The sequence below is a fragment of the Salicibibacter cibi genome, assembly GCF_016495865.1.
In the GTDB taxonomy this organism is placed as follows: domain Bacteria; phylum Bacillota; class Bacilli; order Bacillales; family Marinococcaceae; genus Salicibibacter; species Salicibibacter cibi.
This window is the reverse complement of sequence record NZ_CP054706.1, coordinates 1,208,113-1,264,284: the sequence shown is the minus strand read 5'-3', so window position 1 is coordinate 1,264,284 and position 56,172 is coordinate 1,208,113. Positions and strand designations below refer to the sequence as shown.

Below are 56,172 nucleotides of genomic sequence, written 5' to 3'. Positions count from 1 at the left end.
TTTTACACGGTTGCTCTTTTATTTTAGGCTTTTCCATTGGCTGTTTCTTATACACCGTTTCCTCTGTTTTTGGTGCCGATTCCTTTTTTTCTTCATTTTTTTGAGAAACAGGCTTTTGGAATTTTGGAGGTAATGCCACCTTTTCTTTGTCTGCTGTGTTTTCCTGTGGTTTTTTTGGCTTCTCTTGTTCGGGCATTTCTTTTTTCTCTTCATATTTTTGTAAGGTTGGTTTTTGGAATTTCGGCGGCATTCCCTCCTTCTCTTTGTCCTTTTCAGATTTCGGTTGTTTTTTTGGCACTTGCATCACCGGCATTTGCTTAGGCGGTGGCTTGACTGCAGGTTTTGGTTGGGCTTTCGGTTTGGCGGGCGCAGGTTCTTCTTTTTTCGGTACTTGTGGCTTTTTGTACACGGGTTCCTTTGGCTTTGGAGGTGTTGGGGCTTTTGGCGCTTTTGGTGTTTCCGGTGCAGGTTTTTCCATTTGTTCTGCCTTTGGCATTTGCTTTTCCTTAACTTCTTTCGTTTCCGTTTCCTTTTTTGCCGGCACTGTTTTTCCAGGAATTTTGAGTTTCATGCCAGGCATGATCATTTCGGGATTTGCAAGCTGTGTATTCGCTCCTTTTAGCTTTTCAAAGTCGACATCATATTTCTGGGCAAGATTCCATAATGTATCGCCCTTCTGAACAATGTGGATTTTCACGTTTCTTTCCCTCCAATTCACGTGTTCATGTGATTAGCTTCTTTCGCTTCCGTAACCGTACTGCATCCAATACAACAATATGCGAGGAAGAAGGCGAGTATTCATAAGCGCATGCCGAAAAAAAGCGGAGGCGCCGCATACAGGCATTCCTCCGCTGTTCATTTAAACTGTTGATTCCATTTCATTTTCTTCATGAATGACGGCCGATGGGTACGAACCGAGTAACCGCGCTCCACAGCCAATAGCCTTGATTTCTTCAAGCGCCCCGGGGACCAACACATCGTCGTATTCATGGTCAATATCAATAATAAAAAAATAATGCCCGATCCCTGTTTTCATCGGTCTTGACTCGATCTTCGAAAGGTTGAGTTTACGCCACGCAAATGCGGATAATACTTGATGAAGCGCTCCGGAATAATCCGAGGGAAGTGTTACGACGATGGTTGTTTTTTTATTCACATGCGGTCGCATCTCCCTTAATGTATCTTCCTGTACATTTCTCGTGGAAAGAAGCACAAAACGGGTGTGGTTATTGGCAAAGTCATGAATGTTCTCGGCAGCTACGGTCAGTCCGTATTTTTTCGCAGCCAATCGATTAGCAATTACCGCCCGCTTCAAGCCCGAATCTTCGGAGATCTCTTGAGCGGCTTTAGCTGTTGACGACGCGTGCATCCATTCAGCATCTGCCAAATGTTTTGACAGAAAGTCGTGGCATTGTGCAAGGGCGTGAGGATGCGAATACACAGTCTCCATGCATTGATCGGCATTTTTAGGATGCACGAGCAAGTGCTGGGCAATCGGAATTGCCAACTCGCCGACAATCGGGAGGTCATGCTTGTGCACGAGATGGTCAAGTGTGATATTTACCGATCCTTCAATCGTATTTTCCAATGGGACGGCCGCGCCATCTACTTCTTTTTTTGCGAGTGCCTGCAAGCAACTCGGAATATCTCTGTATGGAAAGCGTTCAGCGGATTTTGTAAAGGCAGTTGCCGCTAATTCACTGAACGTTCCTTCAGGCCCTAAATATGCAATTGTTTCCATATGATTCCTCACTCTTTCTCCATCACTTATCTTTATTTGCGGATCCGGTACCGGATCCGACCAATTCGACTTTTTCAACGGCTAGCATTTCTTTAATTCGTTGCATCAGACTTTTGACTTCAATATTTAACATCGTCGTGTCTACCGTAAGCGTTACATTGGCACGCCCTTGCAAAGGAATGGTTTGATTAATCGTAAGTACATTCGACTGTGTCTCTGCAACAACCCCTAACAACTCGGACAAAGCACCGGACTTATCCGTTAACAGAATAGAGAGGGTAATGATTTTCGCCTGGCTCATCGTGTGAAACGGAAGAATAGCATCCCGATATTTATAGAAAGCGCTACGGCTGAGACCGACTTTTTGGACGGCATCGCCGATCGTTGTCGATGGTTCGTTTTCGAGCAAGCGTTTGGCTTCGAGCGTTTTTTGCATCGCTTCGGTTAACATATCTTCTCGAACTAGGAAAAAATGATCCATGTTTTCCGTCATCAAAACTCCCCTACTCGTCCATGAATTCAAATTCTATGCTCAATAAGCGGACGGTATCTCCGTCTTTGGCGCCACGCGCCCGCAAAGCCTCATCTACACCCATTTTCCGTAATGTACGTGAAAATCTGCGCGCCGATTCCGGACGATTAAGATCGAGCATTTGCACGCGCCGCTCCAATGGTTCCCCGGATAAAACAAACGTCCCATCATCATCCCGTGTGATCACAAATGATTTCTCCGGATGATAGCGATACAGCACGCGCGATTCTTCTTCCTGTTCCGGCTCAGGCTCAGGGGCTTCATCCAACAGATCGGCAATTTGCCTGACTAGTGCATCCAATCCTTCTTTTGTCAGCGTGGAAATGCGGATGATTTGCACGTCCATTTGTTCCTCCAACTTTTGGAGCGTTTCTTCGCTACCTGGCATATCCGTCTTGTTGGCGACAACAATTTGCGGACGTTCGGTCAAGGCTTCGTTGTATTGCTGCAGTTCACGGTTAAGCGTTAGATAATCTTCATAAGGGTCGCGGCCGCTCATTCCCGATACATCAAGCATATGAACGAGCACGCGCGTGCGCTCGATATGACGAAGAAATCGATGCCCCAATCCGACGCCCTCATGAGCCCCTTCAATAATTCCGGGAAGATCCGCCATCACAAAACTCCGACCATCTTCAACCGCAACCACACCTAGATTCGGATATATGGTTGTAAACGGGTAATCGGCAATTTTCGGCTTCGCAGCGGTAACAACGGATAGGAACGTGGATTTCCCGACGCTCGGAAATCCGATGACACCGACATCCGCGAGCAATTTCAGCTCCAGGGTAATCTCCAGTTCAACACCCAGTTCTCCATTCTCTGCATGCTCCGGAGCCGGATTTGCAGGAGTGGCAAAACGTTTGTTTCCACGTCCACCCCGGCCGCCTTTCGCAACGAGATGCTCCTCCTTGTGCGCGACTAAATCGGCAACTAAGCTACCGGTTTTTTTATCCTTGATCATCGTTCCCGGCGGCACGTCAACGATCAATGGTTCAGCGCCCTTTCCGTGCTGGCTTTTCGAGCGGCCGTTTTCTCCGCGCTTGGCCTTAAAGTGATGTTGATAGCGAAAGTCCATCAACGTTCGCAGCCCTTCGTCCACACGGAAAATAACGTCCCCGCCTTTTCCTCCATCACCCCCCGCCGGCCCTCCGTCTGGCACATATTTTTCTCGGCGGAAAGCCACCATGCCATTGCCTCCATCGCCTGATTTCACAAATATATTAACGTAATCGGTAAACATCTCTTCTACCTCCACACCCTCTTCGTTCATATTCCAGAAAATCGTCATCCTTTTATTATAGCACATCACTTGCATGTTAATCGTTCAAAAACAAGAAAAAAAGCACTCGTCTTCTCCGACAAGCGCATGGGAAATCCAGACATCAAAAAACAGGTCAGATGCATGTCTTTCGCTTACTTCCGGGACAATACGTGAATGGCGACATCCTGGCCTTGACGCACACAATCCGGCAGTCCGACCCCCCGGTAAAATGTTCCGGCTATGTGAACACCCGGGTATTCATCGGCAAGCGCCGATTCCCAAGCGGCCACCCTCGATTGGTGACCGACCGTATATTTAGGCATGGCACTCTTCCAGCGGCTGACATCTGTAAACAATGGCTCTCCACGTATGTCCAGAAATTTTCGCAGCTCGTTTAATGTTTGCGCAACGATAGTTTCATCCGGATCACGAACGATCGCATCGTTCCCCGGACGTCCGACGAAACAACGCAGAAGGACTTTTCCGTCCGGCACCAACTGCGGCCATTTATGATGCACGAGCGTTACCGCTTTTAGAATCCCACTGTCCCCTTCTCCTTTAGGGATGAGGAAGCCGGTTCCCTTCACCGTTTCCGGGAGAGACGAGGCAGGGAAAGCAATCGCTACGGTGGCAACCGATGCACCGGGCAACGCTTTCATCTCTTCGCCCACGGATAGCGACGGCAATACGTTGGCTGCCGTTTGATGCGGAGTGGTGAGGATTACCTCATCTGCCTCTGTTTTTGTGCCGTCCGCAAAATGAAGGGCGTACCCTTTTTCTTCTCCCGGAATGATCTCTTGTAATTGTTTTTCTTTATGAATCGTTCCTTCAGACGCTGCTTTCTCCATCTCATCGACAATGACTGATAAGCCACCTTTTACGGTACGGAAAAGCCCGGTTTTTTGAGCGGTCCCTGCCGACTGCTGCCGTTTTTTCGCCATGGAACGGGAGGCTAGCATAAGGCTTCGATGCTTGTCCCCCATTTGCCGAAATTGGGGGAACGTCGATTCCAAACTCAACTCATTTAATTCACCTGCGTACAATCCCGATAACAAAGGTTCCAACAAACGGTCGACCAACTCATCTCCAAAACGCCTTCGAAAAAAGAGGCCTAGCGATTCATCCGTGTCTTCTTTTTTTTTTGCGGGTAACCATAAATCGGCAACTGCACGCATCTTCCCTTTTTTTGTTAACAATGGGGATCGAAGGAAAGGGGCGGCTCTAGTAGGGATGCCCATAACGGATCCTGCGGGAATGGGATGAAATGATCCGTTGCTCGCGATGTAGGCCTGTCCGGTATGATTTTTGACGAGCTGGTCGCTTAAACCCAATTCTTCGACGAGGGACATCATTTCCGGTTTGCGAATGATGAAAGAGTCGGGGCCGCGCTCAATCGTACATCCATCGCGGTGCAACGTGCTGATTTTCCCACCGAGCGCTGTCCCCTTTTCATAAAGGTTCACTTCTACTTGCTTTCCGCTTTCGGCCCGTTGTTTTTCTATTTCATGCAAAGCGGAAAGTCCAGTGATACCCCCGCCAATAATCGCGATTTTCATGCTTGATCCAGCTTTAAGCGTTTAATGATGGCGTCCTTTAAGCCCCCGATAAACATGGGATCCGTATTCGGCATCGGAGGGCGCTCGTAGTTAACACCTAGGTCGTCGGTAACGATTTTGCACTCGATATCGTTATCATACAGCACTTCCAAATGATCCGCCACAAACCCTACGGGGCAATAGATAAACGTGCCATAGCCGTGTTTCTCATAAAGCGTGCGCGTTAAATCCTGAACGTCGGGCCCGAGCCACTTGTCGGCGGTATTTCCTTCGCTCTGCCAACCTATTTCATAATTTTTCACGCCTGCAGCTTCAGCAATTAAGCTCGAAGTTTCCTTCAGTTGATCGACGTAAGGATCATTATCGGTGAGGATTTTTTCCGGTAAGCTGTGTGCCGAAAAAATGACAACGGATTTTTCCCGATTGACGCGCTGGAACAACTGTTTAAGTTGCTCGCTCCAAAACTGTAAAAACTTCGGCTCCATGTACCAGCTCTCAACGGCATGGATCGTCGGGCCGCCAATCTCTTCAGACTTCTCGAGTGCACGTCCATTATAAGATTTAACACTGAATGTGGAGTAATGGGGCGCCAAAACAATCGAGACCGCTTCTTCGATGCCGTCTTCTTTCATTTTCGCAACGGCATCTTCGATAAAAGGGTCGATATGCTTGAGGCCAAGGTAAGCTTTGAACGATTTGTCGGTTGATTGTTCGTTTAGCATCTCTTCTAATGCCCGCATTTGTTCGTCCGTAATGCGCGCGAGGGGCGAAATGCCCCCGATAGCCTTGTATCGATCGATTAGATCGTCCAACGCTTCTTGCGTGGGAGGCCGACCGTGGCGAATATCCGTATAGTATGCTTCCACTTCATCAAGGTTTCTTGGTGTGCCATACGCCATCACTAATAACCCTATTTCTTTCTTTGCCATCTTTGTTTGTCCTCCTACTGTCCTGCTGAATACTCGTGCACAAAGGATGTTAATCGTTTCAGGGTTTCCGGTTGAACACTTGGAGTGACCCCGTGGCCAAGGTTAAAGATAAAGGCCGGGTCATCTTTCGTTTCATCCAAAATTTGCTTCGCCCTCTTTTCAATCACGTCCCACGGTGCGTGTAAAACAGCCGGATCAAGGTTTCCTTGTAACGCTTTTGTAATCCCCTGACTACGGGCTTCTGTGACCGAAGTTCGCCAGTCAAGTCCGATGACATCAAGCGGGAGCTCATCCCATTCGGCCAATAAGTGCCTCGCGCCTACCCCGAACATAATAAGTGGTACGCCTTCCGGGCGGAGAGCAGCAAATATTTTTTCCATCGCCGGCTTAACAAAAAAACGATAGTCGGGAGCACTCAATGCGCCAACCCAGGAATCAAAAATTTGAATCGCCTGTGCGCCCGCCGCGATTTGGGCTTTCGTATAAGTAATCGTCATATCTGCCAGTTTATCCATCAGCAATGTCCATGTCTTTGGATCTCCATACATCATCGTTTTCGTTTGCTCGTAATTTTTCGAAGGTCCCCCTCGACCATATAACTGGCCAACGTAAACGGAGCGCCCGCGAATGTAATTAACGGAACTTGCAATTGTGTCCGTAATAAACGGATCGTTTCAAGCACATAATCCACATGCGCTTCAGGCTCCAGCTGATGCAAGCGTTCTACATCGTCCATCGTGCGGACCGGTTGTTCAATCACGGGACCGACGCCTGCTTTAATCTCTACATTAACCCCAAGTGCCGGAATTGGTGTCATGATGTCTTTATAAAGAATGGCAGCATCGTTTCCGTATTGTTCAACGGGCAACCTCGTGACGTACGCGCATAGCTCGGGGTCATGGGTAATTTCAAATAGCGAATATTTTTCTTTTAACGCCCGGTACTCCGGTTGTGACCGACCTGCCTGTCTCATATACCATACAGGTTTTACGAGGCCTCCCTCCCCTTTTGCTGCCCGAATGAATGAATCGTTCATTGTAACCACCGCGAACATCCTTTCATCTTCTCTTCATAATTGCACCCAACTAGCCGATATTATTTATGAGTCCGTCCAAAGCTCCGTAGTTGCTAGCGATGAGCATAACGCTTCTATTCCTTTTTTATCATAAACAACTGCAGATGTCTTGTATGACCGTTCATCCTAGGCTAAAGTTCATAAAATCGTAGAACCTTGAATCATTTGGAGGGAAAATCGTGAAATTTTATCAACCTACCCGCATTCGAACAAAACTGTTGTCTATTTTACTTGCCACAACGCTGTGCTTTGTAAGTGGATTTGTTTTTATTTTTGTCCAAATTATGGATATTAATGACCGAGTGGAAGAAATGGATCAGTGGCGTTCTTATGTTATCGATGCGAAAGATGCTTCGCACACCTTTCAGGAAAAATACATATTTATCTCTGATCTGCAGTTTCAGGAAGACCCTGATTTTGACTACTACGAAACGCTAGATGCAATAATGAATGAGCACCTAAGAAATTTGGAGAACGGGACCAACACGGCATACAGTAGCGAAGAGTTGCATCATCTTAATGTACAAAACGAAATGTTTAATTCCCGCGTCTCCCATTATATTAACCTGCAAGTATTGCCCGATGAAACGGCAATGGCCGACATGGAGTTTTTGACATCCAACATCAATGAACGCGCCGGGAATCTTCAGTCCTATTTTACGGACAATCTGGAGGAAGCCAATGAGTCTGCGCAAGAAATGATGTTCTATGCTGTATTATCAAGCATCGTTGCCGCGGGGGCTGCGGTAATCATTGGTGTAACAATCTTCATCATTTTTGCAGGAAGAATGCAGAAAAAGATCGAACGCATCGCGAGAAGAACAACACAGGTAAGTGCCGGACACTTGAATGTGGAGCCACTCCCTGTTGAAGGGCGTGATGAACTGGCTTCCCTATCGGATGAGATAAACGCTATGACCGAGAATCTCGGAAACATGGTAAAAGGCGTGTCCTCAGCATCCCAAACGGTGGCTGCGTCGAGTGAAGAGTTGGTCGCTTCAGCAGAAGAAGTAAACGCCGGCTCACAAGAAGTAGCCGGTTCCGTTCAAGAAATCACCGAGATGCAAGTCGGCCTTGATCAATCCATCCGTGATTCAAGGGAGACGTTTCAATCGATGGAAGAGGAACTTTCTCGTGTGTATACTGCCGTACAGGAAATTGTCACGGAAAGCAATCGCTCAAACGATCAGGCGGCCGACGGCTTAAAAATATTAAAAGAAGCGTTGGAGAGCATGCAAAGCATTCGCATTCAAAATGAAGCGAATGCCCATTCCATTGAGTCCCTTGGTGAGGCTTCCCGAGATATTGAGGATGTAATCACCCTTATTAAAGATATCTCCGGACAAACAAACTTGCTTGCATTGAATGCAAATATAGAAGCGGCACGTGCAGGAGAAGCAGGCAAAGGGTTTGCGGTCGTCGCAAATGAAGTGCGTAAACTGGCGACCGAAAGTGAAGAAGCAACCCAGGACATCTCCAAGACGATCGAAATGATGACCGGGAATGTGGAGAAGTCCGTAGAACAATCTCGGCAAAGCACTTCGCTCATTGTTGCCGGCGAAAAAACGATCGAAGAAATGTACAATGCCTATCAAGCCATTCTTGCCTCTTTTACTGCCGTTGTCCGGAAGGCCGACACCATTGATACGCTAATCAAACAAGTGACTGAAAAAAGCCAATTGATCCTTAGCCATACCGAGGAAGTCCAAAAAAACTCCACCCATGCCACGGATAACAGCGCTGCAATTTCCGCTGCCATCGAAGAACAGGCGGCAACCATGGAATCCATCAACCAGGCATCCCAAGAGTTGGCAGCAGTGGCTAATGAATTGGACGGGCAAATTTCTAAGTTCAACATTTGAAAATGGGAACGTTTGGCCAGTTGCGGTGCCAAATAATGGGATGTGGCTAATATTTGGCGCCACCCAGACGGTTGTGGCGCCAATTAATCGAGTTACACTCTATGTTTGTCCAATTTTTATTCTACCTCCATCACCCACCACAAGTTGCCCCCTAATAGGTCGGAGTTTTATAGATGAATGAAAATGCTTAATGAAGATATTTCCCTTTATCGGGGACGGCTTTCTGATCAAAATTTTGGATCAGCGATTTAAATTGAGAGTGCAACTCTTGGCCGAACATGGGAACGCCGTGGCCGGGAACAATGATCTCCGGATTAAGGTTATATAGCGTTTCTGCTGATTTTTTCGCTGCATCCCAGTCAGTTGTAAGGTATCTCGGCGGACCCTGAAGTTCCTGTGTCTGATTGTACACTTTGTTCAATTCGTCTTGTTTGACCGTGATAACAGCGTCTCCCGAAACAAGCAGGCGATCTCTTTCCCGAAAAAGCGCAATTTGACCCGGCGCATGACCGGGGGTATGCACCCATTGCCACTCACCCAAATAAGGCACTCTCCCTTGTTCGGGGAGCGGTTGCACGGCGCTTCCCAACTGAATCGCTTCATTCGGAAAAGCTTTCGATGATTTGGCAACGAATCCCCCTTCGACGCTCGTATCGGGCTCGGGATAATCTTTTTCCCCTGTTAAAAAAGGCAATTCCTTGGTATGCGCATAAACCGGCACCTTCCATTCATCCACCAGTTCAGCGACTGCACCGACATGGTCGAAGTGCCCATGCGTGAGAATAATCGCCTGAGGGGGATTAAATTGACCGAATTCATTTTGCAAAGCGGTAATTAAATCCTCTTTGCAATTCGGCATACCCGTATCCACCAACACCCAGCCGCTCGTTACATCTCCGATAAAACAAACGTTTGTAATTTTTATCGTAAGGCAATGCACATCCGATGTCACTTGTTCTAAAAGTCCATCGTTTTTCGACGTCATCGGGAGCCTAACGCCGGAGGGTCCATAATTTACTTGTTCCTGTTCGCTCATAATGTTTCCTTCCTTTCTGCACAGACGGCTTCTATTATTGTTTCTTCACATATTTGTTTTTATGTAGAAAAAAAGCCCCGTTAGATGGGCTATGGGCTCGTTGGGACGGTCGTATAGAGCGGGGGATGGAGACCGAAGCGGGCAGCGGTTAACTAGCGGTTAATCAAAACTGTCGCTACGGGGCGGTCATGAGGGCCGAAAACGGTTTTACGCGGCGGGTTCGGGATCCATGAATCCTCCATATGGTGACCGAAACGAGCAGCCCACCAATACAGGCGCCATGAAACGATCCACGCTTACCTCACTATCGAGCGGCACCAGATCCGAACAAAAAACGGTCTACCGGTTTACGGTGATGCGATCGGTTTCCCACTTTTCAGTCCGTAAACCGCCCCCTGAGGGCGCCGCTCCCCCGGTGCTAGAACCACGAAGCAAGATGAACATCCGCGACATTCGATGGTTCTCCTTCCTGGCCGGTTTGAGGGTTATATGGAACAACTATATATTCGTTCAACGAGAACATATTTGCCCCGCTCACGGTGTACGAACCTTCTCCTTCCGCTTCACCGACTTTATTTTGCTCTCCATCATCCACTTCATAAATGTTATACACGAGTCGTTCATCTTCGGCTTCCGTCCACTGCAATTCAACATTCAAAAACCCTTCTCCTTGCAAGGTCAATCCTGCCGTAAGATCATCCACAGACGCCAACCGGACAGGCGGTTCCAGATCTTCAACACCCTCGGGCTTGCTGAATGCAACCGCTTCTTGATCCACCGTCTCATGATTTAAAATCGACTTGAACATCGCCGTCGGATAGGAACTTCCGCCTTCCAAATATTGCTCTTCCGTCGTGTCATCATGCCCCATCCAGAGAGCACCTGTATACGCAGGCGTATAGCCGACAAACCAGGCATCACGATTAGCCCCTTCGACTTCTTCAAATCCGGTCGTTCCGGTTTTCCCAGCCAATGCATGATCCGTTTCTCCACTTTGACCGGTGCCTTCACTGACGACATCTTCCAACATCCGTGTCATATACCAAGCATCTTGCTCGCTCAGCAGTCTCTCGATTTCGGTATCATGAACAAATACTTCTCTACCGTCGCTATTGTCAATTTTAGAAATAAAATATGGCTCGGTTTTCACGCCATCGTTGGAAAAAGTTGTATAAGCTTCTGCCATGTCTAACGGGGATACGCCATCAGAAAGCCCTCCCAACGCAACGGATAAGCCTTCATCATCAAATGGGTGCACCGCTTGCTCCGCCCATTCTTTTCCTTGCTCAACCCCCATTTGATCAAGCAACCAAACGGCAGGTGCATTCGCCGACTGCACAACGGCATCTCTCATTGTCATTGTACCGCTATATTCACCGCTTATGTTTTGTGGCGCGTAATCATCATAATCTTCATAGACGATTTCTTCGTCCTGCAACATCGAGTACGGCTTGTAATCTCCTGAATAAAGCGCAGGTGCGAAGACGGAAATCGGTTTGAATGCAGATCCGGGTTGCCTGGGGACGAGGGCTCGGTTCAATCCTTTCCGCACATAGTCCCTGCCGCCGTGAATCGCTTGCACCGCGCCGGTGGAATTGTCGAGCAACGCAAAGGAAGCTTGCACATTTTCATTATCTCCCGGAAAATGGTTTTGATCTTGGATCACTTCATGGGAAGCTTTCTGCATCTCGGCATCAATCGGAAGTTGAATGGTATACCCGCCGGTGATCAATTCGTTTTCGCTGAGATCGAAGCGATCACGCCCTTCCTCGACAACCATATCAACATAGGTATATAGGGACTCGTCCATCGCCGGTTTTTCATGTAATTCCGGAGAAATCGGCTCTCCCTCCGCGACTTCTTGCTCGTTTTCATCAATAAATCCATGCTGTTCCATCAACGCAAGCACCGTATTGCGGCGCACCTCCGCTTCTTCTTCATCAGCAGCCGGGGAATAATTGTACGGCGCTTTAGGAATTGCAGCAAGCATCGCTCCTTCTGCCACGTTCAACTCGCTTACCGGTTTGTCAAAATATGTTTCAGCTGCACGAGAAATTCCGTACGTTCCATGGCCATAGTAAATTTGGTTTACATACATTTCAAGTATCGTTTCCTTGCTATATTTCCTTTCCAGATTCATGCTGATCAACACTTCTTTTGTTTTGCGCATCCACGTCTGATCCTGATCCAGAAAAACATTCTTTGCCAGTTGTTGGGTAAGCGTGCTGCCCCCCTCTACTTTTGCTCCGGCAAGTACGTCTCGATAAAGCGCACGCCCGATCGCCCAAAAATCAATGCCTTGATGTTCGTAAAAGCGATGGTCTTCGACAGCAAGAAACGCTTCCTGGACATGTTCAGGCACTTCATTGATGGATATCTTTTCACGGTCTTCGGTAAATAAGCGGCCCAGTTCCTCGCCGTTATCATCGACCAAAGTTGTCGTCTCAGGGAAGTCGAGCTTGTCTTCATCCACCAATATACTGCCGGCAATCAGCGCCAGCGCGTAGCTGCCTACCGCAATCACAAGCGTGGAAAGAATAACAACGATCGTAATATAGATGCTTTTATTAAACCGTTTCATTATTTCCTCCAAACATTCGACTCTCCCCCATTATAATACAGAAGTTTCCACAAAAACATGTAAGCTAATGGAAAAACGTTAAAAATGCGTAGAGATTATCCCATAAAAATGGTCGGGTCAACACTAAAATCTATGGTTGCCAAATGGATTATGCACTATGATAACCGCTACGGAAAAACACTACGCTTTCCGTGGGCCCCAAGCTCAGCCTCCTCGAAAAAAGAAATTCGCTTTTTTCTGCGGGGTCTTCCCACTACGCTTTCCCACAGGAGTCTTCGTGTTTTTCCTTCGCTAGCGAGCGTTGTTCCCATCATTATTATCAACGATAGACTTTGATGAAGAGCCAAATGGTCTATTTCTGTTTTTTCTGCGAGATCTTTACATCGCCCAACACAGTCGTCACTTTGATGTTCAAATGACCGAATGATTGGTTCGGGTCGCCAAATTGGAGCGTCGAGCGATCAAACATCCCTTCCTCCGTATGCCCAAGCACTTTCACGCTGCTCATCATCGAAACGATTTCGATAGTTGCTGACCATTCTTCCGGCAATTTTATTTTCGTTTCACCAAGAATGTCCATAACGGCAAAATCCATGGCGTCCGCTTCGATCATTGCACGGGTCATATCGATGGAGGCGCTACCTAGAATGACGTTCAATTCTACCTCATCTTGCATCGAGAATGCCTGTTTTTTCAGTTTATAATCGCCGAGCACCACCCATTTGCTTTTCGGAACGACTAGCTGCGTTTGTGGCGATTCGGATGTTGGTCTTTTGTCGGTTCTGTCCAAATCCTTATCAATATCGATCACTTTTCCGGTTTTGTTAAACATTGCAATGAACAAAAATAACACCGGTATGGCCAAGAGAAATACCCAGGTACCGATAGGTATCCAATACCCTGCCATAAGACCCACAGATAGCGACATGAAAAAATAAGTGCCGCTTGTATGCATATTTAACACACATAACAAAGCAATTAGTACAAATAGCAAAGGCAGAATAAAACCAAACCAACTCATTCCCGACAATAAAAAATTAAAAATAAGACCGCCCGCCAATACGAGCATGAACACCATAGACATACGGTTTCGTTCCATGTGGCTTCCCCCCTTCTTCGAAAACTTGGCTTTTCGCCAAGCTTTTATGGCGAAAGTCTTCGCCCACTTTATGTAGGTAAAAAAGTTGATTTATACTTTCTTACCTACAAAACCCTCGAACTTTTCATTTCTTCAGCATTCGTTGTAAGATAGTCATAGCAACCAACTGCACTTTCCCCTTTTGACGATTTTACTACAATGCTTATTTGCTTGCATCTTTTGGACAAACAATTGATAAGATGGATAGAAGAACATCGTTTGGATCGCCAGTATACATAGGGCTTATTTGGAGGTTTCATTATGGATGATATTTCGCTCGGGATTGCGCTTCTTGCCGGTATGGTCTCGTTTTTCTCTCCTTGCGTATTCCCGCTCGTCCCGGCTTTTTTAGCACAACTTACAGGAACAAGCATATCCGGTGGCGCTGTTAATGCAGATCGACAGATTATTTTATCAAGAAGCCTAGGTTTTATCGCGGGCTTCACTGTCATTTTTTTATTGATGGGGGCTTCGGCCACACTTATCGGAGAATGGTTCCGGATGTACAGCGGCGCCCTTGAACAAATCGGTGGTATCATCATTGTCCTATTCGGTTTGCAAATGTCAGGCATTATTTCGCTTCGTTCGCTTATGACCGAAAAACGATTCGGCAACAAATCGCCGAAAAAAGCAAAGAGTTTTTTTGGTTCTGTCGCCTTTGGACTTGTTTTTGCAGCAGGGTGGACCCCTTGCATCGGCGTTGTTCTCGCTTCCATTTTGGCGCTTGCCAGCCAGGAAGGTTCCATGCTTGCCGGTTCTGGAATGCTCTTCGTTTATTCGATGGGGCTTGGCATTCCATTCTTGGCCGTGTCACTGATTTATGCCGGCTCCCTTAATAAGCTCAGTCGGCTCAATCGCTTTTTGCCAAAAGTACAGCAAATCGGCGGAGTCGTCATGATTATATTCGGCATTTTGATGTTTTCCGGATATTTCCAAGTTATTTCCAGCTACCTTGCGAGAATCTCTCCAGGTTGGCTATGATATGCTACAATAGGAATACGAAGCCGAACACCATTCACTTTCGACTACGTATTTTGGGGGAGTGATACAATGGAGGAGCAACTGTATCAAACGTTAACGGATCATTATCAGGAAATGGTTGATATACGAAGATATTTGCATCAATACCCTGAAATTTCCTTCAAGGAAGTAGAGACACCGGCTTATATTGCCCGTTACCACAAAGCATTAGGACTTCCGATCAAAACAGGCGTCGGCGGACGTGGCGTTGTCGCGACCCTGAAAGGCGGAAAACCGGGGCCAACCATCGCTTTGCGCGCCGATTTCGACGCGTTGCCCATCCAGGACCAAAAAGACGTTGCTTATAAATCCAAAGTCGATGGAGCGATGCACGGGTGTGGGCATGATGGTCATACCGCCACCCTTCTCGTACTGGCGAAGGCATTAACCGAACAAGCCGATAACCTGAAAGGTACGATTGTTTTCATTCATCAACATGCCGAAGAGCACGCCCCGGGGGGCGCCGAACCGATGATCGCGGACGGATGCCTTGAGGGCGTCGATGTGATTTTCGGCACCCACTTTTGGGCCGTGGATCCTCTATGGACGATCCAACAACGCAGCGGCCCGTTTATGGCTGCGGCCGACCATTTTTACATTGATATCGAAGGGGTGAGCGGACACGGTGCTGCTCCCCACACGAGTAAAGACGCGATTGTCATTGGATCGCAAATGGTGAACAGCATTCAAACATTGGTTTCCCGACGTGTCGATCCCCTTGAGTCCGCCGTCGTTTCCATCGGAAGTTTTGTTGCCGAGAACCCTTATAACGTGATTGCAGGCACTGCCTCCCTCGTGGGAACGGTACGCACATTCAAGGAAGACGTGCGAACCCAAATTGAGAAAGAACTGGAAACCATCGTCACCGGTACTGCTAAAACAATGGGGGCAAAAGCAAGTTTACAATACGAACGTGGATATGCACCTGTCGTGAACGATGCAAAGGCGAACGATTACCTTGCTTCCATAGCGACAACTGTTCCGGGCGTGGAGCGCGTGGAAACACGAAATCCTATTATGGCAGGAGAAGACTTCAGCGCGTACCTTAAAGAAAAGAAAGGGACATTTTTCTTCACTGGCGCTGCCTTTCCGGATCGCGAGGAAAATTACCCCCACCATCACCCTAAATTTGACTTTGATGAGCGGGCCATGCTCATTGCCGCCAAAACGCTTGGCAAAGCTGTGCTCCATTATATAGGGACTGCTGAATAATGGAAAAAGACTGGCACATAAGCATTTTCCGTTGGTGTTGTCAAAGTTGGATGCAAGGGAATTCATCCTATAAGCAAAAAACCCTTGCACTTCTGGCAACGTACGGTGGGACGGTGCTGCAATGGCGAGACTCCAGCGGAAAAACGGACGCGTCAAGCCCCCGCAGCGCCGGTTTTGCGCGAGGAGGCTTGACCGTTCGTCCGCGGAAAGCGAAGCCATGGAAGCGACATCCCGGCTTCAGCTGAGAGCTGCAAGTTGTTCAGCAATCCCTATATAGAATAAAAAAAGTCCGGCCGGTATTCACCCTTCGGCCGGATTTTTTCTTTCTTCAAACCAACGGATCCGATAACAATTTTTTGCCGCTTCTCCCAGTAGATCAAGAAAGTGATAATTGATCGTTGCCCCGACAATTGCGCCGAAACCGGGAATTAGCTGCAATGTTTTCGGCACATCAATAAAATCGCGATACTCTAATTGAAACGTAACCCAATCCATTGCCTCGTCAGCTGTTAACGCTCCGGGAAAATCATTCGTAAACCCTTCCCAATCGTCAATGCGCGTAAGGGTCTCCTGCTTGTTTTTATTTCCTGAAAACGCCATTTGAAAGACTTGCAACAAGAAAAGGCGTTCTTCCATCCTTACGGGATCAAAGCCGTAGAGATGGGCAGCTGTGAATAAAAAACGCATTTTAATCGCCAAAAGCAGCGGGAAGTCTGTCATGCCCCAAAAAACGCCCCCGAACCCTGTTCCCGCCCCCTCAATACTGGCAGTCCGCTTATACCTACGAATAGTTTCATCCAGTTCTTCTTCCCGGTCTTTTAATGTCCCCGCTTTAAGCGGTTCCGTCGCTGTTACATAATCGGAACCGTTAAGGGTCGTCTCGATCATGGTTCGAAGTGCCGAGGCTACCGTTTGATGCACACGATCCGGGATACGTTGATTGATTTTATTTTGAAACCCTTTCGTCCAAGTCTTCGTCATCGATGGATTTTTTGACACCTTTCTTCGCCATTCGTTCATCTCCACTTTTGCCGCAGTTTCATAGGAAGTCGAAATAGAGTTTCCCCTCCCTTTATAATTTTTCCTCGATGGATTTTTTCAGTTTAAATTCCGTGAAATAGAAACTGACCGCTACTCCAGCCAACAACGTTAGCACAGCGATGGTCATTGAAAGCGGCGTTAATGCAGCAATCACCGTAAACCAAAAGGTTTGCACGAACAGAAGGCCTCGGAGGAGCGTTTTAAGCGCGCGTCTTCGAATAAGATCGGGCACAGGATAAATGGACGGCCACAACAAAATATCATGGTGAGAATAAATGGGGGCCAACTGCGCTCCTGTCATATAAATAAACAGGCCGACGATGACGACGACTAACCAATCCCATGCTTCCGGAGAAGCATAAATTAATAGTCCTCCGACAAGGGACAATCGAATAAAAACACCGAAATAATCCCCGGAGCGGGCAAATGTTTTCCCATATAAATATATATACGTATTTGCCTTTCGATGATTCACACGATCAAATTGGTTGGCTAGCCAACGTCGTCTGTGCACCGGTGATTTCACATGCCGCACGTCGGTAAAAGCGTTGGCGAATCGATAAAAAGCATTTAAACGCCGATGTTCTTGCTGAAGCAATGTCTCCCACTTGAGAAAATGGTTGGCATACATTTGCCGGTAATACACGCCTAAAACGACCATCATAATGATCGCGATAGCAAGGGCAAACCCCCAATCGGTTTGCAACAGAAAAAAGACCAATACGAGATTAACGGCGAAACGAAGCCAGCGATGGCGCCAATGGGAGACGGAAAATTGTTGGCGGAGTTCTCCCCATTCCGCTACAACGTTCCATAATTTCGCCAAAATCAGCGCGCCCATTACAATGGCCAAAGCCAAAGTATCGCCCGGCATCCGCTCGATATAAAGTGGCGCCAGCAAAAATAAAAGGAAAAAGATAACCACGCTTTGCATGATCCAGCTATACAGCAACGATCTGCGCATATAAGGACCCAGATGTGCTTCAAATGGAAGCAGGAAAACAAGGTCTCCTTCTTTTATAAATGTGCGCACCGGACTGCGGGTAAGCAAAAAGGCAAACAGTACCGTGAGAATTTGCAAAACCGGAAAATCAGCGGGAAGCCAATCAAGAAATGATTGGTAGTAAACGCCGATAATCAACAGCGTTCCGTAAATCGCGACCATCAATCCGCCAGTCGCCATCAAACGTATGTAACGAATGGCTACATTCCAGTAATCTTGTGCACGTTCACGCCAGAGATCTCCCGGATTCATACGGATGGTTCCTTCGTCATTTCAATGTATAGGGTGTCCAAATCCGCTTCCGGCATCCCGGCTTGCTGCCTCAACTCTTCCATCGTTCCGTGCATATAGACGTGGCCGTCATGCAACAAAATAAAACGATCGCAATGTTTTTCCGCCGTTGTAAGGATATGGGTGCTCATCAAAATCCCGGCGCCATTTTCCTTCATCATAACCATTTGTTCCAACAAAGATTGAATACCTACCGGATCCAAGCCCACAAATGGTTCATCAACGACATACAGGTTCGGTTCAACAAGAAACGCGCACATGACCATCACCTTTTGCCGCATCCCCTTAGAAAAATGGCTGGGAAACCAATGGGTCATTTTTTTCATGCGAAACGTTTCAATTAACATCTCGGCACGTTTTTGCCATGTGTCGTCCTCGATTCCATAAGCCATCGCAGTCAAACGAAGGTGTTCCCAAAGCGTTAATTCTTCGTAAAGGATCGGTGTCTCCGGAATATAGCCCATCGTTTTTCTGTATCTGTCTATATCGTCATCTTTCGTTTGCCCCCGGATTTCAATGCGGCCGTCCAGGGGTTCCAACAACCCTAAAATATGCTTGATTGTCGTGCTTTTTCCGGCACCGTTCAGGCCAATTAAAGCAACAATTTCTCCGGCTTTTACCTGAAAAGAAACGCCTTCAATTACCGGTTTCCTCGGGCTGTACCCCCCTGTCACGCCTTCCACATTCAGCAATGATGCCATTTGCGTTCCCCCTTGCAACGTCTACTTCTCTATCCTATTGTACCTTCTGTCCGCATAAATTGGAAATAGAGAGGTGAAAAAAACGTAGTGGGCAACTGCGGGAACGTTTGATATCATAGACAGTAATTCCATTTCTAAAAGGAGGACGTTGCCATGTCTGCCCATTCCGATTGCATCTTTTGTAAAATTGTCTCAGGGGAAATCCCGTCGCACAAAATTTATGAAGACGATGACGCCGTCGCGTTTTTGGATCTAAGTCAAGTGACGGAAGGCCACACGTTGTTGATCCCAAAAGACCATCAGGCTACTATTTTCGAGTTACAGGAAGAAACGGCCGCGAAGTTGTTCACAAAAGCACCGAAAATTGCCCGCGCGTTAAAGGAAACGTTCAATTTTGAAGGCATAAATATTGCGAATAACAACGGTCAAAAAGCGGATCAAACCATCTTTCACTATCATTTGCATTTCATCCCCCGGTACGGCCAAGAAGTGCTTTACAATTGGGCGGATAACAGTGACAAATACTCTAATGAAGATTTAAAGTCCTACGCACAAGCCGTTCAATCAAACATGGCGTAAGCATTGCAGGAGGTTCTGGAAATGACAAAGGAAAACATTCATAACTTTAACGCCGGCCCTGCCGCTCTTCCGGCGGAGGTTCTCCGGCAAGCGGCTTCCGAACTTGAAAATTATAACGGAACCGGCATGTCCATTATGGAACACAGTCATCGCGGCGAAAGCTACGAACACGTCCATCACGAAGCCATCGCAACGGTCAAACGCCTACTCGGAATCAGTGATGCCTATGAGGTTTTACTATTGCAGGGGGGCGCGAGCCTCCAGTTTGCCATGGTTCCCTATAATCTGTTATCGCCGGACCAAAAGGCCAATTACATATTGACGGGATCTTGGTCGGAAAAGGCAAAAAAAGAAGCCGATCACTTAGGGAAAACGTATAGCGGCGCGAGTGGAGAAGATAACAATTATAAACGCGTACCCGATTTCGAAACCATCGAAACCGCTGCTGATGATGCCTACATTCACGTGACATCCAACAATACGATCTACGGAACAGCTTGGCAAGATTTCACAAGAATGTCCGAATGGGAAGCGCCTGTCATTGCTGACATGTCCAGCGACATATTCAGCCGCTCTTTTCCCGTTGAGAATTTTGACCTCATTTACGCTGGAGCCCAAAAAAATATCGGCCCTTCCGGGGTCACGCTCGTGATCATTTCGAAACCATTGCTCGAAAAGACGAAAACAATCGCCCGTAATGTCCCGGCAATCTTGCGCTATAGCACCCATGCAGAAAAAGCCTCTCTGTATAATACACCGCCGACTTTTGCGGTATACATGTTGAAAAACACGTTACAGTGGATTGAAGCAAACGGGGGGCTCCAAGCGTTGGAAACCCGCAACCGGAACAAAGCCACCCTCTTGTATGACGCCATTGATGAAAGCGACGGGTTTTATCGCGGGCATGCGCATCCGTCCAGCCGTTCAAACATGAATGTCACTTTTACGCTGCCAACGGAGGAGTTGACAAAGCGCTTCCTTGAAGAGGCAAAAGATAGGAAATTCAGCGGTTTAAACGGACACCGGTCCGTAGGAGGATGCCGCGCTTCGATCTATAACGCCGTATCTCTTGAATCATGCGAAGCCCTTCGTGATTTCATGGTTTCTTTTCAACAAAAGCACCGATAAAAAGCATAAAAGATCTCAGCACACTACACGCCCCAAAAGCGTGTAGTGATTTTTTCACTGGTCATCACCGTACACGCCTTCCAGGGGGATCAAGCCATTTTCCAGTTCGGAAGTGCCGATGCGCAAGAAAAGATCGTCCCCAATATCAATGTCGTTTACATGCACATCGATCATCCCTTCTTGAGGATAAACGTGAACAAATTCAGGGAGATCAGCTTGTTCTCCGACGACCCTCAGCACGGCCGAAGACGGCAAATTGAGAGATCCGATGGACATTCCGTTTTCTTCGAGACGCAAATTTCCGCTATCCGATACGGTTGGAATCAAATAGAGATTAAGATCAACGTCCATCCCAAAAAACGTATACCTGCCCGTAAAAACGATTTCGCCTTCTTCCATATGGATATCAACGGCATCATCCGTTTCCGAACGCATATAGGCACTAATTTGATCTAACGACGTCTCAGCCGTAAAAAGCGCTTCTTCCTCTGGGGGAGGGGTCTCTCCTTCCGATATTTCCTCCGGTGCTAAATCAGAACCGATCGGGGAAAGAAGAAACCAGAAGCTTGCGATAACGACGATGTTGACACCTATGAGAATAAAAAAAGCCCACTTCCAGTTCATCCCATTCACCCTTTGCAAATCAAGATGCCCTCATCATATCACACGATGAATGCGGCTTTCATGAACGGTCTCATCAAAGTCCACATAAGCACTGTGTCGGAGACCTGAAAGTATCTATTCCCTCCGCTTGTGATCACCTCCCGTTTCTAAACCTTTTCGAAGTAGCGCTCCTTCCGTTTGGAAGAAACGAACCTTATTTCGATTAATAAATTGTTGTACGTTCACTTTACCCTGAGCTTTCATGAGCTTCGGCTATCATTTTTCCCCAATGTTTGTTAAAGTAAAGCCAAGTGATGTATCTTGGAGGTAATTGGAGGTTCCGGCATGTCTATTCTTATATTTATATTCTGCGCTGCTGTTTACTTAGTTATCATTAATACCATGACTAATTCCCTTGTCGAACAAAAAGAAATGACAGAAGAGAAGATCCCCAACGTGTTCACAACCATAAATGTGCTCATTATGATTCTTCTCGTTTCTACATATGTGAGACTTTTAGTCATTTAAATTAGAAAGGGTTGGCGCTCACGGCACCAACCCATAAAACTGCGGAACTATTCAATGTGTGTGCTTACCAACCACCGTAACCTCCCCAGGAAGCTCCAATGATAATAAGCAGGATGAATAATACGACGAGAAGTGCGAAACCTCCGCCATAACCAGCACCGTAACCCATGGTTATTTCCTCCTTCTTTAAAATTTAGAACCAAGAGGCACCTACGATAATAAGCAGAATGAACAGGACAACGATGAGCGCAAAGCCACCGCCATATCCATAACCAGCTGACATGATGCCACCTCCTCCCATTCCTGAGTTATCTTATGTAGGGATAGGTCAAGTCGATTGGGCGTTCTACCTACATATTTGTTTTTTCTCACGATCTTTTTATGGTATGGTAAACTTGTTTCTAATCCATGAAGTTTTTAAATCGTACGTTTCAGACGAATAGGGAGTGTACAAAAATTGAAAAAAACAAAAATTGCCCTGGCGGCATGCATAACAGGAACTATTGCGCTATCCGCATGCAATGATGACGGAGATGCAGATAACGACTCCGGCGAGGAAATTGCCAACATCGATGGAACTTCATTGACGGAAGAAGCATTTACGGATGAACTAAAAAATGAATTTGGCCCTGAGCTATTCAACCAGATGGTCCAAGACACTATCCTAAGGGAGCAGGCAGAAGAACTGGATATCGGAGATGAAGAAGTTGACGCGGAACTTGAGGACATGCGTGAACAGATGGGCGTCGAAGATGACGAGCAATTGCTGGAGATGTTGCAAATGCAATTGCAGATCCCTGTAGATTCCGTCGATGAACTGAAAGAAGATTTCTTGCTCCCCCAAGTCGTAATTGAGGAGCTGTCCACCGCGGAAGTGGACATTACGGAAGAAGATAAAGAAGATTATTATGAAGAAAATGAAGAAGAACTGACCGAAGTGGAAGTCAGGCATATTCTCGTCGAGGATGTGGAAACAGCCGAAGAAGTTTTAAACGAACTTGAAGGCGAGATGAGTTTCGAGGATGCTGTTGAGGAGTATTCCGAGGATACGGCAAGTGTTCCGGAAGGCGGAAATGTGGGAGCGTTCCCTCAAGAAGGACACCAAATGGATGAAAATTTCGCTGAGGCTGCATTTGAGCTGGATATAGAAGAGATTAGCGATCCCGTGGAATCACAGATGGGTTATCATATCATCGAAGTCCTGGACCGAAATGAAACGTATGAAGAGCTTGAAGAAGAAATCGAATCAAGACTGACACAAGAACAGTCTAAAATGCCAGAAGAGGTCATCCAGGAACTCATGGAAGAGTCCGATATTGAAATCATGGACAGCGAATATGAAGGTTGGCTGCAAGAATCCGAGGCAGAACCCATGCAATAAGGAAAGCACCTCCCAAATGGTTGGAGGTGCTTCTTATTGTTCTTGCCGTTGCTGGCGTTCATGCTCCATTCTGCGAATGTAGACACGCCCTTCTTGTTCAATCCATTCCGCTTCTGCCTTTTTGTCTTCAAGACTTGTCCGAATCCACATATATCCGGAAACGATTGCAGCCAAAATTAACACCGTTACCCACCACGGAATCGTCGTTATCGCTACATCCGATGTAAACCTTTGCAGCACTGCGAGTCCTAGGAATATAATCACAAGCGTTAACAGCATACGTTTGGACCGTTCTTGCAAATCGACCACCCCTTCTGCGAATCCTCTTCTTTTACTTTATGAGGGCGGAAGGGCTTGTATGCTCTTTTAAATATTTTTCGGCTTGTAAAATGTCCGATTTTCCAAAGCGGGGATACGTTCTGTGAAATGGCCCTCTTCGGTTTTTCCCAACGCCCGATCCATCATATTCATTTTTGCATCAAGATTATCGATATAGTGCAGAATTTCCGCTTCTCGTAAAAGCGGAGGTTTCGGGCTTCCCCATTCTCCTTTTCCGTGGTGGCTTAGAATAAGGTGTTCCAGCAACATCGGTTCTTCCCCTTCAATTTTCAATTCAGAGGCTGTTTGCCGGATTTCTGCAGCCATAAGAGAGATATGCCCGATCAGGTTTCCCTCAATCGTATATTCCGTGTCAATCGGTCCCGACAATTCTCGCACTTTGCCAAGATCGTGTAAGATGATCCCGGCATAAAGCAAATCTTTGTTCAAACTGGGATACAATTGCACAACCGATTGGGCGAGCTGAAGCATACATACGACGTGATAAGCAAGTCCGGACATAAACTCATGGTGATTTCTCGTTGCTGCCGGAGCGTCCAAAAATGCATGTTGGTGCTTTTTAAGCAAAAAACGTGTCATTCGTTGGATTTTAGCGTTTTCGATATCAAAAACAAACTGATTGATGTGTTCAAACATATCCGTTTTTTTCATAGGGGCCGTCGGTACGAGATCCTCTATTTTCACTTGATCTTGATCGCTTACCGGTCGTATCCGGGCAATTTTTAACTGCAAACGCCCGCGATAATCGAAAACTTCTCCCTGTATAGAAACAATCGTTTTTCCGGTATACGTACGTTCGTCTTCCGGTTTGACTCCCCATAATTTCGCCTCAATATCGCCGCTATTATCCGATAATCGCAACGTTAAAAACGGCTTTCCGTTGCTGGCTATCCCTCGTGTCGCTTGACGAATGAGCAAGTGGCGATCAATTTTATCGCCGGCTTTCCCGTAATAAATTCCTTTTTCCATCATTGTGGCAGGCAAACAATTCACGATTTATGCTCGCCCTTCTCTCCCTCCCTGTTTATGGTTGACGCGGCAAGGTCATTTGAAAAGACACCCTGCCATTCGCGTTAAAGACGCCGTGACGCCCGCGATGTAGCTCCGTAATTTGCCGAACAATGGCAAGCCCGAGTCCAAATTGACCTTTATTGCCTTTCCGAAAAGGTTCAAACATCGTTTCCATATCTTCTTCGCTAATGGTTTTCCCGTCATTTTCAACAATCAACGTCACGTAATGATCCGTTTGTTCAGCACGAATCCAAATGGCACTTTTTGCATAGCGCAATGCATTTTCAATGAGGTTTTCCAGTAATATTTGTATGTGTTCAGGGTCTCCTTGAAAGCGAATGGCCGCACCTTCTACGATGAAATCAAGATCATCCCTTTGCAGTCGGTAACGTTCCTCTAATTCATAGGCCAATGCCCCAAACGATATTTCTTCAAGGTTAATGGTTTCTTCTTTTAAGTTCCCCAATTTTGTAAAATAGAGCATGTCTTTGACCCGTTTATCCATGCGATCCGATTCCTGAAGAATGACATCCATCGATTCTTCCACCGTGTTTTTCGGGAGCACGCCGTCTTTCACGGATTGCGCATACGTCTTCACAACCGTGATCGGTGTCTTCAGTTCATGGGATGCATGTTGCATAAACGTTTTTTGGGCGTCGTCGTATCGGATCAAGTTCTGGCGCATGAGCTCAAATTGATCCGATAGTTTTTGGAAATCATCATCGCCTTCCCAATGAAAAGGCTCCTTCCAGTTTCGTTTTGCAATTTGCTCAAAATGATTCCCAAGCAAGCGCAAAGGCTTCCGCAGATAACGGGTGAGCCAAAGGACCGGAAGCAAACTTAACGCTGAAGTGATCAGCATTAAATAAACAAGGTTCTCCCAAAGCTGATTAACCATTGAATCACGATAGGCATCCCACATAAAGGAAATATAATAAGCCTCGTCTATCTCATCATCTTCACTTGCATCAATACGCGTCACAACGTAAAACACCGTGGAATCTTGATATGTGAATTCATAGCGACCGGTTTCCGACTCTTGTGCAAAAGCTTGCGCAAACATATCTTGATAGGCTTCTTCCAATTCTGTCGGTATTTCTTCCTCGACTCTGGTACCGGCCACTTGATCGGCAACAAAGATGTGGCCCACCGCCCGTGAAGAAGGGTCAATAAGCGCATCATCCGGATCCGGCGGTGAAAATTGCTCGCTGAATGGATTGACTAATTGCCTTTGTTGTTGTTCAATGATTCGATAGGTTTCTTCCGTGAGTGTCCCTTGAATCGATATCGGATAAATAATGATCATCGACAAGCCGACCAAAACGAGCAAAGAAAGAAAAGATAACCATATTCTCCGAGTAAGATTCATCCGCATCATGACGATAGAATCCTATACCCATACCCATACAATGTTTCAAGGTGGATGCGAGGCATCTTTTTGCGCACTCTCCGCACGACATCATCCACCGCTCGTTCAGAACCGTAATAGTTCTCTCCCCATACTTCCTCAATAATATCCTCGCGGGAAAGGGCTTTGCCTACTTGAACCGTCAGTAACAAAATCAGGTCCATTTCTTTTGTCGTCAAATCAACGACTTGTTTGTCATTTTGTTCATCTATGACCGTTCGAGCCTCCGGATCGATCGTATAATCATTTAAATCAACCGTTTTGTTTTCTTCGGATTCGGAACCATACACACGTGTCAACAATTTCTTGACACGAATAATCAGTTCTTGTGGCAAAAAGGGCTTGGATATGTAATCATCGCTCCCCATTTCCAATCCAAGCACCCGATCCAAATCTTGGTCTCTGGCAGAAATAAAAATAACCGGAATATCCCCCTGGATTTCGCGAATCGTTTTTAAAATTTGATAACCGTCTGTCCCCGGAAGCATAATGTCAAGCACCCATAAATGTGGCCTTTCTTCTACGGATTCTTGTGCTTTATCGCCATCTTGAAACAGTTTTACCGTCCATCCTTCTTTTTCCATATAAGCCCTTAGTGCCTCTGATAAGTTTTCTTCATCTTCAACAAGATAAATCGTATAACTCATCAATCATCACTCATTTCTTCTTATAGAGGTAGTTTCACTTTATAGTATCAATCATTTTCTTTCATGCCAACTGTTGGCTATTCTAAAAGCCGGAGAAATACCTCATAGGAAAGACCTCATCCTTACCATGGGAGACCGGAAGAAATATAAGTGATATTTGAGATTAAAACCGAGGGAAATCAACGCTTTTAGAAAAGGTATTGATCATACACAGCATATAAAGTGATGAAGTCGTCATTGTTTCGTCACTGCAAATGGAGAACAGCTACATACAATAAAAATAATTAGCTGTGTAAAGGCTTTGATGTTAACATGGAAATGTAAGAATTACTATTCAACAATCGGGCCATTTTGTTGAAGAAAAGAGAGTAGTTTAAACTACTCCCTTTTTTTTTTTATTTTAAATTTGACATACGAATGAATGTAATGTAAACTTTACTTAAGTAATATATTTTTTACATTATTTTTTAGTGTGGTGAGTTAATGAAAGAAGAGAATGATTTATTCAATAATATATATATCCTCAGAGCAGAAAAACGTTGGACCCAAAAATACGTTGCGGATCAACTTAATGTAACTAGACAGACGATTTATTCTTTAGAATCCAACAAATATAATCCATCTTTAAAATTAGCTTTTGAAATTGCTTTATTATTTGATAAGCAGATTGAAGATATTTTTACTTATAAGAGAAAGGGTGACAGTTAATGGTCAATGTACTTATTGTTATATCGGTGATTATAGCAGGTTTTGGTTTAGGCAAGTACATTAGCTTTTCAAAGGAGGAAGGGACAGATGAAAGAGGGAAGTTCATACTTGCTAAAGCTTCATATATTACTATGAGTTTTTTATTTCTTATTTTTGCAATTTTAGTTTTAGTAGTAGGATTTTTAAATATTTCTGCTGAAATACTAGGAGTCGTTATAGTTGCAGTATTATCCCTACTCATTCTCATTAATGCTATATCCATTATGTACTTCCGTAAAAATATGTAATACAAATTTATAAAAGGTTATTCCCCAATCGAGCGCTTTTGTGGAATAAAAGTTGTACCACAAAAAGGCCAGATTGTTGAATAAGGTTTTATGATAGAATAAAGCCATAATAAGGCGAATAATTAAGGAGGAGTCTTAAATGAAACACCGTGCCTTACAGTTGTATGACTATCATATCTGGGCAAATAACAGATTTTTCGAAAGGTTAAAAGAGCTGCCTCCTAGTGTTTACACCCAGGAAATTCAAAGTGTTTTTCCCTCAATTGCGGAGACGCTTGTTCATGTTTATATGACGGATACAATATACCTTGGTGTAATGCGGGAGAATAGCATGGATGAGGTTCAATCTTCCATTATACAGGCGCAAGAAAAGACAAAGGATAAGGGTATCGAAGAAATGGAAACCCTGTATGAAGAGTTAGCCAAAATGTATAGAGCCTTTTTCAATAGTGAAGAAGATATGGACAAGCCTATTATTGCAGAACATCCGACTTTCGGACGGCTGGAAACACATCTTTCAGAACTCGTACAGCATGTCGTCAATCATGGTACCTATCACCGTGGGAATCTTACCGCGATGATACGCCAACAAGGTTATCCTAGCGTACCGACGGATTATATTATGTATCTTTATGACAGACAAGCGACGAACTAATTTGTTACGTTAAAGGGCTCAAGGGGGATTGTTATGGTTTATATTGCTCTTCTTCGGGGGATTAATGTGGGCGGGAAAAATAAAGTTGACATGAAATTACTTAAACAAACGTTTGAAAAAGCCGAGATGAATGATGTGGTGACATATATCAATACAGGTAATATTATTTTTTCATGTAAAGGAATATCAAAAGCTGAGCTATCAAGTATATTGGAAGAAGCAATACATTATGATTTCGGGTTACAAATTAAAGTAGTAGTTCGTAGCGTTGATGATGTCAGACGAATCATTAATGCTATTCCTGACACGTGGAAAAATGACAAAGACAGCAAAAGTGACGTTATGTTTTTATGGGATGAAATTGATGATGAGTCCGTTCTTGAGAATGTGGTTATCAAACCAAATATTGACACGGTGAAATATGTTCCCGGAGCGATTCTATGGTCTGTTGAGAAGAAAAATGTAACCAAAAGCGGAATGTCAAAGATTGTTGGATCAAAATTATACAAACAAGTTACGGTAAGAAATGTTAATACTGCTCGTAAGATATACGAACTCATGCAAGCTAAAATCAGTTAGTTCGCTCGATAATCATTGTAAATTGATTTTTAAGCTATTGGCTCTACCTCTAATGATACCAGCTAATATAAGTTTGGACTGTTCTATAAACGTAGCGCTTTTGTGGAATAAAGGTTGTACCAGAAAAGAGCGATTATCTGGAATAAATGGCATCTTAAAAACCTTCTTAAATGTTGATTCATCGTTAACATAATAGTTCAGAACAGCCATTAGAAACTTTAATAAATTAGACCGCAAAAATCCGGAAGCGTACCTTAATCTTATATTGGTATATTGCATGTAGAAAAGAGGTGACTACATGACCAATACATCAATTGGATTATTTCAAGGGATTGCTTTATATATTGCAACGGTCTTAGGATCTGGTGTCCTTTTTTTATCCAGTGTTACAGCCTCAATAGCCGGGCCAGCGTCCATATTATCTTGGATGATCGTGATTATGATTAGTTTTCCCCTGGCTTATTCGTTTGCTTGTTTAGCGCGAGAATACCCAGACGCTGGAGGGGCTGCCACTTTTGTAAGGTATTCATTCGGGGAACATTTAGGAAATATTATTGGATGGTTCTATTTTGTTACAGCAGCAGTCGGACAAACCATTGTTGCTTTAACAGGCGCTTATTATTTAGGAAATGCCTTTGATTTTTCACAGATGGAGATAACGTTTGCTGCCATATTGATGTTGGTTATTGCCGGAATCACTAACTATTATGGCATTCGAGTAAGTGGCAAATTGGCATTACTGTTAAGTGGTTGTTTATTTCTTCTGTTAGTAGTAACGATTGTATTGGCTATTCCTAGTATAAGTTGGGATCAATTTAGCCCTTTTTTCCCTAGAGGAAGTGGTTCAATCGGATCTGCTATAACCGCCATTTTTTGGGCTTTTTTTGGTTGGGAGGCGATTTGTAACCTTGCAAACAATTTTAAGAATCCCAATCAAAACATCGTTAGAAGTACTATTATAAGTGCTATAATTATTGGTGTGCTTTTTCTTGCCCTTAGTTTTATAACCATTGGCACAGGCACGTACGGTGATATGGAGAGTGATTTATCGCCTATTGCCGTTATTATAAATGATACGTTTGGTTTACATGCTCAATTGCTGACCGGTATTCTCGCTTTCATCATTTGTACAGGAACAACAAACGCATTTGTCGCAAGTCTTACTCAGCTTGGTTATTCACTAAGTAGAGATGGGGCTTTTCCTTCTTATTTTTCGGTGTTACACTCAAAAATCCAAATATCAAGACGTATGGTTTTGTTTGTCGTTATGTTCGCAGGGGCGGGAGTGTTCATGACAAACGCTTTTTCTCTTACGTTTAATGATATTTTATTTATTCCAACGTCCTTGGGGATTCTTGTTTATATTCTTTCAATGGCCGCTGGTGTTAAGCTATTTAGAAAAGGAACATTGCCGTGGATTTGTTCATTGATCGCCATGATTTTATGTGCCCTCGTCCTCCCGTTTTTTCGGTCATACATCATTGTTCCATTGGTGGTCATTTCTATATATGTAGCTTACATGTTCTTTTTTAATAAAAGGCGTTAAAATAATGAAGAGACAGGAGCTGAGCGACATGGTTGTTCATGCAGAGTTTTCTTTCAATGACATGGTAAAAATCGCTAACAGCTGTGACCATTCATATGACGGCCAGTTTTTCTATGCGGTGAAAACAACAGGAATTTTTTGCCGCCCTTCTTGTAAGTCAAGATGCCCCAATAAAGAAAATATCACCTTTTTTCCAACAGCAGAAGAAGCAAAATGTGCAGGTTTTCGTCCCTGCAAAAGATGCCAACCGGATATGATAAACTTTGATCCCCAAATGGATCTCATTAATGATACGAAGGCATATATTCAAGCGAATTATATGGAAAACCTTACATTGACGCAAATAGCGCAACATATCGGTATAAGCCCCTATTATTTAGGGCGAGTTTTTAAAAAGCAAACGTCAAAAACGCCACGCTCCTTTTTAGAGCACATACGTGTACGTAAGGCCGTTGAGCTTTTAATAAACACTGACCGATCAATTATTGATATTTGTTATGAAGTAGGGTTTCAAAACGCCTCAAGTTTTTATCATGCTTTTCAAAAACAGACACAGTGTACACCCCAACAGTATAGAAAGGATTTCAGCTATGGTCTATGACGAATATCAAACAGATATAGGATGTTTAAGATTTGTTTTAAGGGAAAATGGAACGCTCGTGCGCATATTATTAACTGACCATCATTGGTTTACTTTTAAGGAAAATAATGCTGTTAAAAAAAGCTCTGAGCTAGGAAAACCGATTCGGCAACAGTTTCAAGAATATGTTGGCGGGGAACGCAAGGATTTTGAGCTACCATTTGAACTTGAAGGAACATTTTTTCAAAAACAGTCATGGAAAGCATTGCAAGCGATTCCTTATGGGGAAACAAAATCGTATTCTGAAATTGCTCGTTTGATTAATCGACCGCAAGCTATTCGTGCCGTAGGGCATGCAAACAGTATAAATCCGTTCCCGATTATATTTCCATGTCACCGGGTTATTGGCAAAAGTAAAAGTTTGACTGGATACGCTGGAGGCTTAGAAATGAAAAAGCAATTACTTCGTATTGAAGGTGTTTTCATTTAGTGCCTTACAGGACAGCAAGCAATTTTCTTTTGCGCAACAATCGAGGCACAATTCTGGAATAACAGGGATTGCGCTCTTCACGAGAAGAACCAAATTGTCGAAGAAAACTGTGAAAAATTAGGGGATTTTCAATATGGAATTTAACTTTATAGAAATATTGCTTTTAATTATTGGTCTTTATTTACTTTTTACTGTCATTAAACTTGATGGTCGTCTTAAAGGCTTAAAGTACACTCTAGACCAAATCTCTGAGCAGGTAAACATTCCTGAGAATCCAATTAATGATGAGTTGCGAAAATTAATTAAAGATGGTGAAGATGTTAAAGCGGTGAAAAAGGTAAGAGAAACATTAGGGCTTTCATTGGTGGAAGGCAAACAGTACGTGGATGCCCTAAAATTTGAAGACAAATAAACACATTTAAACAAACGAGGCGCGATTGTTTAAGATCGCATTAGAAAGTGATCAAACTTTTTTATAAAAATTGAACAATACTCCACAAAGAAAGAATCCATTTTGAAAAAGATTGATCAAAATGGATTCTTTTTTGTTTACAATAATATACAGCTTTGTGAGGTATTTTTGATCGATCTTTATTTTAAAGCTACACTTAATAAAATTTCCGAATTTGTCTTGACATTAACAATATTTTCGAGTAAATTTAAAACCGACCATTCGGAATTAAATTGGCAATTGGAGTGAATAAAACATGGGCAGAAAATATAATCCAAAACAGACAAAGGAAAATATTATGGCAACGGCGGTTCGGTTGTTTATGGAAAAAGGCTACGAAAAAACAAGCATGCAAGATATTGCAAATACGCTTGAGATATCTAAAGGCGGTATTTATCATCATTTTAATTCGAAAGATGAAATTATAAATGCTGTCAAAGAAAACAAGGCCAGTAGCGTAAAAGAAAGCTTGAATAAGTGGATGGGTACAGTCGATGCACAATCAGAAAGAGAGAAATTAACCGCGATCTTGGAAAAAAATATAGCAGATCAGGAAGCGCGTGCTTTTGATAAAGTATTAAGCACACAAATAAAGAGTCCTGATTTTATCGTATCAATCATGAAAGATTCCATAGAAAATAGTGCTCCCGTATTTTCGGATATTATGAAAAAAGGATTGGCAGACGGATCTATTGCTACAAAATATCCGGTTGAAAGTGCAGAGGTTTTCTTTTTATTACTCAATATTTATTGTGATCCCGTGATTTTCAAAGCTGATGAAGAAAAATTATATCAACGGTTGAAGTTTGTACAAGAAATAATGCGATCAATCGGTGCAGATATCGTTAGTGACGAGCTCATTGATGAAACAGCAACCCTGCTTCATAACTTATATTCAAGAGATAGCGATGAAAATGAGTAATTCGCTCAATTATGTAACAAAAGCCAACTTGTTGAAGGTTTTAATATCCATAAATGAAGAATTAATGTTTTGATCTAATAATAGTAAAATAATGGGGGCTACTATGAGTGCAAATGCGATTAAGAAAAATGAGCGGATTCATACGCTAGATATCATACGAGGAATCGCGGTGTTAGGAATTATTATTGCGAATATGTACGTGTTTAAAACGTTGTTCGCTGACGAAACAAAATTGATGTTCACAGGTGCCGTCTTGCCAGATGGAATGTTCAATCAAATTGTCAGCATATTTGTTAGCTTTTTTATCGACAATAAATTCTATCCCATGTTCTCTCTGCTATTTGGTCTCGGGTTCTTTATTTTTTATGATAGGTTACGTCAAAAAGGCTTATCGGCAGGTCGGCTATTTTCAAGGCGTTTGGTTTTTTTATTGGTGATTGGTTTGATTCATCTGGTCTTCTTGTGGACTGGGGATATTTTGCACACTTATGCATTGGCAGGTTTTTTGTTATTGTTGTTCATCAATCGGAAACCACGAACCATATTGCTATGGGCAGTGTTGATGCTTGGCATCGGTACCTTTATCTTGACAGCAATGCTGACTGTATCCGGATTGATGTTATCGATGATGGGGACGGATGAATTTGTTCAAAATGATACACGGGGGATGGCGATAACAACGATGATGGAAGGGACATATATGGAGATTTTACAATATCGTTTCGTCAACGAGGTCGTGCCCGTGCTGTTCAATGTCTTTCTCACCGTTCCGGGGATTTTACCGCTATTCCTGATCGGACTTTACATGGGAAAAACGAGAATGTTTCATGACGTTGCAGCAAACCTCAATCGCTGGAAAAAAATCTGCATACATTCCTGCTGGAGTGGCCTTGCCTCAGTAGCCATCGTCGTAGGTCTTAAATATGGATTGGGTCCACTTCCGGCTTCAATCAGTTACGGTATTTCAGAAGGATTGCACTTTTTAGCGGGACCGATCCTGATGTTGTTCTATGTTTCCGCATTGGTACTCCTTTTACATTCAGGTGGCAGGCTGAAGCTTTTCATGCCCATCGCGGCAGTTGGACGAATGGCGCTCACCAATTACTTGTTGCAAACGTTGATTGGTGTATCAATTTTTTACGGATTTGGCCTTGGACTTTTCGGCCAAGTATCGATCGGAGGCGGATTCTTGTTGGCCATCGCTATCTACATCATACAATTAATACTCAGTCACTTTTATTTAAAAAAATTCAAGCAAGGTCCGCTGGAATACTTATGGCGAAAGTGGACGTATGGTGGAAAATTATTAACATGACCGTGTACACATCACGAAGCAAATGCAATTATTTCGGTATAAGATTGCAACACTTTCGCTTTTAGGGTCATGACTGTTTAATAATAAAATTGGAAGGGGATTACCATGGAGCCCGAATATATAAGGGACTATGTGATATACTCAGCGATTTTCGGTATGTATAGTTTTATTTGGTTCGGGTGGGATCAGAAGAACCCTAGGAAAAATTGGTGCAAGTGTATTGGAGGTAGTTGGATTTGGATATTGAGCAAATAAATGAAAATATTATATTATAAATGGGGTGTAGAAAAGATTCATCTAAATTTGAGAAAGGAATAAGGAAACCTAATTAGACAAGGGGGGCGGAAACGATGGGTACTGGTGTCTGGGTCGCTATAGGTATTGCCATAGCTGCTGGAATAGGTTTGTTTGGAAAATCAAAAAAGAAAAAATAACATCTATTGGATAAATTCTTATAAATATCAAGCATTTATTTTCACGGATGAAACAACGTAAAGCCAATATTCATAAACCCGAGAAAGAGAAAGCTGGCATACGAAAAGATACGTCAAAACGTACAGCGTTTGCGGTTTGGGGGTTAATCGGAGGATTGCTTTTCTTCTCCATTCTTGCTGCCATGCTTTCGATCAATACACGTTCCACATTCAATGATTTGCGTGCGGCGGTCGATGATGAAGAAGAAGGGGAGGAAGAAGAAGCAGACTTGGATGTGGTGAGTGCTGATTATTTCTTGCGTGACTTTGTGGATGCTTATATCAATGTTAGTGATGATCCGGATGAATTAGAAGAACGTCGTGGGGAACTAGAAAATTTTATGGTTTCCATGGATACGGAAAGCGAATGGAATATGGTTGATGTTGAAATGGAGGGCGAACGACGGTTAGATAATGTTGAGTTATTTCATATAGATGAAACAGAAGAAGGAGCGGTGTTTGAATATGAGGTCACATATATAAGTGACAATGGGGATGGAACGACGGAAGAACAAATATTATTGTTGAATGTTCCAATTATTGAAGATGATGGACAGTATGCCGTATCCGGTGAGCCATATTTTACTGATATAGATGATCTTTCTGCTTCCGTAACGGTGGAGGAAGAAGAAAGAAATGTAGATGAATATGTAGGGGATGAACAGGAAGAGATATTGGCGTTTTTGGATGAGTTTTTTGAGCAATATGCAACAGGTGACGAAGATGACCTTTCGTATATGATGCAAGACCCTGAAAGTTTGAATGGTGCATTTGCCTATGAAGGTATGGTGGATGAATCGATCGAAGAACAGGAAGAAGGATTTTCGGTTTACACGGATGTTCATATGGTGGATGACGTAACAGGGATGAATTATGAATTTGAAGTGACCCTCTATTTAGAGCGAATGAATGAAAATTATATTGTTGAAAATATAGAGATTCAATAGGAGGTATAAAATGGGGCTTTTTGAATGGGTGATGATTTTAGGATCGGCGACATTACCTGATCTTGGTGAAGTGGAAAGTTGGGCGCTGAATATCGTTACACAGGCGATCACATTGATCGTCGTTTTTTTAGTTACAAAGCATTTGGCCAAATTTAGAGTTGGTGCCGTTGTTAGTGCTTGTATATTTGCAGGAGCAGTCACGTTTGTGGTTCAAAACTGGGATCAGGTCACGGATTGGATTGAAGCCTTAATTGATCTTTTGTAAACGGTGATTGTGATGTTCCTGTCAAGGCTATTGGCAGGAACGTTTGATGAAAGAGGTGAATGTATGCGAGTGGTCTATAACTACCGACCAGCCTTTCGAGAGCCCAAACGGATTCAACAGTTGACGGATAGATACACTTTACCTATTGCGATTGAGTTAATTCCAACCATCAATTTTCTTGTCTTTATGGCGCTAACCGGATTGATGATGTATGTCATTCGCTTGATATTTCCGTTTACGTTTGAGTTGACGTTTGTGATTATTTTGGTTGGTTTACCGTTGTTTTTGACGATGTTAATGCGGAAGGTCAATCCCGATGGAAAAAATATTTATTTATATCTTTGGGGATTGTTCAATTATTTACGTAAAGTGAAACTGCCCAATAAGACGTATTGTAATGATCGGGATGTAACGTGGATGGATGATAAAAAAATAACTTTTAAAAAATGTGTAGAGGTGGTGAAGCGAAAAGATGGCAGACGTACAAACGCCTATGAAAACGATGTATCGGAATTTGCTACTGACGAGAGGGGGCGACGTTTGGGCGTATCATCGTATAAAGGCGAAGTCCATTCCGAAGCAAAATGAAAAAGAAGTGGAAAGCTATAAAAAACGATGGCGAGAGTTTTTGCAGGAGTTAACAAAGTATCAGGATTTTCACTTTATGATGTATCCCCAGGAATATCAACTGCATGAGCGTTTTGAGAATCTGAAGCAAGATGTGGCTTTAGATACCGAAGATATGGCGAACTATTATTTGGATGAGACAGAATCACTATTAGGACAGCGATTGGGGACGGTGACGAAAAGTGATTTTATCGTCGGTGTTCGTTTAAGAGCGGATATGGTAAGGATAGATGCCGATGTAAAAGAAAATATGATGTCGATGCTTTCAACAGCAACGGATACCATTGTGAATCTATTAGGATGGGAGCAGGAAGTTACAACATCCTTCTTTGAAAAATATCAAGAAGCTGAACAGGAATTAGCGGACACAATGGGGATGGTTGATGGTGCACCATTAACGGAGAAAGAAATGATTTATATTAATCGTTATCACTTTATTCGTGGGTTAGATCATCAGGTTTCAGAGGAAATGGCGAATGCTTCAAGGAAAGCTGTTACGAATACGCTCATTGACCCTACTTCTCCATCCGTTTTAAATCTGAACAGTGATGAAGATGAAGGATATATCAGTTTTGTTGTGATTGATGAATTTCCCCGTAATATGGCGGATAGCGATTTATTCTATGAGACGCAAGCCTTACCGTTTCCTGTTGAAGTTGATATTAAAGCACAAGTGGAAAGTAAATCCCAAACCAAAATGAAGGTCAATATGAAAAAGAAACAGTTACGAGAATCGGCGAGAGAGCAAAATCAGACCGGGGATGAAACGGATGCGTCCATAAGTGAAAGTGATCAAATGATCAGAAACTTGCAGGACGATATTAAAAAAGATGACGTGCATATGTTTAACTGGATGGCTGTGGTGATCGTAGATGGACAAACGAAAAAAGACTGTTTAACGAGAGCAAAGATGGTCAAACGTCGATTAAAGTCGATGGGGATTGTTGCACGAATACCAGTGGCTGACCAATTATCATTGTTCTATAAGTTTTTGCCTGGCGAACCGATTGACGTGAAAGATCGAAACTGGATGCAAAAAACGTCGCAGGATGGTTTGGCGGAGTGCCTATTCGGGGTTAATGCATCGGTTGGCTCGAATATTGGCTTTTTCGTCGGTTGGATTGATCGATTTGAACAGCATAAAGATTTGGATGCGGCGATCGGTTCAAGCCGTGATCCAGTGTTTTTCCATCCGTTTCTAGCGAATCAACAAATAAAAGGGACAAAGACGAAATCGCCACATGTTCTTATAACAGGCGATACAGGGAATGGAAAATCATTTCTGGCTAAGCTGCTGTTTATTTATATCTCGTTATTGGATATCAAATGCTTGTATATTGATCCGAAAAAAGAGTTAAGAAAATGGATACGGAAAGTGATGAAAAATCAGCAAGTGCGAAAAGATTTTCCGTTGTTTGTGGAGCATTTGGAGAGATTCCACTTTATTACGTTAGACCCCGAAGATCAAGCCAATTGGGGAGCATTAGACCCGATTGTATTCTTGCCCTCCACGCAACAAAAAGAAATGGTCACAATGATTTTTGAACAGGTCTATGATTTTTCGGGAAAGGATGATGTGCATACAGCCTTTTTACAGTCAATAACGAAAGTGCAGGAACAGAAAGAAAAAGGGGAAAAAGTTGGCAGTATGCATGTGATCTATGAAATGCAGGCGCATGAAGATGTGGATGTGCGGAAGGCAGGCAATTTTTTATATGAAGTTATGGCGGATGGGGTGATGCGCTTATGTGTTCATGATGGCTCGAATGATGCCTTATCTTTAAATCGCCGCATTAGTATTGTAGAAATTGAGAATTTGGATTTACCCGAGGTGAATGATAGCTATGAAAGTTATACAAGTGAACAGTTGAAATCGAGTGCTGTCATGTATGCTCTTGGAAGGTATTGCGAGTTGTTTGGTCAAAATAAGGATGAACGTACAGCCGAGTTTATGGATGAAGCATGGATGTTGACATCCAATCCCACGGGGAAAAAAGTCGAAAAGAAAATGCGTAGGGTCGGGCGTAGTTATAGCAATGCGCTCTATTTTATTTCCCAATCAACAAAAGACGCTCTACGTGAAGAAGAAAGCAATAACTTTGGCGTGGCATTTGCGTTCGATGAACCAACCGAACGTGAAGATGTATTAAAATGGATGAACATGGAAGCAAGCGACGAAAATATTGATATGTTGGATGGGATGTTTCAAGGGCAATGCTTATTCAAGGATTATTATCGCCGCACGGCTAAAATCAGCGTGGAATGCCTGTTTGATGAATGGGCAGGCGTATTTGAAACGGTGGAAGCGTCAGCCGTAGCAACAGCTGAAGAAATGTGGTGGGCATAAGCATTTAAAAAAAATTGGTACTCATAGTCATTTAAATGTTCAGCAACAGGAATTTTTTCGGTTTCCAACGCAAACTCTCCCTTCATATAAAAAGCGCACCAGTCTAAACCAGTACGCTTCGTTTATTTCTTCTCTGCTCCTGAAGCAACAGGCTCATTCATCGGTTCCTTAGATGTTTTCTTGCCCACTTCAACAATATCTTCGGCTTCAACTGTCCAAATTACATTGGCAAATCCATTTCCCGATGCTTGCGCTCTTGCTCTTATAGTCGGATTCTTTAATTCCACCGGAGCATTAAAATCAATCTCTTTTTCATCAACATATTCAGGTACAGTGACCTCAATCTGTTCCCCTTGTGTAGACGACGCTAAATTATAGACTCTCGCTTGTAATGGCCTTTCTTGAAACGATTTGTCAGGGTCATACTCTCGTCTTTCTCTAGCCATACCCATAAAAATCATATCTCCAAAAGTTACTTTCACATCAGGTTTAATCCCACTTCTAAAATTCATTATTCATTCGCTCCTTTTTTATTCATAAGTTTTCATGACATATAAAAAATGAATCGGCATAAAATCACCCGATTCCCACAAAACATCATATTTTTCATCTTCAACAACCTGCAACTTACAATGTATCCTTAAATCATAACTAGAACTTGTTACTTCCAAGCCAATGACATTTACAACTTCTCCTTTTTGCAAATCCAATCCGCTTAATTCCTCATTTGCCTTTTCTGCATACTTTAATCCAAATTCAGGCATACCCTCTTGTTCAAAAACATCTTCCATATAATGGCGATTCAAAACAACAGCTTTTTTCATAAATAAACCCCAATCTTTGAGATTTAAACATTATTTTTTGTACCGCTCCTATCCTGGCGCTTATCAACTCGCTACATTCTGATCACGGCGAATTTATAGTAGGTAATGTTTATCACCATTGGCTTATCATGAACAGGAAAAAGAATTAGGTCGACTAAAAACGGAATCCTCTCGGCGAGACATCCCGATTTCCGATCAACAAGCAGAATATTTAAAGCTATATAAAGAGAAACAAACGCCGAAATCTGATGTTGTTGTTGCAAACTTAAAAGGCGGTTATATGATGAAACGAAATGTACGGCGAGCGATGCAACGCATTTGTGAACGTGCTGAAGTCAAACAGATCACGTTTCATGAATTAAGGCACACGCACGCTACTTTAATGCTAGAAATGAACGAACACGTAAAAATCGTTCAGCAACGTTTAGGGCACGTTAAAGCTGAAACGACTATGGACATTTATTCACATGTCCGCCCACAGGTGCATCAAGATTCTGCGGAACGTTTCTCGAGCTTCTTTAATGCATGAAAAGGTAAGGGTGAGCGGGTCATGTCGTCACTGTCCCGTCACTGCAATTCATAATGCAAACATGAGGAAAAGCTGAAAACCTTGATATGACTGGAGCTTCCTGCCGGACTCGAACCGGCGACCTCATCCTTACCATGGATGAGGTCTTGTGATTAATTAAAACAAGAGGGAAAGTGCAGCCAACCCTGCCAGCGGCAATGCTAATCTTCTCCAACGAAAACCGGGTGCTCCAAACCCTCCATATCCGTAGCCGGGATAACCATATCCATAGCCGCCGAATACGCGTTGATCCATTTGTGGTTGATAATGGCCCCAGTTTCCGTCTTGATGGCCGTATCCGTGATGCTGGTGGCCCTGCCCATAATAGTGTTCATTCCCGGGATGGTGCCCGTGATGGTGGTGCCCGTGGCCCCCATGATGATGGTCATATCCATTGTTACCATCATCACTTTCCAAAATGATCAAGTATACGTTTTCTACGTCGACATTTTCCACAAAACCGTAAAACGTTTGCTGATCCGCCATATCTGCCTTTACGTGTCTTCCCTTATGTTGAAGACAATGATGATACATCTGCTCGTTACGTTGCATGATAGTAGCCTACCTCCTTTACAACATAACGTATTCAGTTTGGAAGTGAGATGTGAGAGGTTAGAGGCTGGACAATGCAAAAGAAAAAAGACCCCGAAGATCAGGGTCTTTTTATTAATCAGTTTCACTGACGGCTTGTTCTGCACGATCTGCTCTACGTTCATTTCGGTTGATGATCCATGTCTGTATCATCATAAAAATGCTCCCCGTAAACCAATAGAGCGACAACGCTGAAGGGAGCGCAAACCCTGCACCGACGATCATGACCGGCATGATGTAGAGCATGACCTTCATTTGGCCGGCGACTTCCGTAGGCATGTTACGAGTGCTTAATTGCATTTGCAAAAACATGGCGAAACCGGCAAGCAAAGGCATGATCATATACGGATCAGAATTTCCGAGATCCATCCATAGAAAACTGTGCGTCGCGATCTCTTCCGTGCGGACAATCGCGAAATAAAAAGCCATTAATATCGGCATTTGGATGACCATCGGCAAGCAACCCGCAAGCGGATTCACCCCGCTATTCTGGTAGAGACTCATCATTTCCTGTTGCATTTTTCTTTGCTCTTCAGTATTTTTCATATCATATTGCGTTCGCAACTGCTCAATCTCGGGACGGAGTTTTTGCATCGCTTTGCTGCTCTTATGCTGTTTTAAAAATAACGGGAGTAACAAAAGCCTGATGACGACTGTCATACCCATAATCGCCAGTCCATAACTCCCTTGCATTAATTCTGCGGTTTGGATAATTAACCACGACAACGGAAACACAAAAAAATGATCCCAAATTCCCTCGCTTTCCGAAGTAATGGGCGCGCGATCCATCCCACAACCGGACAGCACAACCCCGATCATGAAGATGACGATTAATCCGACGATATGCTTTTTCTTCAACAAAGGTCCTCCTTATATTAGATTGGTACATTTAATATAGAGAAGGATAGGATTCTTCATCGTCATCATCATGGCTTCGATCGTTGAACGCAGGGATTTTTTGTTGTACGCGGGGGACAGCAGGGACGGGCGCTTGAGAAAGAAAAACCTTCACATGTTTTTGCCGGCTTTGTTGCCATTGCCTTGTTATCAGCTGCATCGGGGATACGGAACGAAGATGGTTTTGAAAACCAATCACCGCGATGCTGGATAACATCACCATAACGTAAATCCAGTTCATATCTGTCACAAATTCAAGCATCATCTTTCCTGCCACCCCCTTTATTAGAAACCTTGGCTTCACGCCAAGGTTTTAGGTCGAAAAGCCTTAGTTGCAAAATCACCATTTCCCTGCATTGTATCACATATTTCTTACTCATTGACATTCTTTTATTTCCATCTTTTCCAATGAATAACCTTTTCATCCAGCTATCATGGTGTTTTTTTTGATAGCAATACTGCCTGCTTCAAGCTCTTCCACATACGAGTATGATTATACAACAGCACTCCGCCGCGGTATACTTTCGCGGCGATAGCCGTTAACAACGCAATCGTAATCACCATGATTCCTGCCGAGAGAAACACTTCCCAGATTGCCGCCTCCCCCATTCCAACACGCAAAAACATGATCATTGGCGTGAAAAACGGGATATAGGAAGTAATGGTTACAATCGGTGCACCCGGATTCCCCATGCTAAAAACAGAGATCATGAGCGCTAAGATGACAAGCATATTCATCGGTCCCACCGCCTGGCCTACGTCTTCAATTCTCGTAACGACGGAACCAAGCATGGCTGCGAGCGTCGCATACAACAAGTATCCGAGGATAAAAAACAAAAACGCAAACAGAAAAAGTTCCAATGAAAAAACCGGACCATCTGCCGCAAACAGCGCTTGTTGCTCCATCAGTTCGCCTGCCTCCGGAGCGGAGCCTGTACCGATGAATTGGGCAAACGAAACCAAAGCCACCATAAAAATCAGCGAATACTGCGTAAGTCCGATCAGCCCAACTCCGAAAATCTTTCCAAACATTTGTTGAATGGGCGTAGCACTCGAGATCAACAGTTCCATCACTCTTGATGATTTTTCGGTGGCAACTTCCGAAGCGATCATATTTCCGAGAAATAGGACAGAAAAATAGATGACGAATAACAAAACATTCACGAGTAAACGCGCCTGGTTTAATTCCGCTTCCGAGCGCGCGGTCTCATCCAACGCTGTTTGCCCAAACGGCACAGGTTCATTCAGCGTTTCCAGTTCTTCTTCCTCGATCTGCAAAGCAGCCGCAATTTGCCCTTCCCTTACGTTTTGTAGGGCCGATTGAAGTTGGGAAGGAAGATACGTTTCATTGATCGTTGGCGCGAAAAAATGCCCTTCGATATCATCCGCCTGTCCATCCACTCGTAAATAAGCATCATATTGCCCTTCCATAACAGCTTTCCCGGCAACTTCTTCCTCTTCTTGAGAGGCTTCATCTATCGTAATTTGACCGCTTCCGCTCTCTATTTCTTCTGCCAACGGTTCAAACAGACCGTCGCTTTCATCGATCATAAGCACCGCATAGGTTTGCTCGGATGGGTCCCCGTCAAAAAACTGGATGATATTATTCAAATTCAAAAACACGAGCATAAACACAGCCATCATCAATGTCGTGAGCATAAACGTTTTCGATTTGATTTTTGTCCAATATGTATGGGCGAGCACGATGAACATTTTACGCATACGTTCGGCCCACCTTCTCAATGAAAATGTCATGCAACGTTGGTTCTTGCACGGAAAAATGGCGCACATACCCATAATCCTGAAGCCGGCTGAAAATATCTTTTGCCACTGTTTCATCACGAATCGCAAGCATCGTCTCCTCGGCACCAACGGTCATTTGCAACACGCCATCAACGTCCCCCAAAAACGAGAGCGAAAAATCCGCTCGAATATGGAGTTTACGTTTTTCATATGTGCGTTTGATGTCACTTAACTTTCCATGGACGACCGGTTTGCCTTTATCCATGATACAAAGATTTTCGCAAAGAGATTCGACATGCTTCATATCATGGCTGGAGAAAACAATGGTTGTCCCTTCGTTTTTGAGTTTTACAACAGCTTTTTTTAGCAAATCGACATTAATGGGGTCCAAACCGCTAAAAGGCTCGTCCAAAATCAAAAGCTGCGGACGATGCAATACAGCGGCAATGAATTGTATTTTTTGTTGATTCCCTTTTGAAAGGTTTTCCACTTTAGCTTTCCGATAATGAGGAATGTGAAAACGCTCCAGCCAAGCATCCACTTCGGCAACAATATCATGCTTGGAAAGCCCTCGCAAACGCCCAAGATAGATCATCTGCTCCATCACTTTCAGTTTCGGATACAAGCCCCTCTCTTCCGGCAAATAACCAATGATGCGCGCATCCAACGATTGTGGAGGACTTCCATTCCAGGAAACCCCGCCGTCATCGGGGGCAAACAAGCCGATCATCATGCGGAAAGTCGTTGTTTTCCCGGCACCGTTCGCCCCCAACATGCCAAACATTTCACCGGAGTCAATATGTAAAAATAATTGATCGACCGCTGTTTTTGCTCCAAATCTTTTCGTAACGTTCTCCATTCGCAAAGCCATGTACTCACCTCTTTGCCATACTAGCAATACATGCCGCTTTCTACAAGCCCGGGCTTGCGTTCTTATTTGAAAGGCCTTTCAAACAGAACAGCTCTTTGATAAAATAATGGGAAAGAAGTGGAGGGAGGGACCGCTATGGATTATGCTCTAACTGTATTTAATAAAACCGGAGAATTGTTGCTCAATGAATCTTATACATTCGATACAGACGAGGAAGCAATTGAGCATGGAAGAAGTCGGTTACAGGAAGAATCGTATATGACAACAACCCATCGTCTCGTGCGTTCCGGAAAATTGTTGTTATTTTACCGTTAAATCTAATGTTGTTGCCCCCTCATCCGAAAATGAGAGGGCAATCGTTTTTTATATGGCGAAAAACCAAGTTTTCTAATGATGTTGCGATACGTTCATTTGCTTTCTAAATACTTCTTTAATCATATATGCAAGCCCATCCTGATCATTTGATCTCGTTACCCAATCCGCGCTTTTACGCAGATGGAGCGATGACTGCCCCATGGCCACGCCCAAACCGACTGTACCCAACATTTCTTCATCTTCCGCTTTTGCTGCTACTGCAACCATCTCCCCGGGATGGATGCCAAGTTCATGACCGAGATAAAGCAACGTTTCTGATTTGTTTGCTTCTTTCATCTTTAAATGGACGGAAGGAATGTCTCCTTCTTGCTCCACAATGCTTAACCCCGGGATTATGCTTTGCAGATGATCAATGGCCGCTACTTTTTCTTCATTGACGTCAAAATCAACTTTCATTCGTAACGGAGATATACGATGCAAATCGATATGTTCGCTCATATGTTCAACAACCGTCTGCGGATAAAATAAAGACTCGCTCACGCTTACCGTCATCTTTCCGAGCAAATTTTGCGGTTGGTGCAGACGATTTGTCAACTCAAAATTTTCATGTTCGACAACCATCTGGCATCCAAATCGCTCCAATTCAAAAGCGATATCCCGTGCCATTTCCACCGGCATACGTTGGGCATAAAGCGGTTTATCCGCCCGTCCGGCGATAAGGGCCCCTCCGTAGCAAATCATTTCGTGCTCCATTCTCAACGCTTTCGCGATTTTATTCGCTTGCTGATAGGAACGATGGGTCGCTAGTGTTACATAAACCCCTTTATTCCGCACAAATTCAATCGCTTCCTTCGTCGTTCTTGATAACCGGCTGTTGTCTTTTAAAATGGCTCCGTCAACAGCCAAGGCTAATAACCGATAGTTCAAGGTCACCCCTCCTGTTCGTACTCGTTGCCCTATTAGTAAAACACTATGTCCGAAAGGGGAAATTTAGAACTGTAATGGCGTTTGGCTAGCGAAGGTTTAGTGATCCGGCCTTTCATGGCGACCGTTTTTCCGATGTGGACGGCTATTTCGGGCTACTTCGCAAAAAAATGGAGAGCGCTCGGCTCTCCATTTTTCTTAATTATTGGCTTTGCTCGTCTTCAGGTGTACCATACAGCGATTCCAGCGGTTCTGTAATGATTTTATTCATGTCGCCGATAACCGTGCTCATTCGCTGCTCTTCTTCCATTAGCCTGGAAATGACATCATGTTGTTGCACCATTTCAAATTGCTTTTGGGCTTGGCTAATTTCTTCTTCCGAAGGTTGCTCTCCTTGCATTTGCTTATCCTGCAAATCCAATTGAACTTTGCGGAAATTCGAGAGCATTCGGCTTGCAACGTCATCTTCCTCCACTTCTTCGTGCAGCGCTTGCAATGCCTGATATTCATCGCTCTCCCTTAATGCTCGCGCTAATTCGTGTGCTTTGTCATGTAAATGATCAGCCATGATTTTCCTCCTTTTATTCCATCCTTGCCGTTTCTTCATTACGTTACACCTTTTCGAGGATAACATGCCTGTTCTGCAAATAACAGCCCAAACCCCATATTTCATACTGTGAAACTTCCATCAGAGGGGCTTTTCTCTGGGCAAGGGAGTCGGCTAAAACCGTCACATCCTGTGACAACGCCGACACTAGCCGACCTGGGCGTCGGAACCAATCGAAGTGTGTCACCGGGACACTATATAAGAAACAGGATAAGCAATCCTTGGACAACTCCAATGATTCCTCCCAAAATCCCTCCTAAGTATTTAATCATCCGTAACTCCCGATTAGAAATGTTCACAACGATTTCTTCCAAGCGGTCCAACGGAAATGCTTTCACTTGCTCCGTTACAACTTGGTCGAGACGTAGTGATTTCAAAATGCCGCTCATATTCACTTCCAAAAAACGACCGGCCTGATGTATGGCCACATCGGAAATTTGATCTACATAGCGGAAATCTATCTGTTCCGCCCATTCTTTCACCGGTTTGTGAAATACTTCATCGATGGGAATTTCGTTCATCGCTAAATCTGTAAGATCAAAGCGATAATTCTCCATTGTTTCCCCAGAAACAAAGTCGCTTCCTTTTTTCCGCAAAACCTTATCATACTCTTCATGAAGTTTTTTTTGCAGCCAGTTTTCAATATCCCGAGACGTCAAAGCATTTACAACTTCGGGGTACACACGCTCAATCATTTTTTCCGTTCGCACAAACGAATCCAACATTTGAACGATCGAACCACGCCGTCGAATAAATGCCTGAATAATCGATTGTACTTGGGCTTTCCCCTCTTTCGAATACAAATAAACACGCAAACGTTGTAAGATCCCGTGAGCAACTCTCGGGATGAACTCCCTCCCTTTTTGGCGCCAATCATCGGGAATGATCTCCTCAATCGTCTGTGCTTGTATTTCTTTCCAATAAGCATCAATACGATCGGATATCATACCCTTGATGCGTTGTTCCACTTTCCGATCAGGCGCCGACCATGAACTGTAATGTTCCGTTATTTCCCGGAGCGAGCGCTCTTCATTCGACAGCCATTTTTTCACTCCTTCTTTTACCCACGTATTAACCTCGTTTTGAAATTGTTGTTCGGTTAATCGCCCTTGTAACCCTTCCACCGTTAACAAATGTTCCATCATAATCCTTCCCAGATGGTTCGCGATATCCTCGTGGCGTTTAGGAATTAATCCCGGAGTAAACGGCAATTGCCACGAACCAATAAAAATGGCTTTTCGTGGGCGAAAAAGCATAGAAACAGCAATGACATTCGTTATAAACCCGATAACGGCCGCCAATAAAGCGGTCAATACTAAAAGTAACCAGCCGTTCATGACAAGACTCCTCGCATCATAATTATTGAAAACTCCAGACCCATGCAACTTTACATACGTGCAGAAGTTCAGGAATTATTGAACAATCTCTTTAAGACAAGTTTCCCACAAACATGATACCATATAGAGAAACGTTATGAAGAGTTGGGGGAGGCTCCTGTTTGCTTACACATTTTCAGTTCAAAACACTTAAAGATAATTGGATTAGGAAAGAATGGAAAATTTCATTTTTTTACAAGGGAAAACATTGTATAGGAATATATGCACAAGATGGAACAATCGATTGGAAAAATGAACCACCTGATAATGTGGACAAGGTGGAAATGGAAGTGCACGACTTAATGCTATACCATATATACGAGGACCACCACCCCGGTCAAACGTGAAAAAGGCAGCCGAAGCTGCCTTTTTAGTCATCTGTATACATTTGTTATCGCTGATAGCCGTTCATTTGTTGCTCGGCCATCTGAACCAAACGCTTAGTGATTTCCCCACCTACAGAGCCGTTAGAACGGGATGTGGATTCGCCACCAAGCTGCACATTGAACTCTTGTGCAATTTCATATTTCATTTGATCGAGTGCCTGATCAACGCCAGGTACAACAAGTTGGTTTGAATTGTTGCTTGCCATCTTATCTCACCTCCCTTGCTTGGTACCCATAGTTTGTATCGAAATCGGCACTCTATCCTTTATTTCAATTAGTAAGTTCATCCAATAAAGAAGAAAAGGAGCATATTTGCTCCTTGACGTTGTTCCTATTTTGTATTCGAATACAGTTTTTCTTCGCTAAACCGGGTCAACATTATGTTTTTTGTCAGGGGCCGGCATTTGCTTCTCTGCATATGCTTGAAACCTTGAGATGAGCGTCTGTCTTAAATTTCCGGGGGCAACGATGTCATCGACGACAAGTTCGGAGCCCAGTCGATAAATATCAATATTCTCTTGGTACTCCTTGCGTTTTCCCGAAATGTATGCGCTTCTTTCTTCTTCAGGCAGTTCGGCGATCTTATTTGCATAAACAGCATTCACTGCTGCTTCGGGTCCCATGACAGCAATCTGCGCCGTCGGAAGTGCTACGCAATAATCGGGTTCGAAAGCAGGACCGGCCATTGCATATAAACCCGCACCATAAGCTTTTCGCACGATGACGGATATTTTCGGAACTGTGGCGCTCGACATAGCCGAAATCATTTTTGCTCCATGGCGAATGATACCGGCCTGCTCAACCTTCGTACCGATCATAAAGCCGGGCACGTCCGCAAGAAACAGCAGCGGAATATTAAAGGCATCACAAAGATTTATGAAGCGTGCCGCTTTGTCTGCGGAATCGTGAAAAAGAACCCCGCCCTTCGCTTTTGGTTGATTGGCAATGATCCCTACCACTTTCCCGTTCATTCGAGCCAACCCCGTGATTAATTCCGGTGCAAATAAACGCTTCATTTCAAAAAAACTGTCTTCATCAATCAATTGTTCAATGAGTTTATACATATCAAATGGGGCATTTTGATTTTCCGGAATCAGATCCGCCAATTCTTTGTCCCCGGCAACCGGCGCTTTCGCAGCCACTGCCTTTGTTTTTTCACGGTAGTTTTCAGGAAAATAAGTGATATATTGACGTGCTTTTTCGATTGCGCTGGGTTCGTCTACAGCAAGAACATCCCCGCATCCGGAAACGCTGCAATGCATTTCTGCGCCGCCCATCTCTTCCAAACTTACTTTCTCACCAATTACCATTTCCGCCATGCGCGGAGAGCCTAAATACATGGACGCATTTTTCTCCACCATGATCACAACATCACAAAACGCCGGAATATAAGCGCCACCGGCAGCCGAAGGGCCGAAAAGCAGGCAGACTTGCGGAATTTGACCGGATAGGTTCACTTGATTATGGAAAATACGTCCTGCTCCCCGCCGCCCGGGAAACATTTCGACTTGATCCGTAATGCGCGCCCCGGCTGAATCAACAAGGTAAAACATCGGACAGCGCAGATTTTCAGCCTGTTCCTGGATACGGATGATTTTTTCAACGGTACGGGCGCCCCATGAGCCGGCTTTAACGGTGGAGTCATTGGCCATAAAACATACTTGTTGTCCATGTATTGTGCCCATGCCGGTAATCACGCCATCCGCCGGTAAATCACCGGCTTGGACATTCGCGAATTTCCCGTCTTCGAGCACGTGCGCATCTTCATCCAGCAGCATGCGCAAACGTTCCCGCACAAAACGTTTGCCTTTATCCTCATTGCTTTTGTGATATCGTTCAGGTCCACCTTGTTCAATTTCTTCTAAAATGTCCCTATAATTATGCTCTGTCATTGTTACTGTTACCTCCATCACTTGCCTTTATCACTTGATGACCGTTTCCCAACACGATCTGGATTTCCCGAACGAGCCCGTTCATTCAGGAAAAATACCCTTGTTTTATTCAATTTCAAATAGTGCTTCTCCTTCGTCAACAAACTCGCCTTCTGCTTTCATGACGGCTTTAATCTCACCACCCGTTTCGGCCTCGATAGGGATTTCCATTTTCATGGATTCTAAAATCGCCACCTCTTCACCGGCTTCGACAGTATCTCCTTGTTGCTTCAGGACCTTCCATAAATTACCCGCCATACTTGCTTCAATCTTTGCCATTTTAAGTCCTCCTAGAAGTGATCATTTACAAAATTAATTGTGATCTTCCCAGCTATATAATCGGAGTGATCGGTAACTGCTCGCAAGAAAGGAATGTTTGTTTTAAGTCCTTGTATATCGCATAACGCTAACGTCTTCTGCAGCTTTTCCATCGTTTCTTCCCGGCTTTTTCCGTTTACAATCAACTTCGCGAGCAAAGGGTCATAATGCGGTGTTACTTCTGTGCCGTTTTGAACACCTGTATCAAGACGAATGAATTCATCTTCGGGGATATTGAACACGTCAATCGTGCCCGGAGAGGGAAAAAATGTGTTGGGATCTTCTGCGTAGATACGCGTTTCGATCGCGTGGCCACGCAATTGCACTTGCGATTGCCCAATGCCCAATGGCCCACCCGCAGCTACGTTCAACTGCTCACGCACGATATCAATTCCGGTGATTGCTTCCGTCACCGGATGTTCCACTTGCAAACGAGTGTTCATTTCCAAAAAATAAAATTCACCATCTTCGACAAGAAATTCAAGAGTGCCGGCATTTTCATATTGCAACGATTTCGCCGCCTGAATAGCGGCTTTGCGCAAACGAGTCAAAAGATCCTCCGAAAGATCAAGCGCAGGTGCCTCTTCGATTACTTTTTGATGGCGACGCTGAATAGAACAATCCCTTTCTCCAAGGTGTATGACATTCCCACGCCGGTCACCGATAATTTGCACTTCAATATGGCGCGGAGATTCCAATGCTTTTTCTATATAAAGCGAACCTGAACTGAAATAGTTCATCGCTCTTCTTTGATTGCTTTGAAATGCTTTTTTAAGTTCTTCTTCATTTTCTGCTTTTTCCATCCCTATGCCTCCGCCGCCGGCAGCCGCTTTGAGCATCACTGGATAGCCCTGTTCTTTTGCAAACGAAACAGCTTCTTCGGCACTGGTGATCGGTTCAATCGAACCGGGGATCACAGGCACTCCTGCCTTTTTCATATGATTGCGCGCCGAAACTTTATCCCCCATGATCGTGATTGTCTCCGGAGCAGGACCGATAAAAACGATCCCCTCCTCATGACAACGCGTGGCAAAATCGGAGTTCTCAGATAAAAAACCGTATCCCGGATGAATGGCATTCACTTTCGCCTCTTTTGCAACAGCCAGGATTTTATCGACGTTCAAATAACTCTCGAAAACCCTTGCCGGTCCGACTTCATAAGCTTCATCTGCCAGTTGGGTGTGTCGCGCGTCACGATCGGCTTCCGAATAAATCGCGACTGCCTTAATCCCGAGTGATTGACAACTTTGAATAATACGACAAGCGATTTCTCCTCGATTAGCAACTAAAACCTTTGTAAACATTAGCTCTCCCCCTGCGCTTACGGACAACCGATTTCTCGTGATATAACCATGTGCTGGATTTCCGATGTCCCTTCTCCGATTTCCATCAATTTCGTATCCCTTAGCATTCGTTCAATTCCGAACTCGCGCATATATCCGGAGCCCCCATGGATTTGCAACGCTTGATTACACACCCTTGTTGCCATTTCCGATGCAAATAATTTAGCAAAAGCCGCTTCTTTTTTAAAAGATTTTTCCTGATCTTTTACCCAGGCGGCTTTATGAACCATTGTCCTTGCCAACTCTATTTCCATAGCCATATCCGCGAGCTTGAATTGAATCGCTTGAAATTCGCTTATTTTATGGCCGAATTGTTTACGTTCCTGCGCATAGGCAAGCGCTTTTTGATAAGCCCCTTCAGCAATCCCCAAAGCGAGCGCGCCGATGGAGATTCGTCCGCCATCAAGCGTATGGAGAAACTGACCGAACCCTTTTTCCGGATCGCCCAACACGTTTTCTTCCGGAATTTCTACATCGGTTAAAACTAACTCTGTTGTATTGGAGCCGCGTACTCCCATTTTTTCATATGGCGTTGTAATCTGAAACCCAGGGGTTCCCGTCGGAACAATAAACGCGGAAACGATATTTTTGCCGTTTTCTTTCTTTCCGCTCACCGCAGTAATAATGACCGCTTTTGCATAGGAGGCATTGGTAATCCAACATTTTTCGCCATTAATGACGTAGCGACCTTCTTTTTTCACGGCTGTCGTTTTCGTCCCTCCTGCGTCAGAGCCTGCGTTCGGTTCGGTAAGCCCGAAAGCGCCTAATGAATCCCCTTTTGCAATCGGCACCAAATATTCTTGTTTTTGCCCTTCCGATCCGAATGACCCTAGCGGCCCTGCTCCAAGTGAAACCGACGCGGCGTAACTGAGACCCGTACCTCCACAAGCTTTGCCGACCTCTTCCACTGCCAATGCGTAAGAAATTGTGTCTGCTCCCGCACCGCCATATTTTTCAGCAACCGGAATGCCCATGATCCCTAATGATCCCATTTTTTTAAATAATTCTTCAGGAAAGCGTGCGCTGCGGTCGATTTCTTCAGCTTTCGGAGCTATTTCCGCTTCTGCAAAATCCCGAACCGTATCACGAATCATCTGTTGTTCCTTCGTTAATTGAAAATTCATGATTCCCTCCTCTCTTCAAACTGAGCAAGCGCTCAATCGGTTGGAAGATAATTAAAAAGCCGATTGTAATCGCTTACAGCAAGCGTACTATAAGTAAGGGCTTTCGTCCACCATTGATTGGCCAATAAGTTGGAAAAAATCTGCATGTTTACCTGCAATAATTAACGTTAGTTCTAGAAGGTTTGGGGAAATCATAAATATTAACCACTGAGATCAGGAAATTTATATGATATACTTTGTTTATGAACATTTATACTTGTACAAGCAACTTGAAGAGAAGGGAGGATCCCTTGTCTTGGGATTTGCAATGATACTCGGCATTTTAATTGCCGTCACTTTGCTCGTATGGTTTATCGGCTATTCGGTGCTTTTAAAGTTTGTTACCCGCATGGAAACACGATGGCAGCGGATTATGCACTTGCTTTCACGTGTGGAACGGTCCACGAATGACTTTTTAGCCGTCCTTGACCAGTATGGCAAATTACCAGCCGGAACAACAGAATCGCTTGAAAAAGTCATGGAAGATATGCAAGATCCGGCAAATGAACGCGGTGACCAATTGCATGCTTTCGGTATTTTAAACGATCGGGTTACGTTTTTATTTGAACAAATGGATGATGATGAGGATCTCAATGATCCCGAACTTGTGGAGATCAGCGAAGACTTAAATACGACGCTAACATTGTTGGAAACTGCCAGCCAGTCCTATAACTATGCCGTCGAGAAATACAACAAAAGCCTTACCGTTACTCCGACGAAATATGTGGCAAACGTTCATCAATTCAAACCACAGCTGATGGTCGATGAAACGGTTCACCGTTTATCATCGAGTGATCACGCAATATAACTAGATGAATATTCATCATGATATCCGGCATAAAAATACCGGATACGGGTCATAAAGCCCTCCATTCCTCTGAGATTCGAAATGGTACTATAATACGGTTTATGCTATATTATCCGTAGACAGGGCATAGTCGTTCTTTACATCATGCAATGCCCCTGCTAATTTTTTAGTACCCTTCTTGATGCGTGTATGTTGACCTTTAAGCGACCTTATCAGGTCGTCTTTTTTTGTCGATATAAAAAAAGAGCCGAGAAGCGGGGGAAACGACCTACTTCTCACCTCCACTCGGTACGCTGCATGCCAACCTATATTTTTAAGTCGTTTTTCGCTGCACGCGTCGGCCGTCAAATGTGAAAACGGTCGGCTTGGCTTGAATGACGGTTTCCAAATGCACGGGGCGCCCCCATAGTTGGTAAAGATAAGGAAGCGTTTTCTCCAAATAGGTAACGTCCAGTTCCGTTCCTTCATAATTATGGGTCAAAAGTAGTTCGCCGGCTTTCAAATAGTCCCCGTTGGTTACTGTGATATGAGGAAAACCGCCATTCACCCGTGATGCCACCAATTCATCACGAATGTTCGTCCAATCTTTATCTACAACTTCATAATTGCTTCCCTTCCTCGCAAATACGTACAAATCTTCCCGTTCGACGAAATCTTGCGTTAAATAATTGCGAATAAATGACTGGTCCGTCTCCAATTCTCTTACCTCAAAGATCTTATCCCTCCCTCTGCCGGGAACAACCCCTCTTTCCTTCATCTCCTCATTCGGGTTGTCGTAGCGTTCTTCAATATCCTCAAATATTTTCAACCCCAAGTAATAAGGGTTAATGGATGTTTTCGAAGGCATAATAACATTCGCATTCAATTGAGAAAATTCAATCGCTTCGGCTGAAGTTAAATCCATCTCTCGCATAATACGTGCATGCCAATACGATGCCCAACCTTCGTTCATGATTTTCGTTTCCATTTGTGGCCAAAAATAGAGCATTTCTTCACGCATCATCGTCATGATGTCCCGCTGCCACTCTTCCAATTCCAAGCTGTTCTCTTCAATGAACCACATGACATCCTTCTCGGGCTCTAGCGGAAACTTCTGTTTTTTCTTCTTCTCTTGCGGATTCGCCGGCCGATCCTGTTCCCATAAATCCGCGTACTGCGTCGAGGCTGAATTGCGCACCTTTTCTTCGTGCTCCCCTTCACGTCTGCGAATAGTCATACCCGGATCGACATGCTCTTGAATCGCAAGCACCGCATCCAAAAACGTTTCGACTTCCTGTTTTCCGTGTTCATGTTCGTAGGCTGCAATTCGTTCAGCTGTAGCACCCATACTTTCCACCATGTCTTGCCTTGTCATTCGAAAACGGTAATTGTTTTTAAAAAAATCACTGTGTGCCAAAACATGGGCAACAATTAATTGATTCTGGATTAAGCTGTTATTATTTAATAAAAATGCGTAACAAGGATTAGAGTTAATGACAAGTTCATAAATTTTACTCAGCCCCAGATCATACTGCACCTTCATCTTATGAAATTGTTTCCCAAAGCTCCAATGGGAAAAACGCGTCGGCATTCCATACGCTCCGAATGTATAAATGATATCCGCCGGACAAACCTCATAACGCATCGGAAAATAATCCAAGCCAAACCCTTTGGCGATTTCTGTAATAGCTTCAATTTTATCTTCCAATTGACGCAACTCACCTGCAGGCATTTCCATCCCCCTCCTGTTTCTATCTTCATTTATATGTGCGTAGAGGCTCGGGAATGCATCACATGTTTGATGAGCATCCATGGGAGGTATTGCAGAAGAGAGTCGAGAGTTAGTTAACCATAGGAGGAATCAAATGATGACAAGCATTCACGCAATTGCTTATGGCGTTGTTCAAGGCGTCGGTTTCCGTAACTTTGTGCAAGAAGCAGCAGAAAAAAACCACCTTTACGGCTGGGTGAGAAACCGTAAAGATGGTGCAGTAGAAATCGCAGCAGAAGGCGAAAAAACCGAAGTTGAACAATTTATCCAGATGGTCAAAAAGGGGAATGCATTTTCACGTGTGGAACGCGTTGAAGTTGAGGACGGGGCTGACGTTCAACACGACCGGCAGTTTTCCATTCGCCGTTAAAAAGAAGAAATATGGCGTTCCTGATCCCAAAGCAAATGACCGCTTTCTTCCAGCTTGTCCATCGCCTTGTCTGCCGGAAGTTTAGGAAGGGAGAATGTATCTGCGAGAACTTCCGACAAATCCTTTCGCGATTTCATCCTTCTTTTTATTTTTCCTCCGTTATGCGTGCGGATCGTCAATTCTTTATTTTTTAATGACAACATACGCCTTTTCCGTGCGCACCATTTTTCACAACGCAGTTGTTGCATATATTGGGCATCAGGTTGATAAGACTTGCGGATCGTGTCTTGAAAATCAGGAAGTTGGTAACAGCGATCAATGGAAAAGGCCCATTTTCGATCCACGATTCGGTCTGCAATCGTACGGATATATGTGTACTCCCCTTCTTTATCTCCAGCCATCAAAATTACTTTTTCTCCTGCAAAGAGGGGGACATGTGTCTGTTTATGCTTATTTAACGGCAATGGAGTTAAAAGCGGAACAGGCGTTCCGACGTCTACATAGAGGGGTTCTCCGGTTTCAGGTGCCAAAACCAGCAGAGCCATGTGATCTCCGCCCGGCTTAAGGAAAAACACCTGAAAACCTAAGG

At 44.0% G+C, this 56,172-nt stretch carries 64 protein-coding genes, 1 tRNA gene and 1 pseudogene (2 of these 66 cut by a window edge); 28 read left to right on the top strand and 38 right to left on the bottom strand.

The genetic code is table 11. The features are described from left to right. The 7 genes and pseudogenes from safA to hemE form a co-directional block, all read right to left on the bottom strand. Positions 1-697, bottom strand: partial view of a SafA/ExsA family spore coat assembly protein gene (gene safA / locus HUG20_RS19420; protein WP_200089319.1) — the 5' portion only. The gene continues 464 nt to the left of window position 1, outside the view; the window shows 697 of its 1,161 coding nt (coding positions 1-697); it begins with the start codon at positions 695-697; the stop codon falls past the left edge of the window. A 162-nt stretch (positions 698-859) separates the two neighbouring features. Further along, positions 860-1,741, bottom strand: a complete 882-nt coding sequence (gene pheA, locus HUG20_RS06435; protein WP_200089312.1) for a prephenate dehydratase — start codon at positions 1,739-1,741, stop codon at positions 860-862. A 22-nt stretch (positions 1,742-1,763) separates the two neighbouring features. After that, complete coding sequence (locus tag HUG20_RS06430; protein ID WP_200089310.1) at positions 1,764-2,234, bottom strand: ACT domain-containing protein; 471 nt, start codon at positions 2,232-2,234, stop codon at positions 1,764-1,766. Positions 2,235-2,244: 10 nt separating this feature from the next. Beyond that, positions 2,245-3,516: a GTPase ObgE gene (obgE, locus tag HUG20_RS06425; protein ID WP_200089308.1), complete on the bottom strand. Its 1,272-nt coding sequence runs from the start codon at positions 3,514-3,516 to the stop codon at positions 2,245-2,247. Positions 3,517-3,689: 173 nt separating this feature from the next. Continuing rightward, positions 3,690-5,093 (bottom strand): protoporphyrinogen oxidase, encoded by a 1,404-nt coding sequence (gene hemG / locus HUG20_RS06420; protein ID WP_200089306.1) that lies wholly within the window; start codon positions 5,091-5,093, stop codon positions 3,690-3,692. Further along, positions 5,090-6,022: a ferrochelatase gene (gene hemH / locus HUG20_RS06415; RefSeq protein ID WP_200089297.1), complete on the bottom strand. Its 933-nt coding sequence runs from the start codon at positions 6,020-6,022 to the stop codon at positions 5,090-5,092. The genes hemG and hemH overlap by 4 nt, the downstream gene beginning before the upstream one ends. A 14-nt stretch (positions 6,023-6,036) precedes the next feature. Beyond that, a pseudogene (gene hemE / locus HUG20_RS06410) lies at positions 6,037-7,076 on the bottom strand (uroporphyrinogen decarboxylase). Between the two features lie 200 nt (positions 7,077-7,276). On the opposite strand from hemE, the gene HUG20_RS06405 reads away from it, so the two are divergent. After that, positions 7,277-8,959, top strand: coding sequence for a methyl-accepting chemotaxis protein (locus HUG20_RS06405; RefSeq protein WP_200089294.1), 1,683 nt, complete (start codon positions 7,277-7,279; stop codon positions 8,957-8,959). A 187-nt stretch (positions 8,960-9,146) separates the two neighbouring features. Here the strand turns inward: HUG20_RS06405 and HUG20_RS06400 are convergent, their stop codons facing one another. The 3 genes from HUG20_RS06400 to HUG20_RS06390 all read right to left on the bottom strand — a co-directional run bounded on the left by HUG20_RS06400 (position 9,147) and on the right by HUG20_RS06390 (position 13,675). After that, positions 9,147-9,995 carry an MBL fold metallo-hydrolase gene (locus HUG20_RS06400; protein WP_200089292.1) on the bottom strand — a complete coding sequence of 283 codons (849 nt, stop codon included), beginning with the start codon at positions 9,993-9,995 and terminating at the stop codon, positions 9,147-9,149. Between the two features lie 418 nt (positions 9,996-10,413). Continuing rightward, entirely contained in the window at positions 10,414-12,576 is a 2,163-nt protein-coding gene (locus HUG20_RS06395; RefSeq protein ID WP_200089290.1) for a transglycosylase domain-containing protein, read from the bottom strand. Positions 12,577-12,928: 352 nt separating this feature from the next. Beyond that, entirely contained in the window at positions 12,929-13,675 is a 747-nt protein-coding gene (locus HUG20_RS06390) for a LiaF domain-containing protein (RefSeq protein ID WP_200089288.1), read from the bottom strand. Between the two features lie 300 nt (positions 13,676-13,975). Here HUG20_RS06390 and HUG20_RS06385 point away from each other — a divergent pair, with 300 nt between their 5' ends. The 3 genes from HUG20_RS06385 to HUG20_RS06375 all read left to right on the top strand — a co-directional run bounded on the left by HUG20_RS06385 (position 13,976) and on the right by HUG20_RS06375 (position 16,191). Then, positions 13,976-14,695: a cytochrome c biogenesis CcdA family protein gene (locus HUG20_RS06385; protein WP_200089286.1), complete on the top strand. Its 720-nt coding sequence runs from the start codon at positions 13,976-13,978 to the stop codon at positions 14,693-14,695. A 69-nt stretch (positions 14,696-14,764) separates the two neighbouring features. After that, positions 14,765-15,946 (top strand): amidohydrolase, encoded by a 1,182-nt coding sequence (locus HUG20_RS06380; RefSeq protein WP_200089285.1) that lies wholly within the window; start codon positions 14,765-14,767, stop codon positions 15,944-15,946. Then, the gene (locus HUG20_RS06375) at positions 15,946-16,191 is read left to right on the top strand and encodes a hypothetical protein (RefSeq protein WP_200089283.1); all 246 of its coding nucleotides are present in this window, start codon (positions 15,946-15,948) and stop codon (positions 16,189-16,191) included. The genes HUG20_RS06380 and HUG20_RS06375 overlap by 1 nt, the downstream gene beginning before the upstream one ends. Positions 16,192-16,246: 55 nt before the next feature. On the opposite strand, the gene HUG20_RS06370 is transcribed toward HUG20_RS06375, so the two are convergent. The 3 genes from HUG20_RS06370 to HUG20_RS06360 are packed head-to-tail and all read right to left on the bottom strand — an operon-like array spanning position 16,247 to position 18,982. Then, positions 16,247-16,966, bottom strand: coding sequence for an EcsC family protein (locus HUG20_RS06370; protein WP_200089281.1), 720 nt, complete (start codon positions 16,964-16,966; stop codon positions 16,247-16,249). Between the two features lie 52 nt (positions 16,967-17,018). Then, entirely contained in the window at positions 17,019-18,242 is a 1,224-nt protein-coding gene (locus tag HUG20_RS06365; protein ID WP_200089279.1) for an ABC transporter permease, read from the bottom strand. Then, entirely contained in the window at positions 18,239-18,982 is a 744-nt protein-coding gene (locus HUG20_RS06360; RefSeq protein ID WP_200089277.1) for an ABC transporter ATP-binding protein, read from the bottom strand. Before HUG20_RS06360 ends, HUG20_RS06365 begins: the two co-directional genes overlap by 4 nt. Before the next feature lie 153 nt (positions 18,983-19,135). Here HUG20_RS06360 and HUG20_RS06355 point away from each other — a divergent pair, with 153 nt between their 5' ends. Together HUG20_RS06355 and serC are read left to right on the top strand one after the other, a co-directional pair. Beyond that, complete coding sequence (locus tag HUG20_RS06355) at positions 19,136-19,561, top strand: HIT family protein (protein ID WP_200089275.1); 426 nt, start codon at positions 19,136-19,138, stop codon at positions 19,559-19,561. A gap of 21 nt (positions 19,562-19,582) precedes the next feature. Beyond that, positions 19,583-20,689 carry a 3-phosphoserine/phosphohydroxythreonine transaminase gene (serC, locus tag HUG20_RS06350; RefSeq protein ID WP_200089273.1) on the top strand — a complete coding sequence of 369 codons (1,107 nt, stop codon included), beginning with the start codon at positions 19,583-19,585 and terminating at the stop codon, positions 20,687-20,689. A 54-nt stretch (positions 20,690-20,743) separates the two neighbouring features. Here the strand turns inward: serC and HUG20_RS06345 are convergent, their stop codons facing one another. Beyond that, entirely contained in the window at positions 20,744-21,313 is a 570-nt protein-coding gene (locus tag HUG20_RS06345) for a YpmS family protein (RefSeq protein ID WP_200089271.1), read from the bottom strand. Positions 21,314-21,637: 324 nt separating this feature from the next. Between HUG20_RS06345 and HUG20_RS06340 the strand changes: the two genes are divergently transcribed. Next, positions 21,638-21,820 carry a hypothetical protein gene (locus HUG20_RS06340; protein ID WP_200089269.1) on the top strand — a complete coding sequence of 61 codons (183 nt, stop codon included), beginning with the start codon at positions 21,638-21,640 and terminating at the stop codon, positions 21,818-21,820. A gap of 64 nt (positions 21,821-21,884) precedes the next feature. Here the strand turns inward: HUG20_RS06340 and HUG20_RS06335 are convergent, their stop codons facing one another. Then, positions 21,885-21,989, bottom strand: a complete 105-nt coding sequence (locus HUG20_RS06335) for a YjcZ family sporulation protein (RefSeq protein ID WP_200089267.1) — start codon at positions 21,987-21,989, stop codon at positions 21,885-21,887. Between the two features lie 24 nt (positions 21,990-22,013). Continuing rightward, on the bottom strand, positions 22,014-22,103 hold the full coding sequence (locus HUG20_RS06330) for a YjcZ family sporulation protein (protein ID WP_114375794.1): 90 nt from the start codon (positions 22,101-22,103) through the stop codon (positions 22,014-22,016). A gap of 174 nt (positions 22,104-22,277) precedes the next feature. Here HUG20_RS06330 and HUG20_RS06325 point away from each other — a divergent pair, with 174 nt between their 5' ends. Further along, positions 22,278-23,201 (top strand): peptidylprolyl isomerase, encoded by a 924-nt coding sequence (locus HUG20_RS06325; protein WP_200089259.1) that lies wholly within the window; start codon positions 22,278-22,280, stop codon positions 23,199-23,201. A gap of 33 nt (positions 23,202-23,234) precedes the next feature. On the opposite strand, the gene HUG20_RS06320 is transcribed toward HUG20_RS06325, so the two are convergent. The 4 genes from HUG20_RS06320 to HUG20_RS06305 form a co-directional block, all read right to left on the bottom strand. Further along, positions 23,235-23,501 carry a sporulation YhaL family protein gene (locus HUG20_RS06320; protein ID WP_200089257.1) on the bottom strand — a complete coding sequence of 89 codons (267 nt, stop codon included), beginning with the start codon at positions 23,499-23,501 and terminating at the stop codon, positions 23,235-23,237. A 66-nt stretch (positions 23,502-23,567) separates the two neighbouring features. Next, positions 23,568-24,509, bottom strand: coding sequence for a 3'-5' exoribonuclease YhaM (gene yhaM / locus HUG20_RS06315; RefSeq protein WP_200090417.1), 942 nt, complete (start codon positions 24,507-24,509; stop codon positions 23,568-23,570). Positions 24,510-24,564: 55 nt separating this feature from the next. Beyond that, positions 24,565-25,929, bottom strand: a complete 1,365-nt coding sequence (locus HUG20_RS06310; RefSeq protein WP_200089255.1) for a sensor histidine kinase — start codon at positions 25,927-25,929, stop codon at positions 24,565-24,567. After that, a complete protein-coding gene (locus HUG20_RS06305; RefSeq protein WP_200089253.1) occupies positions 25,926-26,606 on the bottom strand; it encodes a response regulator transcription factor in 681 nt (226 codons plus the stop codon). The genes HUG20_RS06310 and HUG20_RS06305 overlap by 4 nt, the downstream gene beginning before the upstream one ends. Before the next feature lie 483 nt (positions 26,607-27,089). Between HUG20_RS06305 and HUG20_RS06300 the strand changes: the two genes are divergently transcribed. From HUG20_RS06300 to HUG20_RS06230, 15 genes are all read left to right on the top strand, one after another. After that, positions 27,090-27,314, top strand: a complete 225-nt coding sequence (locus HUG20_RS06300; protein WP_200089251.1) for a helix-turn-helix transcriptional regulator — start codon at positions 27,090-27,092, stop codon at positions 27,312-27,314. Beyond that, a complete protein-coding gene (locus HUG20_RS06295; protein ID WP_200089249.1) occupies positions 27,314-27,601 on the top strand; it encodes a DUF2178 domain-containing protein in 288 nt (95 codons plus the stop codon). Before HUG20_RS06300 ends, HUG20_RS06295 begins: the two co-directional genes overlap by 1 nt. A gap of 139 nt (positions 27,602-27,740) precedes the next feature. Continuing rightward, a complete protein-coding gene (locus HUG20_RS06290) occupies positions 27,741-28,256 on the top strand; it encodes a DinB family protein (protein ID WP_200089247.1) in 516 nt (171 codons plus the stop codon). A 33-nt stretch (positions 28,257-28,289) separates the two neighbouring features. Next, positions 28,290-28,835, top strand: coding sequence for a DUF1697 domain-containing protein (locus tag HUG20_RS06285; RefSeq protein WP_200089245.1), 546 nt, complete (start codon positions 28,290-28,292; stop codon positions 28,833-28,835). A 298-nt stretch (positions 28,836-29,133) separates the two neighbouring features. After that, positions 29,134-30,381 (top strand): APC family permease, encoded by a 1,248-nt coding sequence (locus tag HUG20_RS06280; protein ID WP_200089243.1) that lies wholly within the window; start codon positions 29,134-29,136, stop codon positions 30,379-30,381. 28 nt (positions 30,382-30,409) lie between these two features. Next, the gene (locus HUG20_RS06275; protein ID WP_246476563.1) at positions 30,410-30,982 is read left to right on the top strand and encodes a bifunctional transcriptional activator/DNA repair enzyme AdaA; all 573 of its coding nucleotides are present in this window, start codon (positions 30,410-30,412) and stop codon (positions 30,980-30,982) included. Further along, positions 30,972-31,451 (top strand): methylated-DNA--[protein]-cysteine S-methyltransferase, encoded by a 480-nt coding sequence (locus HUG20_RS06270; protein ID WP_200089241.1) that lies wholly within the window; start codon positions 30,972-30,974, stop codon positions 31,449-31,451. Before HUG20_RS06275 ends, HUG20_RS06270 begins: the two co-directional genes overlap by 11 nt. Positions 31,452-31,584: 133 nt before the next feature. After that, positions 31,585-31,863 (top strand): hypothetical protein, encoded by a 279-nt coding sequence (locus HUG20_RS06265; protein ID WP_200089239.1) that lies wholly within the window; start codon positions 31,585-31,587, stop codon positions 31,861-31,863. 295 nt (positions 31,864-32,158) lie between these two features. Next, positions 32,159-32,824: a TetR/AcrR family transcriptional regulator gene (locus HUG20_RS06260; protein ID WP_200089237.1), complete on the top strand. Its 666-nt coding sequence runs from the start codon at positions 32,159-32,161 to the stop codon at positions 32,822-32,824. 103 nt (positions 32,825-32,927) lie between these two features. Beyond that, the gene (locus HUG20_RS06255; protein ID WP_200089235.1) at positions 32,928-34,139 is read left to right on the top strand and encodes a DUF418 domain-containing protein; all 1,212 of its coding nucleotides are present in this window, start codon (positions 32,928-32,930) and stop codon (positions 34,137-34,139) included. Between the two features lie 350 nt (positions 34,140-34,489). Beyond that, positions 34,490-34,573, top strand: coding sequence for an LPXTG cell wall anchor domain-containing protein (locus HUG20_RS19950; RefSeq protein ID WP_200090415.1), 84 nt, complete (start codon positions 34,490-34,492; stop codon positions 34,571-34,573). Between the two features lie 47 nt (positions 34,574-34,620). Beyond that, entirely contained in the window at positions 34,621-35,559 is a 939-nt protein-coding gene (locus HUG20_RS06245) for a conjugal transfer protein (protein WP_200089233.1), read from the top strand. A 10-nt stretch (positions 35,560-35,569) separates the two neighbouring features. Beyond that, a complete protein-coding gene (locus HUG20_RS06240; RefSeq protein WP_200089231.1) occupies positions 35,570-35,824 on the top strand; it encodes a hypothetical protein in 255 nt (84 codons plus the stop codon). Between the two features lie 63 nt (positions 35,825-35,887). After that, positions 35,888-36,412, top strand: coding sequence for a conjugal transfer protein (locus HUG20_RS06235; protein ID WP_200089229.1), 525 nt, complete (start codon positions 35,888-35,890; stop codon positions 36,410-36,412). Then, positions 36,297-38,798 carry an ATP-binding protein gene (locus HUG20_RS06230; RefSeq protein ID WP_200089227.1) on the top strand — a complete coding sequence of 834 codons (2,502 nt, stop codon included), beginning with the start codon at positions 36,297-36,299 and terminating at the stop codon, positions 38,796-38,798. The genes HUG20_RS06235 and HUG20_RS06230 overlap by 116 nt, the downstream gene beginning before the upstream one ends. Before the next feature lie 122 nt (positions 38,799-38,920). On the opposite strand, the gene HUG20_RS06225 is transcribed toward HUG20_RS06230, so the two are convergent. After that, complete coding sequence (locus tag HUG20_RS06225; protein WP_200089225.1) at positions 38,921-39,310, bottom strand: DUF961 family protein; 390 nt, start codon at positions 39,308-39,310, stop codon at positions 38,921-38,923. A gap of 18 nt (positions 39,311-39,328) precedes the next feature. Next, positions 39,329-39,622, bottom strand: coding sequence for a hypothetical protein (locus tag HUG20_RS06220; protein ID WP_200089223.1), 294 nt, complete (start codon positions 39,620-39,622; stop codon positions 39,329-39,331). Positions 39,623-39,740: 118 nt separating this feature from the next. Here HUG20_RS06220 and HUG20_RS06215 point away from each other — a divergent pair, with 118 nt between their 5' ends. Continuing rightward, positions 39,741-40,151 (top strand): site-specific integrase, encoded by a 411-nt coding sequence (locus HUG20_RS06215; protein WP_200089221.1) that lies wholly within the window; start codon positions 39,741-39,743, stop codon positions 40,149-40,151. Between the two features lie 91 nt (positions 40,152-40,242). Here HUG20_RS06215 and HUG20_RS06210 read toward each other — a convergent pair. From HUG20_RS06210 to HUG20_RS06185, 6 genes are all read right to left on the bottom strand, one after another. Beyond that, positions 40,243-40,337: transfer RNA gene (locus HUG20_RS06210), tRNA-Thr, on the bottom strand. Beyond that, positions 40,308-40,742: a hypothetical protein gene (locus tag HUG20_RS06205; protein ID WP_200089219.1), complete on the bottom strand. Its 435-nt coding sequence runs from the start codon at positions 40,740-40,742 to the stop codon at positions 40,308-40,310. The genes HUG20_RS06210 and HUG20_RS06205 overlap by 30 nt, the downstream gene beginning before the upstream one ends. Positions 40,743-40,856: 114 nt before the next feature. Next, on the bottom strand, positions 40,857-41,600 hold the full coding sequence (yidC, locus tag HUG20_RS06200; protein WP_200090414.1) for a membrane protein insertase YidC: 744 nt from the start codon (positions 41,598-41,600) through the stop codon (positions 40,857-40,859). A 70-nt stretch (positions 41,601-41,670) separates the two neighbouring features. Then, the gene (locus tag HUG20_RS06195; protein ID WP_200089217.1) at positions 41,671-41,943 is read right to left on the bottom strand and encodes a hypothetical protein; all 273 of its coding nucleotides are present in this window, start codon (positions 41,941-41,943) and stop codon (positions 41,671-41,673) included. 167 nt (positions 41,944-42,110) lie between these two features. Further along, a complete protein-coding gene (locus HUG20_RS06190; protein ID WP_200089215.1) occupies positions 42,111-43,400 on the bottom strand; it encodes an ABC transporter permease in 1,290 nt (429 codons plus the stop codon). After that, on the bottom strand, positions 43,393-44,292 hold the full coding sequence (locus HUG20_RS06185) for an ABC transporter ATP-binding protein (protein WP_200089213.1): 900 nt from the start codon (positions 44,290-44,292) through the stop codon (positions 43,393-43,395). The genes HUG20_RS06190 and HUG20_RS06185 overlap by 8 nt, the downstream gene beginning before the upstream one ends. Positions 44,293-44,427: 135 nt before the next feature. On the opposite strand from HUG20_RS06185, the gene HUG20_RS06180 reads away from it, so the two are divergent. After that, entirely contained in the window at positions 44,428-44,607 is a 180-nt protein-coding gene (locus HUG20_RS06180; RefSeq protein ID WP_200089211.1) for a YhzD family protein, read from the top strand. 72 nt (positions 44,608-44,679) lie between these two features. Here the strand turns inward: HUG20_RS06180 and HUG20_RS06175 are convergent, their stop codons facing one another. The 3 genes from HUG20_RS06175 to HUG20_RS06165 all read right to left on the bottom strand — a co-directional run bounded on the left by HUG20_RS06175 (position 44,680) and on the right by HUG20_RS06165 (position 47,475). Beyond that, positions 44,680-45,534 carry an HAD-IIB family hydrolase gene (locus HUG20_RS06175; protein WP_200089209.1) on the bottom strand — a complete coding sequence of 285 codons (855 nt, stop codon included), beginning with the start codon at positions 45,532-45,534 and terminating at the stop codon, positions 44,680-44,682. A gap of 199 nt (positions 45,535-45,733) precedes the next feature. After that, on the bottom strand, positions 45,734-46,099 hold the full coding sequence (locus HUG20_RS06170; RefSeq protein WP_200089206.1) for a YlbF/YmcA family competence regulator: 366 nt from the start codon (positions 46,097-46,099) through the stop codon (positions 45,734-45,736). A 233-nt stretch (positions 46,100-46,332) separates the two neighbouring features. Continuing rightward, on the bottom strand, positions 46,333-47,475 hold the full coding sequence (locus tag HUG20_RS06165; protein WP_200089204.1) for a DUF445 family protein: 1,143 nt from the start codon (positions 47,473-47,475) through the stop codon (positions 46,333-46,335). Positions 47,476-47,636: 161 nt separating this feature from the next. Between HUG20_RS06165 and HUG20_RS06160 the strand changes: the two genes are divergently transcribed. Then, the gene (locus tag HUG20_RS06160) at positions 47,637-47,861 is read left to right on the top strand and encodes a DUF5342 family protein (RefSeq protein ID WP_200089202.1); all 225 of its coding nucleotides are present in this window, start codon (positions 47,637-47,639) and stop codon (positions 47,859-47,861) included. A 44-nt stretch (positions 47,862-47,905) separates the two neighbouring features. Here the strand turns inward: HUG20_RS06160 and HUG20_RS06155 are convergent, their stop codons facing one another. The 5 genes from HUG20_RS06155 to HUG20_RS06135 all read right to left on the bottom strand — a co-directional run bounded on the left by HUG20_RS06155 (position 47,906) and on the right by HUG20_RS06135 (position 52,616). Beyond that, entirely contained in the window at positions 47,906-48,106 is a 201-nt protein-coding gene (locus HUG20_RS06155; protein ID WP_114375769.1) for an alpha/beta-type small acid-soluble spore protein, read from the bottom strand. A 156-nt stretch (positions 48,107-48,262) separates the two neighbouring features. Next, complete coding sequence (locus HUG20_RS06150) at positions 48,263-49,792, bottom strand: acyl-CoA carboxylase subunit beta (RefSeq protein ID WP_246476561.1); 1,530 nt, start codon at positions 49,790-49,792, stop codon at positions 48,263-48,265. A 105-nt stretch (positions 49,793-49,897) separates the two neighbouring features. Continuing rightward, positions 49,898-50,110 carry an acetyl-CoA carboxylase biotin carboxyl carrier protein subunit gene (locus HUG20_RS06145; protein WP_200089199.1) on the bottom strand — a complete coding sequence of 71 codons (213 nt, stop codon included), beginning with the start codon at positions 50,108-50,110 and terminating at the stop codon, positions 49,898-49,900. Positions 50,111-50,121: 11 nt separating this feature from the next. After that, the gene (locus HUG20_RS06140) at positions 50,122-51,453 is read right to left on the bottom strand and encodes an acetyl-CoA carboxylase biotin carboxylase subunit (RefSeq protein ID WP_200089197.1); all 1,332 of its coding nucleotides are present in this window, start codon (positions 51,451-51,453) and stop codon (positions 50,122-50,124) included. 17 nt (positions 51,454-51,470) lie between these two features. Further along, positions 51,471-52,616, bottom strand: coding sequence for an acyl-CoA dehydrogenase family protein (locus HUG20_RS06135; protein ID WP_200089195.1), 1,146 nt, complete (start codon positions 52,614-52,616; stop codon positions 51,471-51,473). Between the two features lie 295 nt (positions 52,617-52,911). Here HUG20_RS06135 and HUG20_RS06130 point away from each other — a divergent pair, with 295 nt between their 5' ends. Continuing rightward, entirely contained in the window at positions 52,912-53,463 is a 552-nt protein-coding gene (locus HUG20_RS06130; RefSeq protein WP_200089191.1) for a LemA family protein, read from the top strand. 313 nt (positions 53,464-53,776) lie between these two features. On the opposite strand, the gene HUG20_RS06125 is transcribed toward HUG20_RS06130, so the two are convergent. Beyond that, the gene (locus HUG20_RS06125; RefSeq protein ID WP_200089189.1) at positions 53,777-55,174 is read right to left on the bottom strand and encodes a SpoVR family protein; all 1,398 of its coding nucleotides are present in this window, start codon (positions 55,172-55,174) and stop codon (positions 53,777-53,779) included. A 133-nt stretch (positions 55,175-55,307) separates the two neighbouring features. Between HUG20_RS06125 and HUG20_RS06120 the strand changes: the two genes are divergently transcribed. Continuing rightward, entirely contained in the window at positions 55,308-55,583 is a 276-nt protein-coding gene (locus HUG20_RS06120) for an acylphosphatase (protein WP_246476560.1), read from the top strand. On the opposite strand, the gene HUG20_RS06115 is transcribed toward HUG20_RS06120, so the two are convergent. Beyond that, positions 55,580-56,172 carry the 3' portion of an arylamine N-acetyltransferase gene (locus HUG20_RS06115; RefSeq protein WP_200089187.1) on the bottom strand. Its footprint extends 253 nt past the window's final position, so 593 of the gene's 846 nt are visible here — the last part of the coding sequence; its start codon lies off the right edge, out of view — the gene reads right to left on this strand; it ends in the stop codon at positions 55,580-55,582. The genes HUG20_RS06120 and HUG20_RS06115 overlap by 4 nt on opposite strands.

Bases quoted from the DNA above. Each gene is read 5' to 3' on its own strand.
- pheA (WP_200089312.1), bottom strand. From the start codon at position 1,741: ATGGAAACAATTGCATATTTAGGGCCTGAAGGAACGTTCAGTGAATTA.
- HUG20_RS06430 (WP_200089310.1), bottom strand. From the start codon at position 2,234: ATGACGGAAAACATGGATCATTTTTTCCTAGTTCGAGAAGATATGTTA.
- obgE (WP_200089308.1), bottom strand. From the start codon at position 3,516: ATGTTTACCGATTACGTTAATATATTTGTGAAATCAGGCGATGGAGGC.
- hemG (WP_200089306.1), bottom strand. From the start codon at position 5,093: ATGAAAATCGCGATTATTGGCGGGGGTATCACTGGACTTTCCGCTTTG.
- hemH (WP_200089297.1), bottom strand. From the start codon at position 6,022: ATGGCAAAGAAAGAAATAGGGTTATTAGTGATGGCGTATGGCACACCA.
- HUG20_RS06400 (WP_200089292.1), bottom strand. From the start codon at position 9,995: ATGAGCGAACAGGAACAAGTAAATTATGGACCCTCCGGCGTTAGGCTC.
- HUG20_RS06395 (WP_200089290.1), bottom strand. From the start codon at position 12,576: ATGAAACGGTTTAATAAAAGCATCTATATTACGATCGTTGTTATTCTT.
- HUG20_RS06390 (WP_200089288.1), bottom strand. From the start codon at position 13,675: ATGGAACGAAACCGTATGTCTATGGTGTTCATGCTCGTATTGGCGGGC.
- HUG20_RS06385 (WP_200089286.1), top strand. From the start codon at position 13,976: ATGGATGATATTTCGCTCGGGATTGCGCTTCTTGCCGGTATGGTCTCG.
- HUG20_RS06380 (WP_200089285.1), top strand. From the start codon at position 14,765: ATGGAGGAGCAACTGTATCAAACGTTAACGGATCATTATCAGGAAATG.
- HUG20_RS06375 (WP_200089283.1), top strand. From the start codon at position 15,946: ATGGAAAAAGACTGGCACATAAGCATTTTCCGTTGGTGTTGTCAAAGT.
- HUG20_RS06370 (WP_200089281.1), bottom strand. From the start codon at position 16,966: ATGAACGAATGGCGAAGAAAGGTGTCAAAAAATCCATCGATGACGAAG.
- HUG20_RS06365 (WP_200089279.1), bottom strand. From the start codon at position 18,242: ATGAATCCGGGAGATCTCTGGCGTGAACGTGCACAAGATTACTGGAAT.
- HUG20_RS06360 (WP_200089277.1), bottom strand. From the start codon at position 18,982: ATGGCATCATTGCTGAATGTGGAAGGCGTGACAGGGGGGTACAGCCCG.
- HUG20_RS06355 (WP_200089275.1), top strand. From the start codon at position 19,136: ATGTCTGCCCATTCCGATTGCATCTTTTGTAAAATTGTCTCAGGGGAA.
- serC (WP_200089273.1), top strand. From the start codon at position 19,583: ATGACAAAGGAAAACATTCATAACTTTAACGCCGGCCCTGCCGCTCTT.
- HUG20_RS06345 (WP_200089271.1), bottom strand. From the start codon at position 21,313: ATGAACTGGAAGTGGGCTTTTTTTATTCTCATAGGTGTCAACATCGTC.
- HUG20_RS06340 (WP_200089269.1), top strand. From the start codon at position 21,638: ATGTCTATTCTTATATTTATATTCTGCGCTGCTGTTTACTTAGTTATC.
- HUG20_RS06335 (WP_200089267.1), bottom strand. From the start codon at position 21,989: ATGGGTTACGGTGCTGGTTATGGCGGAGGTTTCGCACTTCTCGTCGTA.
- HUG20_RS06330 (WP_114375794.1), bottom strand. From the start codon at position 22,103: ATGTCAGCTGGTTATGGATATGGCGGTGGCTTTGCGCTCATCGTTGTC.
- yhaM (WP_200090417.1), bottom strand. From the start codon at position 24,509: ATGGAAAAAGGAATTTATTACGGGAAAGCCGGCGATAAAATTGATCGC.
- HUG20_RS06310 (WP_200089255.1), bottom strand. From the start codon at position 25,929: ATGATGCGGATGAATCTTACTCGGAGAATATGGTTATCTTTTCTTTCT.
- HUG20_RS06305 (WP_200089253.1), bottom strand. From the start codon at position 26,606: ATGAGTTATACGATTTATCTTGTTGAAGATGAAGAAAACTTATCAGAG.
- HUG20_RS06300 (WP_200089251.1), top strand. From the start codon at position 27,090: ATGAAAGAAGAGAATGATTTATTCAATAATATATATATCCTCAGAGCA.
- HUG20_RS06295 (WP_200089249.1), top strand. From the start codon at position 27,314: ATGGTCAATGTACTTATTGTTATATCGGTGATTATAGCAGGTTTTGGT.
- HUG20_RS06290 (WP_200089247.1), top strand. From the start codon at position 27,741: ATGAAACACCGTGCCTTACAGTTGTATGACTATCATATCTGGGCAAAT.
- HUG20_RS06285 (WP_200089245.1), top strand. From the start codon at position 28,290: ATGGTTTATATTGCTCTTCTTCGGGGGATTAATGTGGGCGGGAAAAAT.
- HUG20_RS06280 (WP_200089243.1), top strand. From the start codon at position 29,134: ATGACCAATACATCAATTGGATTATTTCAAGGGATTGCTTTATATATT.
- HUG20_RS06275 (WP_246476563.1), top strand. From the start codon at position 30,410: ATGGTTGTTCATGCAGAGTTTTCTTTCAATGACATGGTAAAAATCGCT.
- HUG20_RS06270 (WP_200089241.1), top strand. From the start codon at position 30,972: ATGGTCTATGACGAATATCAAACAGATATAGGATGTTTAAGATTTGTT.
- HUG20_RS06265 (WP_200089239.1), top strand. From the start codon at position 31,585: ATGGAATTTAACTTTATAGAAATATTGCTTTTAATTATTGGTCTTTAT.
- HUG20_RS06260 (WP_200089237.1), top strand. From the start codon at position 32,159: ATGGGCAGAAAATATAATCCAAAACAGACAAAGGAAAATATTATGGCA.
- HUG20_RS06255 (WP_200089235.1), top strand. From the start codon at position 32,928: ATGAGTGCAAATGCGATTAAGAAAAATGAGCGGATTCATACGCTAGAT.
- HUG20_RS19950 (WP_200090415.1), top strand. From the start codon at position 34,490: ATGGGTACTGGTGTCTGGGTCGCTATAGGTATTGCCATAGCTGCTGGA.
- HUG20_RS06245 (WP_200089233.1), top strand. From the start codon at position 34,621: ATGAAACAACGTAAAGCCAATATTCATAAACCCGAGAAAGAGAAAGCT.
- HUG20_RS06240 (WP_200089231.1), top strand. From the start codon at position 35,570: ATGGGGCTTTTTGAATGGGTGATGATTTTAGGATCGGCGACATTACCT.
- HUG20_RS06235 (WP_200089229.1), top strand. From the start codon at position 35,888: ATGCGAGTGGTCTATAACTACCGACCAGCCTTTCGAGAGCCCAAACGG.
- HUG20_RS06230 (WP_200089227.1), top strand. From the start codon at position 36,297: ATGGCAGACGTACAAACGCCTATGAAAACGATGTATCGGAATTTGCTA.
- HUG20_RS06225 (WP_200089225.1), bottom strand. From the start codon at position 39,310: ATGAATTTTAGAAGTGGGATTAAACCTGATGTGAAAGTAACTTTTGGA.
- HUG20_RS06220 (WP_200089223.1), bottom strand. From the start codon at position 39,622: ATGAAAAAAGCTGTTGTTTTGAATCGCCATTATATGGAAGATGTTTTT.
- HUG20_RS06205 (WP_200089219.1), bottom strand. From the start codon at position 40,742: ATGCAACGTAACGAGCAGATGTATCATCATTGTCTTCAACATAAGGGA.
- yidC (WP_200090414.1), bottom strand. From the start codon at position 41,600: ATGATCGGGGTTGTGCTGTCCGGTTGTGGGATGGATCGCGCGCCCATT.
- HUG20_RS06195 (WP_200089217.1), bottom strand. From the start codon at position 41,943: ATGATGCTTGAATTTGTGACAGATATGAACTGGATTTACGTTATGGTG.
- HUG20_RS06190 (WP_200089215.1), bottom strand. From the start codon at position 43,400: ATGCGTAAAATGTTCATCGTGCTCGCCCATACATATTGGACAAAAATC.
- HUG20_RS06185 (WP_200089213.1), bottom strand. From the start codon at position 44,292: ATGGCTTTGCGAATGGAGAACGTTACGAAAAGATTTGGAGCAAAAACA.
- HUG20_RS06180 (WP_200089211.1), top strand. From the start codon at position 44,428: ATGGATTATGCTCTAACTGTATTTAATAAAACCGGAGAATTGTTGCTC.
- HUG20_RS06170 (WP_200089206.1), bottom strand. From the start codon at position 46,099: ATGGCTGATCATTTACATGACAAAGCACACGAATTAGCGCGAGCATTA.
- HUG20_RS06165 (WP_200089204.1), bottom strand. From the start codon at position 47,475: ATGAACGGCTGGTTACTTTTAGTATTGACCGCTTTATTGGCGGCCGTT.
- HUG20_RS06155 (WP_114375769.1), bottom strand. From the start codon at position 48,106: ATGGCAAGCAACAATTCAAACCAACTTGTTGTACCTGGCGTTGATCAG.
- HUG20_RS06150 (WP_246476561.1), bottom strand. From the start codon at position 49,792: ATGACAGAGCATAATTATAGGGACATTTTAGAAGAAATTGAACAAGGT.
- HUG20_RS06145 (WP_200089199.1), bottom strand. From the start codon at position 50,110: ATGGCAAAGATTGAAGCAAGTATGGCGGGTAATTTATGGAAGGTCCTG.
- HUG20_RS06140 (WP_200089197.1), bottom strand. From the start codon at position 51,453: ATGTTTACAAAGGTTTTAGTTGCTAATCGAGGAGAAATCGCTTGTCGT.
- HUG20_RS06135 (WP_200089195.1), bottom strand. From the start codon at position 52,616: ATGAATTTTCAATTAACGAAGGAACAACAGATGATTCGTGATACGGTT.
- HUG20_RS06125 (WP_200089189.1), bottom strand. From the start codon at position 55,174: ATGCCTGCAGGTGAGTTGCGTCAATTGGAAGATAAAATTGAAGCTATT.
- HUG20_RS06120 (WP_246476560.1), top strand. From the start codon at position 55,308: ATGATGACAAGCATTCACGCAATTGCTTATGGCGTTGTTCAAGGCGTC.